The organism is Pseudomonas sp. C2B4 (genome assembly GCF_013359695.1).
Taxonomy (GTDB): Bacteria; Pseudomonadota; Gammaproteobacteria; order Pseudomonadales; family Pseudomonadaceae; genus Aquipseudomonas.
Genome location: NZ_JABFMU010000054.1, coordinates 1 through 43732, shown reverse-complemented (window position 1 = coordinate 43732; position 43732 = coordinate 1). Strand labels below are relative to the sequence as shown.

The following is a 43732-nucleotide window of genomic DNA, read 5'->3' as shown; positions in this document are numbered from 1 at the left end:
GCGTGAACCTTGACGGGTGTCCAAGATTACTTGACCAGTTCAGCCTGCTCGCGAAAGCGGTGTGTCAGTCGACTCCAGTGCTGAATGATTAACCGAATTCGCGAGCAGGCTCGCTCCCACAAGGGAACTGAGTATTAGTGGGTTTGGTTATAGACCTTATTCACAACCAATCTCTGCAACCACCGCATTCCGTCCCTTCGTTAGCGTCCTATCTGGAGAACCCGGCTGATCGGAACTAGATTTCATTCAGCACCAGACAGGCGCTTCGAGACAGGAAGGATTCGGCTATGAACAGGTTGCTACGTGTGTTGTTGCTGTTGAAGGTGTTGGTGATGTTGTCTCTCGGCAGTTCGGCGGTGTGGGCCGAATGCGAGGATCATGAAACCCAGGCGTCGAGTGGGCAGGCAGGACATGGTGAGCTGATGATCGCCGCGTCCGAATCGGAACCGGGCGACAAAGGGCAGGGTGGAAGCGAAGGCGACGATGACTCGACCACTGATGAGCCGGACTCTGATGACGCCGATGAGGGTGATAGCCAGACGTAAATCGTACGCAAAATAAAACCCCTTCTACCTGACTGATGCGCAGTCCTGAGGAAGGGGTTATCGAACTCCTGTGGGAGCGAGCCTGCTCGCGAAAGCGGTCTGTCAGTCGGCAGTGATGTTGACTGAAATGACGCCTTCGCGAGCAGGCTCGCTCCCACAGTTCGTTATGCCGCGCCGTCGAGGAACTGCTCGGCGTAGTGGCAAGCCACCTGACGGCTGTCGAGCAGGCGCAGGGCCGGCTCTTCGGTGCTGCAACGCTCGGTCGCATACGGGCACCGCTTGTGGAAAGCGCAACCTGGCGGCGGGTTCAGCGGGTTGGGCAACTCGCCGACGATCTTGATTTTCGGCTTGTTCGGGTCCGGGTGAATGGTCGGTGTGGCGGACAGCAACGCCTGGGTGTACGGGTGCAGAGGACGCTCGTAGATGTCGTTCTTCGGACCGATTTCCACCGGGCGGCCGAGGTACATCACCATCACATCATCGGCGACGTGTTGCACTACCGCCAAGTTGTGGGAGATGAACACGTAGGCCGTGTTGAACTCTTGCTGCAGGTCCATGAACAGGTTCAGCACCTGGGCCTGGATCGACACGTCCAGCGCCGAGGTCGGTTCGTCCGCCACCAGCACTTTCGGTTGCAGCATCATCGCGCGAGCCAGGGCGATCCGCTGGCGCTGACCGCCGGAGAACATGTGCGGATAACGCTGGTAGTGCTCAGGACGCAAGCCCACCTGCTTCATCATCGCCTGGACTTTCTCGCGGCGCTCCGAAGCGGACAGGTTGGTGTTGATCAGCAAGGGCTCTGCCAGCTGATCACCGATTTTCTGCCGTGGGTTCAGCGAGGCGTACGGGCTCTGGAACACCATCTGCACGTCTTTGCGCAGTTGTTTGCGCTGGGCCTTGTCGGCGCCGGCCACTTCCTGGCCGGCGATTTTCAGGGAGCCCGAGGACGGCTCTTCAATCAGGGTCAAGGCGCGGGCCAGGGTGGACTTGCCACAACCCGATTCACCAACGACGGCGAGGGTCTTGCCGGCTTCCAGCTCGAACGACACACCGTTGAGGGCGCGTACGGTGGCGTGACCCTTGAACATCCCACGGGACACTTCGTAGTGACGGGTCAGGTCGCGGGCGGTAAGAACGACGGCCATTACGCCACCTCCTGGTTCAGCGGGTAGAAGCAGCGGGCGAGGCTGTTGCTTTTCGGGTCAAGGGCCGGACGCTGCGTGCGGCAGTTGTCCTGTACGTATGGGCAGCGCGGCGACAGCAGGCAGCCCTGCGGACGGTCATAGCGGCCCGGCACGATGCCTGGCAGGGTCGACAGGCGCGAGGCGCCCAGGCTGTGTTCTGGAATCGCCTTGAGCAGCGCTTCGCTGTACGGATGCGCCGGGATGTCGAACAACTGCGGCACCTGGCCGACTTCGACGGCTTGACCGGCGTACATCACGCACACGCGCTGGGCGGTTTCGGCCACGACCGCGAGGTCGTGGGTGATCAGCACCAGGCCCATGTTCTGCTCTTTTTGCAACGCCAGCAGCAGGTCCATGATCTGCGCCTGGATCGTTACGTCGAGGGCGGTGGTCGGTTCGTCGGCGATCAGCAGTTTCGGCTCGCCTGCAATCGCCATGGCGATTGCAACACGCTGGCTCATGCCGCCGGACAGTTGATGAGGGTAGGCGTCCATACGGCTGGCCGCGCCCGGAATTTCAACTTTTTCAAGCAGTTCGATGGCGCGTTTGCGCGCGGCCTTGCCAGACATGTTCAGGTGCAGGCGCAGCACTTCTTCAATCTGGAAACCGACGGTGTAGCTCGGGTTCAGCGCGGTCATCGGATCCTGGAATACCATGGACAGGTCTTTGCCAACGATCTGCCGACGCTGACGGTTGCTCAGCTTGAGCATGTCCTTGCCGTCAAAGCTGAGTGAGTCGGCGGTGACGATGCCTGGATGCTCGATCAGGCCCATCAGCGCCATCATGGTCACGGACTTGCCGGAACCGGACTCGCCAACGATGGCCAGTACTTCACCCTTGTCCACCTTCAGGTCGAGGCCGTCGACCACGGGGGTGGCGTTCTTGTCGCCGAAGCGAACGTTGAGATTCTTGATTTCTAACAGTGACATGGGAATCTCCTCAGGCGGCATTCTTGAGTTTCGGGTCCAGCGCATCGCGCAGGCCGTCGCCCATTAAGTTGATTGCCAGCACGCTGAGCAAAATGGTCAAACCAGGCAGACTGACTACCCACCAGGCGCGTTCGATGTAGTCGCGGGCCGAGGCCAGCATGGTGCCCCACTCAGGGGTTGGCGGTTGTACGCCAAGGCCGAGGAAGCCCAGGGCGGCGGCATCGAGAATCGCCGAGGAGAAGCTCAAGGTTGCCTGAACGATCAGTGGCGCCATGCAGTTAGGCAGCACGGTCACGAACATCAGACGTGGCAGGCCGGCACCAGCCAGGCGCGCGGCGGTCACGTAGTCGCGGTTCAGTTCGCCCATCACCGCAGCGCGGGTCAGACGAACGTAGGACGGCAGGGACACCACGGCGATGGCGATCACGGTGTTGATCAGGCCTGGGCCGAGGATGGCGACGATCGCCACGGCCAGCAGCAGGGATGGCAGGGCCAGCATGATGTCCATCAGGCGCATGATGGTCGGGCCGACCACGCGCGGGAAGAACCCGGCGAACAGGCCCAGCAGGATCCCCGGAATCAGCGACATCACCACCGACGACAAGCCGATCAGCAGCGACAGGCGCGAACCCTGGATCAGGCGCGACAGCAGGTCGCGACCCAGTTCATCGGTACCCAGCAGGAACTGGATCTGCCCACCTTCCAGCCAGGCTGGCGGGGTCAGCAGGAAGTCACGGTACTGCTCGCTCGGGTCATGGGGGGCGACCCATGGGGCGAAGATGGCGCAGAAAATCACCAGCAGCATGAACATCAGGCCGGCGACAGCACCCTTGTTCTTGGAGAACGCTTGCCAGAATTCTTTGTACGGTGACGGGTACAGCAGGCTTTGATCCACGGCGGACGTGGCGGTGGCTACTGAGGAAGTTGGAGTGCTCATGGGTATTGACCTCAGCGCTGATGACGGATGCGTGGGTTGGCAAAGCCGTAGAGGATGTCCACTACGAAGTTGACCAGAATCACCAGGCAGGCGATTAACAGGATGCCGTTTTGCACAACCGGGTAGTCACGGGCGCCAATGGCTTCGATCAGCCATTTGCCGATGCCCGGCCAGGAGAAGATGGTTTCGGTCAAGACCGCACCAGCCAGCAGGGTGCCGACTTGCAGGCCGACCACGGTCAGTACCGGGATCAGTGCGTTGCGCAGGCCGTGTACGAAGACGACGCGCGATGGCGACAGACCCTTGGCCTTGGCGGTACGGATGTAGTCCTCGCGCAGCACTTCGAGCATCGACGAACGGGTCATCCGCGCGATCACCGCCAGCGGGATGGTGCCGAGCACGATGGCCGGCAGGATCAGGTGGTGCAGGGCATCGACGAATGCGCCGACGTCATCGGCCAGCAGCGTATCGATCAGCATGAAACCGGTGCGCGGCTCGATGTCATAGAGCAGGTCGATCCGCCCGGAAACCGGGGTCCAGCCCAGAGACACCGAGAAGAACATAATCAGGATCAGGCCCCACCAGAAGATCGGCATCGAGTATCCCGCCAGGGAGACGCCCATCACCCCATGGTCGAACAGGGATCCTCGCTTGAGTGCCGCGATCACCCCGGCCAAAAGGCCCAGGATGCCGGCGAACAACAGGGCGGCCATGGACAGTTCCAGGGTCGCGGGGAATAGAGAGGTGAACTCGGTCCAGACGCTTTCACGGGTACGCAGGGATTCCCCGAGATCGCCGTGGGCCAGTTTCCCGATGTAATCCAGGTACTGGGCATACAGGGGTTTGTTCAGACCTAGGCGTTCCATTGCCTGAGCATGCATCTCGGGGTCGACCCGACGTTCGCCCATCATCACTTCCACGGGGTCGCCGGGGATCATGCGAATCAACGCGAAAGTCAGCAAGGTGATGCCGAAGAACGTGGGGATCAATAACCCCAGTCGGCGGGCAATAAAACTAAACATCGTGTGGTGTACCTCATCAGCCGGTTAGGCGTGCCCGGCATGCCTGGGGTCAGGAATGCCGGGAGTTTCTTATCTACTTCACCTGGGTGGTGGCGAAGTTATTTGTGGTGAGCGGGCTAATTTGGTAGCCCTCTACGTTGTTGCGCATTGCGGTAAACATTCTAGTGTGCGCCATGCTGATCCATGGCTGGTCCTGGTTAAAGATAACCTGAGCCTGTTCGTACAGCGCTGCACGTTCGGCCGGGTCGGTCTTTTCCCGGGCCTGGTCGATCAGTGCCTGGAATTTTTCATTGCACCAGCGTGCGTAGTTTTCGCCGTTCTTCGCCGCTTCGCAACTGAGCATAGGCGTCAGGAAGTTATCCGGGTCGCCGTTATCGCCCGCCCATCCGGCGGAAACCATATCGTGCTCGCCATTTTTCGCGCGTTTGAGCATTTCGCCCCATTCCATCACGCGGATGTCGATCTTGATACCGACCTTGGCCAGATCAGCCTGCATCATCTGCGCGCCGAGCATCGGGTTAGGGTTGGTTGGGCCGCCACCGTTGCGGGTGAACAGGGTGAAGGTGGTGCCTTCCGGCACGCCGGCTTCCTTGAGCAGGGCACGGGCCTTGTCCAGATCGCGTGGCGGGTTTTTCAGGCTGTGGTTGTAGCCCAGCAGGGTGTCCGGGAACGGGTTGACGCCCACGGTGGCATTGCCCTTGCCGAACAGTGCGTTGACATAGGCCTCTTTGTCGAAGGCGATGTCGATGGCTTTTCGTACACGCACGTCGCTCATGTACTTGTGCTGGGTGTTCATGGCGATGTACGAAACGGTCATTGCGTTCAGTTCATCGACCTTCAGTTTCTGGTCTTTCTTGATGCTCGGGATGTCATCCGGTTTCGGGTACAGCGCGACCTGGCATTCGTTGGCCTTGAGCTTTTGCAGGCGCACGTTGTTGTCAGTGGCGATGGCCAGGATCAGCGAGTCGGCCGGTGGCTTGCCGCGGAAGTAGTCCGGGTTGGCCTTGAAGCGAACCTGGGCGTCCTTGTTGTAACGCTGGAAGACGAACGGTCCGGTGCCGACTGGCTTGTTGTTCAGGTCGCCGGTCTTGTTGGCCTTGAGCAGTTGGTCGGCGTACTCGGCAGAGTAGATCGAGGAGAAGGCCATGGCGATGTCGGCCAGGAATGGCGCTTCCTGGCGGGTCAGGGTGAACTTGACCGTGTTGTCGTCGACTTTCTCGACGTTTTTCAGCAGTTCCTTGAAGCCCATGCTTTCAAAGTACGGGAAGCCCACGCTCGAGAGTTTGTGCCACGGATGGTTTGGGTCCAGCTGGCGCTGGAAGCTCCAGACCACGTCGTCGGCATTCATATTGCGGGTCGGCTTGAAGTATTCGGTGGTGTGAAACTTGACGCCTTTGCGCAGATGGAAAATGTAGGTCAGGCCGTCGTCGCTGATGTCCCAGGATTCAGCCAGTGCCGGAATCACCTCAGTGGTGCCGGGCTTGAAGTCCGCCAGTCGATTGAAGATGGTTTCGGCCACTGCATCGGCTGTGACTGCAGTGGTGTACTGGACCATGTCGAAGCCTTCGGGGCTGGCCTCGGTGCAAACCACCAGGGGTTTGGCCGATACGCCAACCGCGACACTCAGCAAGGCGGCCGCGATGGCCGCACGTAGGGGAAGCATTTTCATCAAGAACCCTCTGCAATCGGTTAAAGGACAGAAGCCGAACGGCTGACTCTTCGCGGAATCAGCCGTTCGGCCGGTGCATTACAGAATGTTGAACGGAACAGTGGTCACGAGACGGAACTCGTTGATGCTGCCGTCAGCCTGGTTTTCGCTGGCACGGTGAGCGGTGTAGGTCGCGCGAACAGTGGTGGCCTTGAGCGGGCCGCTCTGCACGGCGTAGGAGGCACCGATGCCGTATTCGTAATGGTGTTCGCCATCTTGCGACTGGATGCCGTCGTAGCCTTTGTCGGCCACGCCTTTGTTGCCGGTGTAGTGAGTACCGTCGATACCCCAGCCACGCGCCTGGTAGATGTTGAACTTCAGGCCCGGCACGCCGTATTCGGCCATGTTCAGACCATAGGCGACCTGGAACGATTTTTCATTCGGGCCGTTGAAGTCCGACAGCAGGGAGTTGGCCAGGTAGATGCCGTTGGTTTCGTGCAGGTAGTCGAAGTACTCGTTACCGTTCACTTCCTGGTACGAGAAGGTCAGGCTGTGGGCCTGGTGAGTCAGGCCGAACGACAGGGAGTAGGTGTCGTTGTCGATGTCGCCGATCAGCGCCTTACCTTCTTCCTGGGTTTTGTAGTAGTTCAAGCCGGTGGTCAGGCTCAGTACCTGGCTGTCGCCCAACACGTGAGTGGCGCCGAAGTAGTACTGGTTCCAGATGTCTTCGGCCTGGGTCGCCCACAGGCTGGTGGTCAGGCTGGCGAATGGGGTGTAGGTGATACCGCCGGTGTAGACGTGATCGGATTCAACGATGCCGTTGGCGTATTCGGTGCGGAATTTACGCTGGCTTTGCTCGGTACGCGGTGAATTGCGGTCGAAAGTGGCCAGGTCGAATTGCAGGTTGTTCAGCTCTTCGCTGTGGATTGCCACACCCTGGAAGCTCGAAGGCAGCGCACGGTTACCGATGACGTCGACCATCGGGCTGCTGAAGTTCTGACGACCGGCGGTCAGGGTGGTATTGGAAATACGCGCCTTGACGTTGGCCAGACCCAATTTGCTCCATTGGCCAACGGCGTCGCCGCCTTCTTCGGTCAGGGTACGGTTGTTGCCTGCGCCTGGGCGAGTGCCCGGTGCGCCGCCGTTGTTGGAGGCCAGGTCCTTGCGGTCCTGGTCCAGGGCGATGGCGTTGTAGGCCGCTACTTCAGTGCTGAAACCGACAGCACCTTCGGTGAAGCCCGAGTTGTACTTGACGATGGTGCCTTGAACCCAGTTGATGCGACGGTCAGTCGGGGTCGATACGCCGTCTTTCTTGTAGGCGAAGTTAGCGCCACGTTTCAGTTGCTCGTTGGCGTACCAGTTACGGGTAGTGCCGCTGATCGACTGGCCTTCGAGGAATCCGGTGGCTTCGCTTTGGGCGCTCTTTTCGTTCACGGTAACCGGGGTGAACGCCTGGCTCTGGGTTTCAGCGTAAGCCGTTGCGGTGACGCTGCTAATGGCCAGGGCCAGTATTGCGGTACTGCTCAGTTTCATGGGTGAAGCTCCTTGGTTTCTATTATTAATGCCGGTCTTTTTTGGTGATCCGGCTATTTGCTTTGGAACTCATTCACACATTGCAAACGTTTGCTGTACGCCGAATTGGCGAATTACGGCAACACGCTTGCGTGAGGGCGCAATGCGCCCCCAGCGTTTTGGCTACACGGTTTTATTTATCGATGCTGACACCCGAGAACACGTTGCGACCGAACGGGCTGACCTTGAACCCTTCGACTTTGGCGCTCAACGGCTGGTTGACCGTCGAGTGGGCGACTGGCGTGATCGGCACCTGCTGCTTGAGGTACTGCTGCGCCTGTTTGTAGAGCACGGTGCGCTGGTCGCGATCGGTCACGACCTTGGCCTGCTTGATCAGCTTGTCGTACGCCGGATCACACCACATGGAGTAGTTGTTGCCACCAATGGCGTCGCAGCTGTACAGCGTGCCGAGCCAGTTGTCCGGGTCACCGTTGTCACCGGTCCAGCCAATCAGGCTGATGTCGTGCTCGCCATTCTTGGTGCGCTTGATGTACTCGCCCCATTCGTAGCTGACGATCTTCACCTTGAGGCCGATCTTCGCCCAGTCAGCCTGGAGCATTTCGGCCATCAACTTGGCGTTGGGGTTGTACGGGCGCTGCACGGGCATGGCCCACAGGGTGATCTCGGTGCCTTCCTTCACGCCGGCAGCCTTGAGCAGTTCCTTGGCCTTTTCCGGGTTGTAGGCGGCGTCCTTGATGGTTTCATCGTAGGACCATTGGGTTGGCGGCATGGCGTTGACAGCCAGTTGGCCGGCGCCCTGATAAACGGCGTTGAGGATGCCTTGCTTGTTCACCGCCATGTCCAGCGCCTGGCGCACTTCGAGCTGGTCGAAGGGTTTGTGGCGCACGTTGTAGGCGATGTAGCCAAGGTTGAAGCCGGGTTTCTCGATCAGTTGCAGTGCCGGGTCGTTCTTCAACGCGGTCACGTCGGCAGGGCGCGGGTGCAGGGTGATCTGGCACTCGTTGGCCTTGAGTTTCTGCACACGCACCGAGGCGTCGGTGTTGATGGCGAAAATCAGGTTATCGAGCTTGACGCGGCTCGGGTCCCAGTACTGTTTGTTGCCGGTGTACCGGATGTTCGAGTCTTTCTGGTAGCTCTTGAACACGAACGGCCCGGTGCCGATCGGCTTCTGGTTGATATCGCTCGGTTTGCCCTCGGCCAGCAGCTTGTCGGCGTACTCGGCGGAAAGGATTGAGGCGAAGCTCATGGCGATGTTCTGGATGAACGCGGCGTCCACGCTGTTGAGCGTCATGACCACGGTCAGCGGCCCGGTCTTTTCGACCTTGGCGATGTTCTTGTTCAGGCTCATGCCGTTGAAATACGGGAATTCGGTCGGGTAAGCCTTACGGAAGGGTTGTTGCGGGTCGAGCATGCGATTGAACGTGAACAGCACGTCATCGGCGTTGAAGTCGCGGGTCGGTGTGAAGTACTTGGTGGTGTGAAACTTCACCTCCGGACGCAGGTGAAAGGTGTACTTGAGGCCGTCCTCGGAAATATCCCAACTGGTGGCCAGGCCGGGTACGACGTTGGTCGCGCCTTTTTCAAACTCTGCCAGTCGGTTGTACAGCGGCTCGGCGGCGTCGTTGTCGGTCGCCGTGGTGTACTGCGCCGTATCGAAACCGGCGGGACTGCCCTCGGAGCAGAACACCAGGCTGTTGTTGGCGGCCTGGCTCATGGACGTGGCGGCCAACAGGCCGGTGCCCAGCAATGCGGATAAAACCAAGGTATGGCGCATGACGCTCCCTCTCGTTCAGTGTTTTGGCAATGAGCCTTCGTCCCGTCCGAGGACGTGGGGGGCTTCATTGGTTTCAAGCCATGACGTGCAGCAAATAAACCGATGACCCACGCATGAGCTGGTCGGATCCCGACGGTATGAACCGTGAGCCCGGCAGTAAATACGAATGGTCCGAAAGATTTGTGGGAAAAGACGACATGTCCTAGCGCTCTGCTGTAGGAAGCAGACGATTTGGATGTAGGCGGTTTCCTGCTTTCTCGGTAGATGAAGCAACGGCGACGTCAGAAACGTCGCCGTTGCCAGACCTTATTTGCTGACGCTGACGCCGTAGAAGGAGTTCAAGCCAAACGGGCTGATCTTGAAGTCCTGTACTTCGGCACGCATGGGTTGGAACACCGTCGAGTGAGCGATAGGTGTGTATGGCACAGCATCTTTGAGGACGTGTTGCGCCTGCTTGTACAGTTCGGTGCGCTTGGCCTGGTCCGAGGTGCGCTTGGCTTGCTTGACGAGGTCGTCAAACTTCTTGTCGCACCACTTGGAGAAGTTGTTGCCATCCAGCGAGTCGCAACCGAACAGCACGTTCAGCCAGTTGTCCGGATCACCATTGTCGCCGCTCCAGCCAATCAGCATGCCTTGCTGCTCGCCACCCTTGGCGCGCTTGATGTATTCGCCCCATTCGTAGCTTTGGATCTTGACGTTCAGGCCGATCTTCTTCCAGTCGGACTGCAACATCTCAGCCATCAGCTTGGCATTCGGGTTGTATGGACGCTGTACAGGCATGGCCCACAGAACGATTTCGGTGCCTTCTTTCACACCCGCTTCCTTGAGCAGCTCCTTGGCTTTCTCAGGGTCGTACTTGGCATCTTTGATCGTGGTGTCGTAGGACCACTGGGTCGGCGGCATGGCGTTGACGGCCAGTTGGCCGGCGCCCTGATAAACCGATTCGATGATCTGTGGCTTGTTGACTGCCATATCCAGTGCTTGACGCACTTTCAGATCGGCCAGCGGGTTTGGAACAGTTTGGCCCTTGAGTTGCGGCATCACGTTGTAGGCGATGTAACCCAGGTTGAAACCCGCCTGGTCAGGCACTTTCAGGGTCTTGTCTTCCTTCAGCGCCTTCAGATCGGCCGGACGCGGGAACAGAGTGATCTGGCACTCGCCCTTCTTCAGCTTCTGGATGCGTACCGACGGGTCGGTGGTGATGGCGAAGATCAGGTTGTCGATCTTGACGTCATCAGGCTTCCAGTAGTCCTTGTTCCCGGTGTAGCGGATGTTGGAGTCTTTCTGGTAGCTCTTGAACACGAACGGACCGGTGCCGACCGGCTTCTGGTTGATGTCGGCAGCCTTGCCTTCCTTGAGCAGCTGGGCAGCGTACTCGCCGGACTGGATCGAGGCGAAGCTCATGGCCAAGTTCTGGATGAACGCGGCATCAACGTCCTTGAGGGTGAACTTGACAGTCTTGTCGTCGATTTTCTCGACCTTGGTGATGTTGGTGTCCATCCCCATGTCGGTGAAGTACGGGAATTCGGTCGGGTACGCCTTACGGAACGGGTCATCCTTGTTAATCATGCGATTAAAGGTGAACAGCACGTCGTCGGCGTTGAAGTTACGGGTCGGCTTGAAGTACGGGGTCGTGTGGAACTTGACGCCTTCACGCAGGTGGAAGGTGTAAGTCAGGCCGTCGGAGGAGACGTCCCAGCTGGTTGCCAGGCCAGGAATAACGGCGGTGCCGCCACGCTCGAACTGAGTCAGGCGGTTGAACATGGTTTCTGCAGAGGCGTCGAAGTCGGTTCCGGTGGTGTATTGACCTGGATCGAAACCGGCCGGGCTCCCTTCGGAGCAGAACACCAGGTTAGTCGCAGCTTGGGCGAACGGTGCGGCGGCCAAAAGGCTGGCGCCGACTAAAAACGGAATGACCGCGTGTTTAAGCATGGTGGCCTCATGATTTGTTGTCATTTTTTGATTTTGAGGACGACCTCGTGAGTCGTGCCTGCGGATACTTATGCAGGGGCCATACCCAATGCAAGATCCAGAGCGACTACAAGCCTTAAACGGTGGCACGAACGTACCTTAATGTCGCATATGTGTAATTTTTGACGCATTTGACCGTTTGCGCGGCATTTTTGCAGTGCAACTGACGCACTTTTATGGTGCGTGCAAAGGTAAGGCTGCCCGCGGGTGGGGCGGGGTGTTACCTATTTATACCCCGTCCTGTGGGGGTGGGAAGGGGGTTAATGGGAGTGATTATTGTTGCACTGGTATTGGTCGATGTTTACGAGTTGTACCAAGTGCAACTGGTGTCGTTTTTTGGGGTTGACCTGACCGTCCCGAGATTCAGCATAGACGCAGTTTGCAAAAAAAAAGCGATCACCGATGTGATCGCCTTTTTTGCCTGTCGGTTATCGAATCAAGGCATCAGCACTTCGATCGAGCCGTCGGCCGTCATGCTGACCTGGCTGGTGCCGGCTTCAACTTCCGGAGTTACCGGTGCGCTGTCCATCCCGGCGGCTTTTATCATCATCGGTGCGCGCATGTACGGTTGCGGGTAACCGTTGCTGTTGAAGTTCAGGTTGACGATTTTGTAGCCCTTGCCGCCCAGGGCGTCGGTGGCGAGTTGGGCGCGGGCCTTGAAGGCGCTCACGGCTTCCTTGAGCAGGGTGTCTTCACTGGCCTTGCGGGTTGGCGTGGCAATGGCGAAGTCCATGCCGCCCATCTTCAGGTCGGTGAGCAGTTCGCCGGTCAATTTCGACAGTGCGGCGAAATCCGTGCTTTCCAGGCGCAGTTCGGCGCGTTCGCGCCAGCCGGTGATTTTCTGGCCCTTGGCGTCATAGATCGGGTAGCTGTTGCGACTGCCCTGGCGCAGGGTGATGTCCTTGACCTGCTTGGCCTGGGCGAGCGCCTTGTTCATGGTGGTGCTGACATCGGCGGCGAGTTTGGCCGGGTCGGCATTTTGTTCTTCGGTGTAGAGGGTCACGATCATCAGGTCGCGAGCCACTTCCTGGCTGACTTCGGCGCGCAGGGAAATCTGGTTGTAATGGAGTTCGTCGGCAGCCAGGGCTGGAAGGCTGGCGATCGTGCCGGCACTCAAGGCGAGAAGGGCGGCGCTGCGGCGGAATGTGTGCATGAAAGCTCCTGAGGTGGTGCGCAGGCGATGGTCCGGGCCTGCGTGAAACCATCAGACTCTAGCTTCATTGATCCGGTTCGCACAGTTACAACTTCTATACAGATGTATTGCGGTGGCCGCTTCGCGAGCAGGCTCGCTCCCACTTTGGAATGCGTTCACCTGTGGGAGTGAGCCTGCTCGCGAAAGCGGCCTCATAGGCGCAGCAGACCTGCCCGACATGTGGCCGTTTGCCGCACGTTTGCCTGCCAACCCCCTCGCTTGGTTATACTCCCTGCGATCCGCCTGGAGCGCTCATCAGGAGAGCTCATGCTCGCCCCCGTTCAAATCACTTCTGCCACTCGCCAGAACCTCTGGCGGCTGACGTTCATCCGCACTTTGGTGCTGGCCGCCCAGGCCGGTTCCGTGGGCCTGGCCTACTGGCTCGAACTGCTACCGTTGCCCTGGTTCCAACTGGCCGCGACACTCGGTTGTTCGATGCTGCTCTGCGCGTTCACGGCGATTCGCCTGCGCACTTCGTGGCCCGTCACCGAGCTTGAATATGCCGTACAGTTGGCATGCGACCTGTTTATCCACAGTGCCTTGCTGTACTTCTCCGGCGGTTCGACCAACCCCTTCGTTTCCTACTATCTCGTACCGCTGACCATTGCGGCGGTGACGCTGCCGTGGCGCTATTCGGTGATTCTGTCGGGCATCGCGCTGACGATGTACACCCTGCTCCTGGCGCGCTTCTATCCATTGCAAACCTTCCCGATCGCCCGGGAAAACCTGCAGGTGTACGGGATGTGGCTGAGTTTCGCCCTGGCAGCGGCGGTCATCACGTTCTTTGCCGCGCGCATGGCTGAAGAGTTGCGCCGTCAGGAAGAATTGCGCGCCATCCGCCGCGAAGAAGGCCTGCGTGATCAGCAGTTGCTGGCCGTCGCCACCCAGGCGGCCGGCGCCGCCCATGAGTTGGGTACGCCGCTGGCGACCATGAGCGTGCTGCTCAAGGAAATGCGTCAGGACCACCACGACCCCATGTTGCAGGACGACCTGAGCGTGCTGCAGGATCAGGTCAAGCTGTGCAAGGAAACCTTGCAGCAACTGGTGCGCGCCGCGGAGGCCAATCGCCGTTTGGCGGTGGAGATGCAGGACGTCACCGACTGGCTTGATGAAGCGCTCAATCGCTGGCACCTGATGCGTCCGGAAGCCAGCTATCGCTTCCAGCGCCTTGGCCAGGGCACGGTGCCGCGCATGGCGCCGCCGCCGGACCTGACCCAGGCGTTGCTGAATTTGCTGAACAACGCGGCGGATGCCTGTCCCGAAGGGCTGCAAGTGACCCTGGACTGGAACACCGAGGACTTGACCATCAGCATCCGCGACCACGGTGCCGGTGTGCCGCTGGCTATCGCCGAGCAGATCGGCAAGCCGTTTTTTACCACCAAGGGCAAAGGTTTCGGCCTTGGCCTGTTTTTGAGCAAGGCCAGCGTGACACGCGCCGGCGGCTCAGTGAAACTCTATAGTCATGAGGAAGGCGGCACGCTCACCGAGCTGCGCCTGCCCCTTGGCGCCCGAGGAGACCAACATGAGTGACGAAATCCAGGTTGAAGGCGAAGAACTGCCGCATTTGCTGCTGGTCGACGATGACGCGACCTTTACCCGGGTAATGGCCCGCGCCATGGCTCGCCGCGGCTTTCGCGTCAGCACCGCCGGTTCCGCCGAAGAGGGGCTGACCATCGCCCAGAACGACCTGCCGGACTACGCCGCGCTGGATCTGAAGATGGACGGCGATTCGGGCCTGGTGCTGCTGCCCAAACTGCTGGAAATGGACCCGGAAATGCGCGTGGTGATCCTCACCGGCTATTCGAGCATTGCCACCGCCGTGGAAGCGATCAAGCGCGGTGCCTGCAACTACCTGTGCAAACCGGCCGACGCCGACGATGTGCTGGCCGCGCTGTTGTCCGAACACGCCGACCTCGACAGCCTGGTGCCGGAAAACCCGATGTCGGTGGACCGTTTGCAGTGGGAGCATATTCAGCGCGTGTTGACCGAGCACGAAGGCAATATCTCCGCCACCGCCCGCGCCCTGGGCATGCACCGCCGCACGCTGCAGCGCAAACTGCAGAAGCGTCCCGTTCGCCGCTGAACCTGCGCTGAACGAATGCGGGCCTCTCCTCGCGACAATCCGAACCGATCATCTATGATCGGTTCGTGCCTGAACTTTTCTTTATCGAGCCTTATCCATGAATCAGAACGCTGAATATTCCGCGGTCAACGATGCTGTGCGCGGGCAGTTTTTTCGCAAAGTCTGGGCGATGATCACGCCCTACTGGCAGAGTGAAGAGAAGGTCAAGGCCTGGACGTTGCTGATTGCGGTGATTGCGCTGTCGCTGATCAGTGTGGGCATCTCGGTGTGGTTCAACACCTGGTACAAGGATTTCTACAACGCCCTGCAACAGAAGGATGAAGCGGCATTCTGGCGGCTGATCCTGTATTTCTGCGTGATTGCGGCGGTAGCGATTGTGGGGGCGGTGTACCGGCTCTATCTCACTCAGATGCTGACCATCCGCTGGCGGGCGTGGCTCACCGAAAAGCATTTCGCCCGCTGGCTCGGCAACAAGAGTTATTACCAGCTGGAGCAGGGCGGTTACACCGATAACCCGGACCAGCGGATTTCCGAAGACCTCAACAACTTCACCTCCAACACCCTGGAACTGGGCATTGGCTTGCTTCGCAACATTGTGAGCCTGGTGTCGTTTTCGATCATTCTGTGGGGCGTGTCGGGCAGTATCGAAGTCTTCGGTTTAACCATTCCCGGCTACATGTTCTGGTGTGTGCTGGTCTATGCCGTGGTAGGCAGCTGGCTCACGCACCTGATCGGTCGTCGCTTGATCGGCCTGAACAACCAACAACAACGCTTCGAAGCCGACTTGCGTTTCTCCATGGTGCGGATTCGCGAAAACGCCGAGAGCATCGCGTTGTACAACGGCGAGCCGAACGAAAATCGTCGCTTGAGCAATCGCTTCGGGATGGTCTGGCATAACTTCTGGGACATCATGAAGGTATCCAAGCGGCTGACCTTCTTCACCGCTGGTTACAGTCAAGCCGCTATCATCTTTCCGTTCATCGTCGCTTCGCCGCGCTACTTGTCCGGCAAGATCGAACTCGGTGAACTGATGCAAATCAGCTCGGCGTTCGGCAACGTCCAGGAAAGTTTCAGTTGGTTCATCACCGCCTACCAGAGCCTCGCCTCATGGCGCGCCACCTGCGATCGTCTGCTGAGTTTCCGCCAGGCCATGACTGACAACGAAGAGCGTGCGCCGGCCATCGATGTGCAGAATCAAGGTGATGCGCTGAAAGTGCACAAACTTGGCCTCGATCTGGCTGACGGACGCCATTTGCTGACCAATGCCGACATGACCGTGGAGGAAGGCGAGCGCGTCATGCTCAGTGGTCGTTCCGGCAGTGGCAAGTCGACCCTGTTGCGGGCGATGGGGCATCTGTGGCCGACAGGTCACGGCAGCATTCGCCTGCCGGCGGCGCGTTACCTGTTCCTGCCGCAGAAGCCTTATTTGCCGATCGGCACCCTGCGTGAAGTGCTGAGTTATCCACAGGCCGGTGATACCTATACGAACGAGCGTTATGCGCACGTCCTGGAAACCTGCCGTTTACCGCATCTGGTCGCGCGCCTGGACGAAGCCAATCACTGGCAGCGCATGCTCTCGCCGGGTGAGCAGCAGCGGTTGGCCTTTGCCCGCGCCCTGCTGTATGCGCCGCAATGGCTGTACATGGACGAAGCGACATCGGCAATGGATGAGGAAGACGAAGCGTCGCTGTATCAGGCGCTGATCGATGAGTTGCCGGGGCTGAGCATCGTCAGCGTCGGCCATCGCAGCAGCCTCAAGCGCTTCCATCCGCGGCATGTTCGTATCGAAAACGGGCATCTGGTGGATCAGGCCGTGACTGCCTGAATCCCATTGACCCTTGTGGGAGCGAGCCTGCTCGCGAATGCGGACTGTCAGGCGCTTAAATGCTGAATGTCACACCGCAATCGCGAGCAGGCTCGCTCCCACATCGGGCCGTGTTCACCTCAACGGTGATCGTACAACCGCGTTGAGCTATGATGCGGTTTCAGCCGAATTTTTCGAGACAGATGTTCACCATGGAAAACCCGAACGACGCACCACGCCTCCCTCGCAAGCGCCGCAGTCTCGCTCAGGAGTTGGTGACGGTGCTGTCCGAGCAGATCCGCGACGGTCACCTCAAGCGTGGCGACAAGTTGCCTACCGAATCGGCAATCATGGATGCCCATGGCGTCAGCCGCACGGTGGTGCGCGAAGCGATTTCCCGTTTGCAGGCGGCCGGCCAGGTGGAAACCCGCCACGGCATCGGCACCTTCGTACTCGATACCCCGAGCCCGAGCGGTTTCCGCATTGACCCGGCGACCGTGGTCACCTTGCGTGACGTGCTGGCCATTCTGGAACTGCGCATCAGCCTTGAAGTGGAGTCCGCCGGCCTCGCCGCGCAGCGTCGCAGTCCCGAGCAGCTCGCATTGATGCGCGCAGCGCTGGACGCATTGAATGAAAGTGTCTCCCACGCCAGTGATGCCGTGGCTTCGGACTTCCAGTTCCACCTGCAGATTGCGCTGGCCACCGGTAACCGCTACTTCACCGACATCATGACGCACTTGGGCACCAGCATCATTCCGCGCACCCGCCTCAACTCTGCGCGGCTGGCCCATGACGATCAGCAGCACTACATGAATCGCCTGAGTCGCGAGCATGAAGAGATCTACGACGCCATTGCTCGCCAGGATTCCGATGCGGCCCGCGCAGCCATGCGCTTGCACCTGACCAACAGCCGCGAGCGGTTGCGCCATGCCCATGAAGAGGCTGAGGCGCAGCGGGGGTAAGATTCCGGCTCAGGTCATCCATTGCCTGTCAGGCCATCTTCGCGAGCAGGCTCGCTCCCACAGTTGATCGTGGCGCTTCACACTATTTGTGATCGCAGGTGACCCATTGTGGGAGCGAGCCTGCTCGCGAAGGGGCCAGAAGTCATTGCACACATTCTTCAAGCGCTCCGCCGTCATTGAATCCTCCGACAACGTATCTCTATAAAGCCGTTGATCGCGTAAGCCGTACCCATCCGCTAACTTTAAAGCCCCATTAACACGGGCCTTTAACCCCTGTTGTCCAACAATTTTCACCCCTGACGATGAAATGCAGTTGACGGTTGTATTTTAAGTTGTACGATGACCTACAACTTCAGCGTCGGGCTGAACGGTCTCAACACACATACGTCGTAATCCAGGGTGTTCGAACAATGAATCCACAAGAACTTAAGTCCATCCTCTCTGCCGGTCTGCTGTCTTTCCCGGTTACCGATTTCAATGCCCAGGGCGATTTCAACCGCGCTGGCTACATCAAGCGTCTGGAATGGCTGGCCCCTTACGGCGCCTCGGCCCTGTTCGCCGCAGGCGGCACCGGTGAGTTCTTCTCCCTGGCTGCCAGCGAATATTCGGAAATCATCAAGACTGCCGTCGACACCTGCGCCACCAGCGTGCCGATTCTGGCCGGTGTCGGCGGTTCGACCCGTCAAGCGATCGAGTACGCTCAGGAAGCCGAGCGCCTGGGCGCCAAGGGTCTGTTGCTGCTGCCGCACTACCTGACCGAAGCCAGCCAGGACGGTGTTGCCGCCCACGTCGAAGCCGTGTGCAAATCGGTCAACATCGGCGTTGTGGTTTACAACCGTAATGTCTGCCGCCTGAACGCGCCGCTGCTGGAACGCCTGGCCGAGCGCTGCCCGAACCTGATCGGCTACAAGGATGGCCTGGGCGATATCGAGTTGATGGTGTCGATCCGTCGCCGCCTCGGTGATCGCTTCAGCTACCTGGGCGGTTTGCCGACCGCCGAAGTCTACGCCGCGGCTTACAAGGCCCTGGGCGTGCCGGTCTACTCCTCCGCGGTGTTCAACTTCATCCCGAAAACCGCGATGGACTTCTACCACGCGATCGCTCGCGAAGATCACGCCACTGTCGGCAAGATCATCGATGACTTCTTCCTGCCGTACCTGGATATCCGTAACCGCAAAGCAGGCTATGCCGTGAGCATCGTCAAGGCCGGGGCAAAAATTGCCGGCTATGACGCAGGTCCTGTGCGCGCGCCGCTGACCGACCTGACCGGCGAAGAGTACGAAATGCTCGCCGCGCTGATCGACAAGCAAGGTGCGCAGTAACACACCCGATTAAACGAGGCCGCTGAGTATTCAGCGGCCTTTTGCGTGAGGAGAACGTTCCGTGACAAAGCGCTACGACAACTACATCAACGGTGAATGGGTTGCTGGTGCCGATTACTCGGCCAACATCAACCCCTCCGAACTGAGCGACAACATCGGCGACTACGCCAAGGCTGACCTGGCCCAGGTCAATGCCGCCATCGACGCCGCCCGTGCTGCGTTCCCGGCGTGGTCCACCTCCGGCATTCAGGCGCGCCACGATTCTCTGGATAAAGTCGGCACTGAAATCCTCGCCCGCCGCGAAGAGCTTGGCACCCTGCTGGCTCGGGAAGAGGGCAAGACCCTGCCCGAAGCCATCGGCGAAGTGACCCGTGCCGGTAACATCTTCAAGTTCTTCGCCGGTGAATGCCTGCGTCTGTCCGGCGACTACGTGCCGTCGGTGCGTCCGGGCGTCAACGTTGAAGTCACTCGCGAAGCCCTGGGCGTGGTCGGCCTGATCACTCCGTGGAACTTCCCGATTGCCATTCCGTCGTGGAAAATCGCCCCGGCACTGGCCTACGGCAACTGCGTGGTGCTCAAACCGGCGGATTTGGTGCCGGGTTGTGCCTGGGCCCTGGCGGAAATCATCTCCCGCGCCGGTTTCCCGGCTGGCGTGTTCAACCTGGTGATGGGCAGCGGTCGAGTGGTTGGCGAAGCGCTGGTCAACAGCCCGAAAGTCGACGGCATCAGCTTCACCGGTTCCGTGGGCGTGGGTCGCCAGATCGCGGTCAGCTGCGTATCGCGTCAGGCCAAGGTCCAGCTGGAAATGGGCGGCAAGAACCCGCAGATCATTCTCGACGATGCCGACCTCAAGCAAGCGGTCGAGCTGTCGGTGCAGAGCGCGTTCTACTCCACCGGCCAGCGTTGCACGGCGTCGAGCCGCCTGATCGTCACCGCCGGGATTCACGACAAGTTCGTCGAAGCCATGGCCGAGCGCATGAAGTCGATCAAGGTCGGCCACGCGTTGAAAGCCGGCACCGATATCGGTCCGGTGGTCTCGCAGGCTCAGCTTGAACAGGACATGAAGTACATCGACATCGGCCAGTCCGAAGGCGCGCGCCTGGTGAGTGGCGGCGGCCTGGTGACCTGCGACACCGAGGGCTACTTCCTCGCGCCAACGCTGTTTGCCGACAGCGAAGCGTCGATGCGCATCAGCCGCGAAGAGATCTTCGGCCCGGTGGCCAACATCGTTCGCGTGGCCGATTACGACGCCGCGCTGGCCATGGCCAACGACACCGAGTTCGGTCTGTCGGCGGGCATTGCCACCACGTCCTTGAAGTACGCCAACCACTTCAAGCGCCACTCCCAGGCCGGGATGGTGATGGTCAACCTCCCGACCGCCGGCGTGGATTACCACGTTCCGTTCGGCGGGCGTAAAGGTTCATCCTATGGATCACGTGAGCAAGGCCGCTATGCGCAAGAGTTCTACACGGTCGTGAAGACCAGCTACATCGGCTCCTGATACACCGCAATACCCTGTAGGAGCGAGCTCGCTCGCGATGGTCGTGAGGTCGCGGCGGTAAACCTGATGCCCCGCGTGATCGTTGACCACCATCGCGAGCAGGGCTCGCTCCTACAGGGAACAAAAAAAGATTCACCCGCGCATAAAAATAATCAGTGGGAGTACATCTACATGCAATCGACCAACAAGCCGACTCACGTCCGCTATTTGATTCTGCTCATGCTGTTTCTGGTGACCACGATCAACTACGCCGACCGGGCGACCATCGCAATCGCCGGCTCCAGCCTGCAAAAAGACCTCGGTATCGACGCGGTCACTCTCGGCTACATCTTCTCCGCATTCGGTTGGGCCTATGTGGCCGGGCAAATTCCCGGTGGCTGGTTGCTGGACCGTTTCGGTTCGAAAAAAATCTATGCGCTAAGCATTTTCACCTGGTCGCTGTTCACCGTGCTGCAAGGCTTCGTCGGTGAGTTCGGCATGTCCACGGCCGTGGTGGCGCTGTTCATGCTGCGTTTCCTGGTGGGCCTGGCCGAAGCGCCGTCGTTCCCCGGCAACGCCCGCATCGTTGCGGCGTGGTTCCCGACTGCCGAGCGTGGTACGGCCTCGGCAATCTTCAACTCGGCGCAATACTTTGCCACCGTGTTGTTCGCACCGCTGATGGGCTGGATCGTCTATTCCTTCGGCTGGGAACACGTGTTCATCGTCATGGGTATCCTGGGGATCATCTTCTCGCTGGTCTGGCTGAAAGTGATCTACAGCCCGCGCGAACACCCGCGGATCAACGATGCCGAGTTCAAGCACATCTCTGAAAACGGCGGCATGGTCGACATGGACCAGACCAAGGGCAAAAAGACCGACGGTCCGAAGTGGGACTACATCCGCCAATTGCTGACCAACCGCATGATGCTCGGCGTGTACCTGGGCCAATACTGCATCAACGGCATCACCTACTTCTTCCTGACCTGGTTCCCGGTGTACCTGGTGCAAGAGCGCGGCATGACCATTCTCAAGGCCGGCTTCATTGCGTCCTTGCCGGCGATCTGCGGCTTCATCGGTGGTGTGCTGGGCGGGGTAATTTCCGATTACCTGCTGCGCAAAGGCCACTCCCTGACCTTCGCCCGCAAGGCGCCGATCATCGCCGGCCTGCTGGTGTCCAGCAGTATCGTGGCGTGCAACTACGTGGACGTTGAATGGATGGTGGTCGGCTTCATGGCCCTGGCATTCTTCGGCAAAGGCGTGGGTGCGCTGGGCTGGGCGGTGGTTTCCGACACTTCGCCTAAACAGATCGCCGGTCTGAGCGGCGGCCTGTTCAACACCTTCGGCAACCTGGCATCGATCACCACCCCGATTGTCATCGGTTACATCATCAGCTCCACCGGCTCGTTCAAATGGGCGCTGGTGTTTGTCGGTTGCAACGCCCTGGTTGCGGTGTTCAGCTATCTGGTCATCGTAGGTCCGATCAAACGCGTGGTGCTCAAAGAGCCACCGGTCAGCGGCCCTGAAACCAACAACAAATTGTCTCAAGCGCATTCCTGAGGAGCGGCGTCATGCAGTTGATTGAACATTCCGACTCGCCGCGCTACATCCGCCTGCACGAGCGGGACAACGTGGTGATCGTGGTCAACGATCAGGGCGTGCCGGCCGGCACCGAATTTTCGGACGGCCTGGTCACCGTGGACTTCGTGCCGCAGAGCCACAAGGTCACCCTGGAAGACATTCCTGAGGGTGGCCAGGTGATTCGTTACGGCCAGGTCATTGGCTACGCCTTGCAGCCGATTCCACGCGGCAGCTGGGTCAAGGAAGATCAACTGCGCATGCCGACCGCGCCACCGCTGGACAGCCTGCCGCTGTCCACCGAGGTCCCGGCCGCGCAAGCACCGCTGGAAGGCTACACCTTCGAGGGCTATCGCAATGCCGACGGCACCGTCGGCACGCGCAACATTCTCGGCATCACCACCACGGTTCAATGCGTGACCGGGGTGTTGGATCACGCGGTCAAGCGCATCAAGGACGAACTGCTGCCCAAGTACCCCCACGTCGATGACGTGGTGGCGCTGACCCACAGCTACGGTTGTGGCGTGGCGATCACCGCTACCGACGCGTACATCCCGATTCGTACCGTGCGCAACCTGGCGCGCAACCCGAACCTGGGTGGCGAGGCGTTGGTGATCAGCCTGGGCTGCGAGAAATTGCAGGCCGGGCAGGTGATGCACGAGGACGACAGCTCGGTGGATCTGAGTGAGCCGTGGCTGTATCGCTTGCAGGACTCCAGCCACGGTTTTACCGAGATGATCGAACAGATCATGGCGCTGGCTGAGGTGCGTCTGAAGAAGCTCGATCAACGCCGCCGGGAAACCGTGCCGGCGTCCGAGCTGATTCTCGGTATGCAGTGCGGTGGTAGCGATGCGTTCTCCGGGATCACCGCCAACCCGGCCCTGGGTTATGCCTCGGACCTGTTGTTGCGCGCCGGTGCGACGGTGATGTTTTCCGAAGTCACCGAGGTGCGCGACGCGATCTACCTGCTGACTTCCCGGGCGCAAACCAAGGAAGTCGCGCAGGAACTGGTACGGGAAATGGATTGGTACGACCGTTACCTGGCCAAAGGCGAAGCGGACCGCAGCGCCAACACCACGCCGGGCAACAAGAAGGGCGGGCTGTCGAACATTGTCGAGAAGTCCTTGGGCTCGATCGTCAAGTCCGGCAGTAGCGCGATCAGCGGCGTGTTGGGTCCTGGCGAGCGCTTCAAGGAAAAGGGCCTGATCTTCTGCGCGACCCCGGCCAGCGACTTTGTCTGCGGGACGTTGCAGTTGGCGGCGGGAATGAACCTGCATGTGTTCACCACCGGTCGTGGCACGCCCTATGGGCTGGCCATGGCGCCAGTGGTGAAGGTGTCGACCCGGACCGAACTGGCGCAGCGCTGGCCGGACCTGATCGATATCGATGCCGGGCGCATTGCCACCGGGCGCGCTTCTATCGAAGAACTCGGCTGGGAGTTGTTCCACTACTACCTGGACGTGGCCAGCGGCAAGCAGCAGACGTGGGCGGAGCGGCACAAGCTGCATAACGACATCACGCTGTTCAATCCGGCGCCGATCACCTGAGACCGCGTTATCGTTCTTCGCGAGCAGGCTTGCTCCCACAGGGAATCTTTTTTGTTGCTCAATTTGAGTGAACACCGATGATCAATGTGGGAGCGAGCCTGCTCGCGAAAGCGATCTACCAGACGCCAACGTCCTCGGTGGCTTATCATTAGCCCCCTAACGACGCCCACCTCAAGGTCCTCTCCGGCATGCTGGCAATTTTCCTCGAAACCCTGAACATCACTGCACCGGTGTTCGCCATGCTGTTTCTGGGGGTGGTGCTCAAGCGCATCGACTGGATCAACGACAACTTCATCCACACGGCGTCGTCCCTGGTGTTCAACGTCACCATGCCGGCGCTGCTGTTTCTCGGCATCCTGCATGCCGACCTGCACGCCGCGCTGCAACCGGCGCTGCTGATCTACTTCTCCCTTGCGACCCTGGTGTCCTTTGCCATTGCCTGGGGCTGGGCGATTTTCAAATGTCCGCGGGAAGACCGCGGGATTTATACCCAGGGCGCGTTTCGTGGCAACAATGGGGTCATCGGTCTCGCCTTGGCTGCGAGCATGTACGGTGACTACGGGATTTCCCTCGGCGCGATTCTCGCGGCGCTGGTGATCCTGTTTTACAACACGCTCTCGACCATCGTCCTGGCGGTGTACAGCCCGGTGATCAAGTCCGATCCGTGGAGCATCTGTAAAAGCGTGGTCAGCAATCCGCTGATCATCAGCGTGTTCGCGGCGGCGCCCTTTGCGTACTTCAAGATCGGCTTGCCGGGGTGGCTGGAAACCTCCGGCCAATATCTGGCGCAAACCACCTTGCCGCTGGCGCTGATCTGCATCGGCGGGACGCTGTCGCTCGCGGCGATGCGCAAAAGTGGTTCGATGGCACTCAGTTCAAGCCTGGTGAAGATGCTCGGTCTGCCGGTGCTGGCCACTCTGGGCGCGTGGCTGTGGGGCTTTCGCGGAGCGGAGCTGGGGATTCTGTTCCTGTACTTCGGCAGCCCGACCGCTGCCGCCAGTTTCGTCATGGCCCGGGCGGCGGATGGCAATCATGAGCTGGCGGCGGCGATCATCGTCATCACCACGCTGATGGCGGCGGTGACCACCAATATCGGGATCTTTTTGTTGCAGTGGGGTGGGTGGATCTAGCTTCAGGACATGCGACGTTCTTTAGGGCCTCATCGCGGGCAAGCCCGCTCCCACAGAGGTCTTTGGTGTTAATGCAATTTGTGCAAGAAAGCAGTTCCCTGTGGGAGCGGGCTTGCCCGCGATGGCTATCTCATTGTCGATGAGATAGCCGGGTTATTACGCTGGCTTCTGGTAGGTATCAATCACTTCCTGCGCCGCCCGAAACGCATCGATCGCCGCCGGCACGCCGGCATACACCGCGCAATGCAGCAGTGCTTCACGGATCTCTTCCACGGTGCAGCCGTTGTTCAACGCACCGCGCACATGACCTTTCAACTCCTGCGGGCACTTCAGCGCGGTCAACGCAGCGAGGGTGATCAGGCTGCGGGTTTTCAATGGCAAGCCTTCGCGGTTCCACACGCCACCCCAGGCGTGTTCATTGACGAAATCCTGCAGCGGCTGTGTGAACTCGGTGGCGTTGCCCAATGCGCGGTCGACGAAGGCATCGCCCATCACTTGGCGGCGTACTTCAACGCCGGATTTTTTGTTCTCGGTCATGGCAATTCCCTCTTGTGGTGTTGGCGACGCCAGGCGCGCAGCGACGTGAACAGCAAAAACGCCACCAGCGCCGGCAGGACGAAAAACAGCATCAGGTGTTCAAGCTTTCCCGCCAGCGGCATGCCAGTGGTGAACGACACCACGTGCAGGCCGTAGGCCAGGTACAAACCCAGGAACAACAAACCTTCAGCGCGGGTCACCCGGTAACCGGAATAGAACACCGGCAGGCAAAGCACCGCGACGCCGAGCATCACCGGCAGGTCGAAATCCAGGGCGTTGGGCGAGACTGAAAGCGGCGACGGCGCGACCAACGCCGTGAGGCCCAGTACGCCCAACAGGTTGAACAGGTTGCTGCCCACTACGTTGCCGACCGCGATCTCCCGTTCACCGCGCAACGCGGCGATCAAGGAGGTCGCGAGTTCCGGCAGGGAGGTGCTGACGGCGACGATGGTCAGGCCGATGATCCGTTCCGACAGCCCGAGGTCAGTGGCGACCGATACCGCCGCACCGAGCAGCAAGTGCCCGGCATAGACCAGCATCACCAGGCCCGCCACGATCATCAGCAGGCTGCTGATCCACGGCGCCTGTGTGCCTTCCGGACTGATCGAGTGCGGACGAGCGGAGTGCCGCGACTGGCGCAGCAGCAATCCCAGATACAGCACCAGTGCCGCCAGCAGAATCACGCCATCGGCGGGGGTCAGGTCTTCGTTCCACGCCAGCACGAACACCAGCAGGCTGGCGCCGATCATGAGGGGAATGTCCAGGCGCACCAACTGCCGTGACACCCGCAGCGGGATGATCAGCGCCGACAGGCCAAGGGTCACGAGGATGTTGAAAATGCTGCTGCCGATCACACTGCCGACGGCGATATCGGCGTTGTGCGCCAGGGTCGCTTGCAGGCTCACCGCCATCTGCGGGGCGCTGCTGCCGAGGGCGACGATGGTCAGGCCGATGATCAGCGGACGCACATGCAGGCGCGCGGCCAGGCGCACGGCGGCACGCACCATCAGTTCGGCGCCGGCAATCAGCAGAAACAGCCCGCTGAGCAATTCGATCACGCTGATCAGGGGTAAATCGGCTAGTCCGAAAATGGTCGGGGCTCCGTGGTTCAGTCGTCGAGGGCTTGCACGCGAACCCGTGCGGTGCCGCTCTTGAGCATGCCCAGGCGTTGAGCCGCTTCATGGGACAGGTCGATCAGGCGCCCACGGGTGTGTGGCCCGCGATCGTTGATGCGCACCACGCAGGACTTGTCGTTGTTCAGATTGGTGACCTTCACCCGTGTACCGAAGGGTAGCTGGCGATGGGCGGCGGTCATGGAATTCTTGTCGAAACGCTCGCCGCTGGCGGTACGTTTGCCTTGGTGTTTGGCGCCGTAGTACGAGGCCACACCGGTTTTGTCGTAGCCGTGTGGATCGACGGTGTCGGTGCTGGCGCAACCGGCCAATAGAGAGAGCAGGGCGCAGGCGCCAAGTAGACGCTTCATAGAAAGGTTTCCCGAAACAATTGTGGGAGCGAGCCTACTCGCGAATGCCATTCTGACATTCAACTTCGTGTTGAGTGCCGAACCCCATTCGCGAGCAGGCTCGCTCCCACAGTAAATGGAGCCAGGTTTGAATGCTGGCTCCATTCTCATCAGCCTTCGAGCTTGCTCTTGAGCAGTTCGTTGACCTGTTGCGGGTTGGCCTTGCCTTTGGACGCTTTCATGGCCTGGCCGACGAAGAAGCCGAACATCTTGCCGCGTTTGGCTTCGTCTGCCGCGCGGTACTGTTCAACCTGCTCGGCGTTGGCGGCGAGCATTTCGTCCAGCACTGCCGAGATCGCGCCAGTGTCGGTCACTTGCTTGAGGCCGCGCTTGTCGATGATCTCGTCCGCGCTGCCTTCGCCGTTGGCCATGGCTTCGAACACCACCTTGGCGATTTTGCCGGAGATGGTGTTGTCCTTGATGCGCAGCAGCATGCCGCCCAGTTGCTCGGCCGAAACCGGCGACTCTTCGATGTCCAGGCCTTGCTTGTTGAGCAGGCTGCCCAACTCGACCATGACCCAGTTGGCCGCCAGCTTGGCGTCGCCGCTGATGCTTGCGACTTTCTCGAAGTAATCCGCTTGTTCACGGCTGGTGGCCAGCACGTTGGCGTCGTATGCCGACAGGCCGAACTGGCTCTGGAAGCGCTCGCGCTTCTGCGGCGGCAGTTCCGGCAGGGTGGCGCGCACCTGGCCGAGGAATGATTCTTCGATGACCACCGGCAACAGATCCGGATCGGGGAAGTAACGGTAGTCGTTGGCTTCCTCTTTGCTGCGCATCGGACGGGTTTCGTCCTTGTTCGGATCGTACAGGCGGGTCTGCTGGATCACTTTGCCGCCGTCTTCGATCAGGTCGATCTGACGCTGGATCTCGGAGTTGATCGCCTTCTCGATGAAACGGAACGAGTTGACGTTCTTGATCTCGCAGCGGGTGCCGAATTCGGCCTGGCCTTTCGGGCGCACCGAGACGTTGCAGTCGCAGCGCAGCGAGCCTTCGGCCATGTTGCCGTCGCAGATGCCCAAGTAGCGCACCAGCGCGTGGATCGCCTTGACGTAAGCCACGGCTTCCTTGGCGCTGCGCATGTCCGGTTCGGAAACGATTTCCAGCAAGGGCGTGCCGGCACGGTTCAGGTCGATGCCGCTGGCGCCGCTGAATTCTTCGTGCAGGCTCTTGCCGGCGTCTTCTTCCAGGTGCGCGCGAGTGATGCCGACACGTTTGACCGTGCCGTCCTCAAGGGCGATGTCCAGGTGGCCCTTGCCGACGATCGGCAATTCCATCTGGCTGATCTGGTAGCCCTTGGGCAGGTCCGGGTAGAAATAGTTCTTACGGGCGAACACGTTGTGCTGGCCGATCTCGGCGTCGATCGCCAGGCCGAACATCACCGCCATGCGCACCGCTTCCTGGTTCAGCACCGGCAGTACGCCGGGCATGCCCAGGTCGATCAGGCTGGCCTGGGTGTTCGGCTCGGAGCCGAAGGTGGTGGAACTACCGGAAAAGATTTTCGACCGGGTGGTGAGCTGGGTGTGAATTTCCAGCCCGATCACGACTTCCCATTGCATGTGTGTCTCCTCAGAAGCCGGTTGGGGTGCGGGTGTGCCAGTCAGTGTTCAACTGATACTGGTGGGCAACGTTCAACAGGCGGCCTTCCTGGAAATACGGGGCGAGCAGTTGCACGCCGACCGGCAGGCCATCGACGAAACCTGCAGGCATGGACAAGCCCGGCAGACCCGCGAGGTTGGCGGTGATGGTGTAGACGTCTTCTAGGTAGGCAGCGACCGGGTCGCTGTTCTTGGCGCCAAGCTTCCAGGCCGGGTTCGGCGTGGTTGGGCCGAGGATGATGTCGACTTCATTGAAGGCGGCCATGAAGTCGTTCTTGATCAGGCGACGAATCTTCTGTGCCTTCAGGTAGTAGGCGTCGTAGTAGCCGGCGGACAGGGCGTAGGCACCGACCATGATGCGGCGCTGCACTTCGGTCCCGAAACCTTCGCCACGGGAGCGCTTGTACAGGTCCTCGAGGTTTTTCGGGTCTGCGCAACGGTAGCCGAAACGCACGCCGTCAAAGCGCGACAGGTTGGAGGAGGCTTCGGCCGGAGCGATCACGTAGTACGCAGGGATTGCATGCTGCATGTTCGGCAGGCTGATTTCCTTGATCACGGCACCGAGCTTTTTCAGCTCTTCAACGCTGGCCATGACCAGATCGGCAATGCGCGGGTCGAGACCGGCGCTGAAATACTCCTTCGGCACGCCGATGCGCAGGCCTTGCAGCGAACCGTTGAGGCTGGCGCTGTAGTCCGGCACGGGTTCATCGATGCTGGTGGAGTCGTTCGGATCGAAGCCGGCCATACCTTGCAACAATATTGCGCAGTCTTCGGCGGTGCGTGCCAACGGGCCGCCCTGATCGAGGCTGGAGGCGTAAGCGATCATGCCCCAGCGCGATACACGACCGTACGTCGGTTTCAGGCCGGTGAGGTTGGTCAAGGCTGCTGGCTGGCGGATCGAACCGCCCGTGTCGGTGCCGGTAGCGGCAGGCAGCAGACGAGCGGCCACTGCGGCGGCCGAGCCACCGGACGAACCGCCCGGTACGTGTTCCAGGTTCCACGGGTTTTTCACCGCGCCGTAGTAGCTCGACTCGTTGGCCGAGCCCATGGCGAATTCGTCCATGTTGGTCTTGCCCAGGGTCACGGCCCCGGCAGCAGCCAGCTTGGCGACGACGGTGGCGTCGTACGGTGCCTTGAAGTTGTCGAGCATCTTCGAGCCGCAGCTGGTGCGAATGCCCTGGGTGCAGAACAGGTCTTTGTGCGCGATCGGCGCGCCGAGCAGGGCACCATTCTCACCCTTGGCACGGCGTGCGTCGGCGGCTTTCGCCTGCTGCAGCGCCAGGTCCTCGGTGAGGCTGATGAAACTGTTGAGCTGCGGATCGAGCTGGGCGATGCGCGCCAGCAGGACTTGGGTCAGCTCTTCGGAGGAAAATTTTTTATCGGCGAGTCCGCGGGCGATCTCGGCCAGAGTCAATTGATGCATTGCAGGCTCTTTCCCTTTAGTCGATGACTTTCGGAACCAGGTACAGGCCGTTTTCGACCGCTGGTGCGATGGACTGGTAGGCCTCGCGGTTATTGGTCTCGGTCACGACGTCCGCACGCAGGCGCTGGCTGGCCTCCAGTGGGTGGGCCAGCGGCTCGATACCGTCGGTATTGACCGCCTGCATTTCGTCGACCAGCCCGAGAATGCTGTTGAGGGCCGAAGTGATGTGTGGAAGATCGGCATCATTAAGGCCAAGGCAGGCCAGATGAGCGATTTTTTCCACGTCGGAGCGTTCTAGCGCCATTGGGATTCTCCAGTGGAAAACAAAACGGACGGCGTCCGTGTGTTAGATTGTCGGAACACTACCGCACTTCTACGGTCATAAGGCCGCGATTGTGGGGCTTGGTGCACAGAAAAGCGGCCAATTTAACATATTGGCGCCTTGCCCAAAATCCCTGTCGTTGTTAGAGTTTGCCGCACTTTTTTACCCACGCGTTGCCTAGGGTCCCTTTCCCATGTTCAAGAAACTGCGTGGCATGTTTTCCAGCGATCTTTCCATTGACCTGGGCACTGCCAACACCCTTATTTACGTGCGCGAGCGCGGTATCGTCCTGAATGAGCCATCGGTTGTGGCCATTCGGACACACGGTAACCAGAAAAGTGTCGTTGCTGTCGGCACCGAGGCCAAGCGCATGCTCGGCCGTACGCCGGGCAACATTGCTGCCATTCGTCCGATGAAGGACGGCGTGATCGCCGACTTCAGCGTCTGCGAAAAGATGCTGCAGTACTTCATCAACAAGGTTCACGAAAACAGCTTCCTGCAGCCTAGCCCGCGCGTGTTGATCTGCGTTCCTTGCAAATCCACCCAGGTTGAGCGTCGCGCCATCCGTGAATCGGCCCTCGGTGCCGGTGCCCGCGAAGTGTTCCTGATCGAAGAGCCAATGGCCGCTGCGATCGGTGCCGGCCTTCCGGTTGAAGAAGCTCGCGGCTCGATGGTCGTGGATATCGGTGGTGGTACCACCGAAATCGCGCTGATCTCCCTGAACGGTGTGGTTTACGCCGAATCCGTACGGGTTGGCGGCGACCGCTTCGACGAAGCGATCATTACCTACGTGCGTCGCAACTACGGCAGCCTGATCGGCGAGTCGACTGCAGAGCGCATCAAGCAGGAAATCGGTACAGCCTACCCGGGCGGCGAAGTGCGTGAAGTCGACGTACGTGGCCGTAACCTGGCCGAAGGCGTTCCTCGCGCATTCACCCTGAACTCCAACGAAGTGCTGGAGGCCCTGCAAGAGTCCCTGGCGACCATCGTTCAGGCGGTGAAGAGCGCACTGGAGCAATCGCCTCCGGAGCTGGCATCCGATATCGCCGAGCGTGGTCTGGTACTGACCGGTGGTGGCGCCTTGCTGCGTGACCTCGACAAGTTGCTGGCCCAGGAAACCGGTCTGCCGGTGATCGTCGCCGAAGACCCGTTGACCTGCGTTGCTCGCGGCGGTGGCCGTGCATTGGAAATGATGGACAAGCACACCATGGATCTGCTCTCCAGCGAATAAGTCGCCGGATTGCCTTCATGCTGTTGAGCGCGCAGGCAGCACTTTGCAGTGCTGCCTGTTCGCGTTTATCTTCTGTCAGTCTGCATCCAGGCCGGTTTGATGCCGTATGAATAAAGAGAACATTTGCCTGGGAGGAGCGGCTTATTAAACCGCTTTTCACCAAGGGTCCCTCACTGGGCGTGCGCTTGTTGGTGCTGGTCGTGCTTTCGGTCGCGCTGATGGTGGTCGATGCCCGCTTCACACTGCTCAAGCCAGTGCGTAGCCAGATGTCGCTGGTGCTGATGCAGTCTTACTGGATCACCGACCTGCCGCAGCGGCTATGGCAGGGTGTGGCCAGCCAGTTTGGCAGTCGCACCGAACTGGTCGCTGAAAACGAAAAACTCAAGACCGAAAACCTGCTGTTGCAGGGGCGCATGCAAAAGCTCGCCTCCCTGACCGAGCAGAACGTTCGGCTGCGCGAGTTGCTCAACTCTTCGGCACTGGTCAACGAAAAGGTTGAAGTGGCCGAACTGATCGGCATGGACCCTAACCCGTTCACCCATCGCATCATCATCAACAAAGGTGAGCGCGACGGTGTGGTCCTCGGCCAGCCGGTGCTCGATGCCCGCGGCCTGATGGGCCAGGTGGTCGAGTTGATGCCCTATACCTCCCGCGTCCTGTTGCTGACCGATTCGACCCACAGCATTCCGGTGCAGGTCAACCGCAACGGCTTGCGCGCAATTGCCAGCGGCACCGGTAACCCGGAACGCCTCGAACTGCGTCACGTGGCCGATACCGCCGACATCAAGGAAGGCGATCTGCTGGTCAGCTCCGGCCTCGGCCAGCGTTTCCCGGCGGGTTATCCGGTGGCCACGGTCAAGGAAGTGATTCATGACTCCGGCCAGCCGTTTGCAATTGTCCGGGCAGTGCCGACCGCCGCCCTGAATCGCAGCCGTTACCTGCTGCTGGTATTCAGCGACGGGCGCACCGCCGAAGAGCGTGCCAACGATGCCGCGCAGGCCCAGGAGTCTCTGGATGCGCAGGGTGGCGGGCCTATCATCCCGGCGACCGTGCCAAAACCTGCGGTCGTTCCGGCTGCCGTCGCGGCACCGGCAACGCCGGCGGCTCCAGCGGCTGCCCCGGCAACCGCCGCTCCGGCCAAACCTGTTACCGCGCATCCTGCCGCTGCCAAGCCGCCCGCGACAGCGGCCAAGCCACCGGCAGCACCACCCGCTGCCGTGAAACCTGCTGCCAAACCGCCTGTCTCCGCGCCGGCTACCACTGGGAGGCAAGAATAATGGTGGGTGTCAAAGCCTCCCGAAACGGCTGGATCGTCTGGCTGACGTTCGCCATCGGCATGCTGCTCAGCGTTTCGCCGTTGCCGCAATTCATGGAAATCCTTCGCCCCCTGTGGCTGGCATTGCTGTTGGCATTCTGGGCGTTGGCCCTGCCGCAGAAAGTCGGAATGGTCACCGCGTGGTGTCTGGGCCTGGCTGAAGACGTGTTGTATGGCACGCTGCTCGGCCAGAACGCCTTGATCCTGACCCTCATCACCTACCTGGTGCTGGCGCTGCAACAACGCCTGCGGATGTTCCCGATGTGGCAGCAGAGCCTGGTGATCCTGGTCATTTTCGGCCTCGCGCAGCTGGTTCAACTGTGGTTGAGCGCCCTGACCGGCAACCGTCAGCCAACGCTGGCGCTGGTTTTGCCGGCACTGGTCAGCGCATTGCTCTGGCCCTGGATCAGCTTCGGTTTGCGCGGATTGCGTCGGCGCTACAAAATCAACTGATTAGGTCAGGCATTTGCCTCCAACTCGACAGGGAGATGTCTTGATGAAATCGCTGTACCTCGCCTCTGGCTCGCCGCGTCGGCGTGAACTGCTCACGCAGATCGGCGTGCCGTTCACCGCCATCAGTGCGGACATCGATGAAACCCCCCTGACTCACGAATCCCCTTCGGCCTATGTCGAGCGATTGGCACGCGGCAAGGCAGCGGCTGGCCGCGATGTCGTGGTGTCCGATGCGCCGTTCTGTGTGTTGGGGGCCGATACCGCCGTGGTGCTCGACGGCAAAATTCTCGGCAAACCGGTTGATGAAGCTGACGCTTGCGCCATGCTGAAGATGTTGTCCGGTAAAGAACATGAAGTCCTGACGGCCATTGCGCTGCTCGACGGTGAACGCTGCGAGTCGCGGGTCGTGCGCAGTGTGGTGCGATTTCGCGCCATCGACAGCGATGAATCGGCGGCCTATTGGGCCAGTGGCGAGCCACAGGACAAGGCGGGTGGCTATGGAATTCAAGGATTGGGTGCGGTGTTTGTCGCCGGACTCGATGGAAGTTACTCAGCGGTGGTTGGACTGCCGCTGTGCGAAACCGCGGAACTGCTCGGCCATTTCGGCATACCCTGTTGGCAAACCCATAACGCGCGTTAAGCGTCGTACTGACCAGATGCGGCCATTATCGTGAACATGCCTGAACGAGACCCTGCCATGAGTGAAGAGATCCTGATCAACATCACGCCGATGGAATCACGCGTGGCGGTGGTCGAAAACGGTGTGCTGCAAGAGGTCCATGTCGAGCGCACGCAAAAGCGCGGGATCGTCGGCAACATCTACAAAGGCAAAGTCGTACGGGTATTGCCGGGCATGCAGGCGGCATTTGTCGATATCGGCCTGGATCGTGCGGCGTTCATTCACGCTTCGGAAATTTCCCTGCGCGAAGGCCCGGCGGTAGAGAGCATCAGTGCCCTGGTGCATGAAGGTCAAAGCCTGGTGGTGCAAGTCACCAAGGACCCGATCGGTTCCAAAGGCGCGCGCCTGACCACCCAGCTGTCGATTCCTTCGCGCTACCTGGTGTACATGCCGCGCACCGCGCATGTCGGCATTTCGCTGAAGATCGAAGACGAAGCCGAGCGCGAACGCCTCAAGCAAGTTGTTAGCGATTGTGTCGCCAAAGAAGGTATCCAGGAGGCTGGCGGTTTTATCCTGCGCACGGCAGCCGAAGGTGCCGGGGCTGACGAAATCCTGATGGACATTCGCTACCTGCGCCGGCTGTGGGACCAGATCAACGCCCAGATCAAAACCATTAGCGCCCCCAGCGTGATCTATGAAGACCTCGGTCTGGCGCTGCGCACCCTGCGTGACCTGGTGAGCCCGAAGATCGAGAAAATCCGCATCGATTCTCGGGAAACCTTCCAGAAAACCACACAGTTCGTCGCCGAACTGATGCCGGAGATCGCCGATCGTCTGGAACATTACCCGGGCGAGCGACCGATTTTCGACCTGTACGGCGTCGAAGACGAAATCCAGAAAGCCCTCGAACGCAAGGTGCCGCTCAAGTCCGGCGGCTATCTGGTGGTCGATCCGGCGGAAGCCATGAGCACCATTGACGTCAACACCGGAGCGTTCGTCGGTCATCGCAATCTTGAAGAAACCATCTTCAAGACCAACCTGGAAGCCGCAACCGCCATCGCTCGCCAGCTGCGCCTGCGCAACCTGGGCGGGATCATCATCATCGACTTCATCGACATGGAAGATGAGGAGCACCAACGCCAGGTGCTGCGGACCCTGGAGAAGCAGCTTGAGCGTGATCACGCCAAGACCAACATCATCGGCATCACCGAGTTGGGCCTGGTGCAGATGACGCGCAAGCGCACCCGCGAAAGCCTGGAACAGGTGTTGTGCGAGCCGTGCACCAGCTGCCAGGGCCGCGGCAAGTTGAAGACGCCTGAAACCATCTGCTACGAAATCTTCCGCGAAATCCTCCGGGAGGCTCGCGCCTATCAGGCGGAAGGCTATCGTGTATTGGCGAACCAGAAAGTTGTCGACCGCCTGCTCGATGAGGAGTCGGGCAACGTCGCCGAACTGGAAGGCTTTATCGGGCGCACCATCCGGTTCCAGGTAGAAACCATGTATTCCCAGGAACAATACGACGTGGTGTTGCTCTGAGTCGCAGCGTCTTAACTTTTCCTGCACGGCTGGCCTCAGCTTTTTGCAAAACTTTTGCCATGGGAGCCAACTGACATGGAGCGTCTGACACGCATTCTGGCCGCACTGACCCGTTGGGGTCTGGGCCTGTGCGCGTTGGCTTTGGTGCTGATGGCGTTGTACGTCAGCCTTGGACGCGAACTGGCCCCCCTGGTGGCCGAGTACAGTGTCGAGGTCGAAACCAAGGCCAGCGAGGCCTTGGGCATGCCGCTGCAGATCGGCGAGCTGAAAGGCAGCTGGAGTGGCTTCGCGCCTATATTGTCGGCTCACGATGTGACGGTCGGGGAAGGCGCCAATGCCCTGCACCTGGAAAAGGTACGCGCAGTACCGGACCTTTGGGAGAGTTTACTGGCGCGTGAAGTACGCATCGCCCATCTGCAATTCAGCGGCCTGAAGATCAGCCTCAAGCAAGGCGATGACGGCCAGTGGGCGCTGGAAGGCTTGCCGGCGAAAGATGACAAGCCTCTCGATCCGCAGCACTTGCTCACTCGCATGCAAATGATCCAGCAGTTGTCGGTACTCGACAGCCAGGTCACTTTACAGCCGTGGGGTGCATCGCCGCTGACCCTGACGTATGTCGGTCTGAATTTGAAAACCGGTGCCACTCGTCAGCGACTCGATGCCCGTTTGACCCTGCCCGATGGCCAGCCAGTGGCGATGAGCGTGCGCACCCGCATTCGCGCCAGCCAGTGGAAGGAGGGTGAAGCCGAGGTTTACCTGAGCCTGCCGCAAAGCGACTGGTCGAAATGGCTGCCCGAGAGCGTCAGTCAGCAGTGGAATTTCTCCGAGATCAAGGCCGGTGGCGAGCTGTGGGCGACTTGGGGCCAGGGCGCGCTGCAAAGCGCGGCGGTGCGTTTGAATGCGCCGCAACTCAAGGGGGCCTACGCCGAACGCAAGCCGATCAAGATCGATAATCTGGCGCTCAACGGCTACTTCCAGCGCAGCGCCCAGGGCATGCTGGTGACGGTCGACTCCCTTGCGATGAATCTTGGCAAAACTCGCTGGGAATCACGCCTGCAAGTCAAGCAAACCGCGGCCAGCGACAAGTCGGAAGAGCTTTGGCACCTGCAGGCGGACCGACTCGACCTCACGCCGCTCACCCCTTTGCTCAATGCCTTGGCGCCACTGCCTGAAGGCTTTGCCACCGTGGTCGAGCGGCTCAAGGTCACCGGCGTGATGCGCAATGTCTTGATCGACGTGCGGCCCAATGCCACCGACGACAGCAAGTTCAGTTTTGCCGCGAATCTTGAACAGATCGGTTTCGACGCTTATCACGGCGCTCCGGCGGCGCGAAACGTCACGGGCAGTATCAGCGGTGACCTTGGCCATGGTGAATTGCGCATGGACAGCAAGGATTTCATGCTGCACCTGGACCCGATTTTCGCCAAGCCATGGCAGTACATTCAGGCCAACGCCCGCCTGACCTGGAAGCTCGACAAAGAAGGTTTCACCCTGATCGCGCCGTACCTGAAGGTATTGGGCGAGGAGGGCAAGATTGCCGGCGACTTCCTGATCCGCCTGCATTTCGATCACACCCAGGAAGACTACATGGACCTGCGGGTAGGTCTGGTGGACGGTGACGGTCGCTACACGGCCAAGTACCTGCCGGCCGTCCTCAGTCCCGGGCTGGACGAATGGTTGCGCACGGCGATTCTCAAAGGTGCGGTGGATCAGGGGTTCTTCCAGTACCAAGGTTCGTTGAACCATGGCGCAGCCGACACGGCGCGCAGCATCAGCCTGTTTTTCAAGGTGCACGATGCCGAGTTGGCGTTCCAGCCGGGATGGCCTCATGTCAGCAAGGTCACGGGCGATGTGTTCGTTGAAGACAGCGGCGTGCGGATTCTGGCCAGCAAGGGGCAATTGCTCGACACCCAGGTCAGCGACATTTACGTCAACATTCCCCATGTCCCGGAAGGGCACAGCACCCATCTGTTTCTCGACGGCGCGTTTGCCGGGGGGCTGGGCGATGGCTTGAAAATCCTTCAGCAAGCGCCGATCGGTACCGCGGACACCTTTGCCGGTTGGGAAGGCGAGGGTGATCTGCAAGGCAAGCTGAAACTGGATATCCCGCTGGTCAAGGGCGAGCAACCGAAGATCCTGGTCGACTTCAAGACAGCCAGGTCCCGTCTGAAATTGCCCGAGCCGCCTCTGGAACTGACGCAACTCAAAGGCGACTTCCGTTTCGACAGTGCCAAGGGCCTGAGCGGGCAAAACATCACGGCTCGAGCATTCGACAAACCGGTGAGCGCGCAGATTTTCGCCGATGGGCGCGAGGGCAAGCTCAATACCCGGGTCATCGCTTCGGGGCAGGTCGAGGTCAAGAAACTGACCGACTGGCTGAGCGTCACTCAGCCGTTGCCGGTGAGCGGCGTGATCCCCTATCAATTGCAACTGACCCTGGATGGCGCCGACAGTCAACTGATGGTCAACTCCAATCTCAAGGGCGTCACGGTCGATTTGCCGGCACCTTTCGGTATGTCGGCCGACGCTGGGCGTGATACGACCTTCCGCATGACCCTGCAAGGCGCGGAGCGCCGCTACTGGGTGAACTACGGCGAACTGGCCAACTTCACCTTTGCCGCGCCGACGGGCAATTTTGCCAACGGCCGTGGTGAGTTGTTCCTGGGTAACGGCGATGCCGTCCTGCCCGGTGCAAAGGGCTTGCGGATCCGCGGGGTGCTGTCGGAGCTGGACGTCGGCCCATGGCAGGATCTGGTGGCCAAGTACGCCGGGCAAGACCCCGGTGGCAGCGCCAAACAGTTGCTCAGCGGCGCCGATTTCAAGGTCGGCAAGCTCACCGCCCTCGGCACGACGCTGGATCAGGCATCGATACAGTTGACGCGCAAACCGTCCGCCTGGGCTATGCAACTCGACAGCCAGCAGGTCAAGGGCAGCGCCAGCTTCCCTGATGCGAAAGCCGCGCCGATGGTGATCAATCTGCAGACCGTACGTCTGCCTGCACCTGACCCGACGGTCCTGGCCGATGAAAATGCACCAGATCCGTTGGCATCGGTGGACCCGACCAAGATCCCGGCGCTGGATATCACCATCAATCAACTCTTCCAGGGTAACGACCTGGTGGGGGCCTGGTCGCTGAAGGTGCGCCCGACAGCCAAGGGCATTGCTCTCAATTCACTGGACATGGGCCTCAAAGGCATCCTGTTGCAGGGCAGCGGCGGTTGGGAAGGCGCGCCCGGCGCCAGTACCAGCTGGTACAAGGGGCGCATCAGCGGCAAGAACCTGGCGGATGTGCTCAAGGGCTGGGGCTTCGCGCCAAGCGTTACCAGTCAGGAATTCCGTATGGATGTCGACGGCCGCTGGCCCGGTTCGCCGGCGTGGCTGGCCTCCAAGCGTTTCTCCGGCACCCTTGATGCGTCGATGAAGGAAGGCCAGTTTGTTGAAGTCGAAGGCGGGGCCCAGGCGCTGCGGGTGTTTGGTCTGCTCAACTTCAACTCTATCGGCCGACGGTTGCGCCTGGACTTTTCCGATCTGTTTGGCAAAGGCCTGAGCTATGACCGGGTCAAGGGGCTGCTGGTAGCAACCAACGGCGTGTACGTCACCCGTGAGCCCATTCAGATGACCGGCCCTTCGAGCAATGTTGAGCTCAACGGTACCCTGAATCTGGTGGGCGATCAGATTGATGCCAAATTGCTGGTGACGTTACCGGTGACCAACAATTTGCCGATTGCCGCACTGATCGTCGGTGCCCCGGCCATTGGTGGGGCGCTGTTCCTGATCGACAAATTGATCGGTGATCGCGTGGCCCGTTTCGCCAGCGTGAAGTACACCGTCAAGGGCCCGTGGAAAGACCCGAAAATCACCTACGACAAGCCTTTTTGAAACGCCATCTCCGGGTGCCTATGGAGTAGCATGGCCAGACCAACTCCCCTTGTGGGAGCGAGCCTGCTCGCGAAGAATGTGAGAGCGCCGCATTCCTTCAGGCAGCACGCGTTATCGTTCACGTCCATCGCGAGCAAGCTCGCTCCTACGGGTCTGTGTTGATTTCAATAAGGAAAAGGCCATGTCTGTTGCGGTAATTCAAATGGTCAGCCAGAGCGATGTGCTGGCCAACCTGGCCCAGGCTCGACGCCTGCTGGAGCAGGCCGCGGCCGCCGGTGCCGTACTTGCCGTGCTGCCGGAAAATTTTGCCGCCATGGGGCGACGGGACATCGCCGATATCGGTCGCGCAGAAGCGCTGGGCGAGGGGCCGATCCTGCCGTGGTTGAAACAGACCGCACGCGACCTCAAGTTATGGATAGTGGCTGGCACTTTGCCGTTGCCGCCGGTGGATCAACCGACGGCCAAAGTGCATGCCTGCTCGTTGCTGGTCAATGATCAGGGCGAAACGGTGGCGCGCTACGACAAACTGCACCTGTTCGACGTGGACGTGGCGGACAATCGCGGCCGTTATCGCGAATCCGATGACTATGCTTATGGCAGTGGGGTCGTGGTCGCGGACACGCCGGTGGGTCGAGTGGGCCTGACGGTGTGTTATGACTTGCGCTTCCCCGAGCTTTACAGCGAATTGCGTGCTGCCGGTGCGGAATTGATTACCGCACCGTCGGCCTTCACCGCCGTGACCGGCGCCGCTCACTGGGACGTGCTGATTCGCGCGCGGGCCATCGAAACCCAGTGTTATGTGCTCGCGGCCGCCCAGGGTGGGACGCACCCGGGGCCGCGGGAAACCTGGGGGCATGCGGCAATCGTCGACCCATGGGGGAGAGTATTGGCGCAACAGGATCAAGGCGAGGCCGTGCTGCTGGCCGAACGTGACAGCAGCGAACAGGCGTCCATACGGGCGCGGATGCCGGTGTCCAGTCACCGGCGCTTTTTCTCGCAGGGCGCCCAGCGACCTGCATCAGAACGACGAATTTAAGGCGTAAAGCATATGAGCGAGTTGTTGTCCTCAGTCAGTGAACACCTCCTGGCGCCCGGCGGCGTAACGATCGAAAGCCTGCAGGGTGTGCTCGGCGATCTGGCCGGGCCGGGTATCGATGCCGCCGACCTGTACTTTCAGGGGCAGATTTCCGAGTCCTGGGCGCTTGAAGATGGCATCGTCAAGGAAGGCAGTTTCAATCTCGACCAGGGGGTGGGCGTACGGGCGCAATCGGGTGAAAAGACCGGTTTCGCCTACAGCAACGCCATCACCCTGGAGGCCTTGGGCGCGGCAGCCCGTGCTGCCCGTTCGATCTCCCGCGCCGGGCAGAATGGCACGGTGCAAGCCTTCACCACCCAGGACGTTGCGCAGTTGTACGCACCGGACAACCCTCTGGAAGTGCTGACCCGTGCCGAGAAAGTCGATCTGCTCAAGCGGGTCGATGCCGCGACTCGCGCCCTCGACCCGCGTATCCAGCAAGTCACCGTGAGCATGGCCGGCGTCTGGGAGCGGATACTGGTGGCCTCCACCGATGGTGGGCTGGCGGCGGATGTGCGGCCATTGGTGCGCTTCAACGTCAGTGTGATCGTCGAGCAGAATGGCCGCCGCGAACGCGGTGGCCACGGCGGTGGCGGTCGAACCGACTACCGGTATTTCCTCGGTGAAGACCGCGCCATGAGCTATGCCCGTGAAGCGCTGCGCCAGGCGCTGGTCAACCTGGAAGCCATTCCCGCGCCGGCCGGCACCTTGCCAGTGGTGCTCGGCTCCGGTTGGTCGGGCGTGCTGTTGCATGAAGCGGTCGGCCACGGCCTGGAAGGCGATTTCAACCGCAAGGGCAGCTCGGCCTATAGCGGGCGCATGGGCGAGATGGTCGCTTCCAAGCTCTGCACCATCGTCGATGACGGCACCCTGTCCGGTCGCCGTGGCTCACTGAGCGTTGACGACGAAGGCACACCAACCGAGTGCACCACACTGATCGAAAACGGTGTGCTCAAAGGTTACATGCAGGACAAGCTCAACGCGCGCCTGATGGGTGTGGCCCGCACCGGTAACGGACGTCGCGAATCCTACGCGCACCTGCCGATGCCACGCATGACCAACACCTACATGCTGGCCGGCGAAAGCGACCCGGCGGAGATCATCGCCTCGGTGAAAAAGGGCATCTACTGCGCCAACCTTGGCGGCGGTCAGGTCGATATCACCAGTGGCAAGTTTGTGTTCTCCACCAGCGAGGCGTACCTGATCGAGGATGGCAAGATCACTGCTCCGGTCAAAGGTGCGACCTTGATTGGCAACGGCCCGGAAGCCATGAGCAAAGTGTCGATGGTCGGTAACGATCTGGCGCTGGATAGCGGCGTCGGGACATGCGGTAAGGATGGGCAGTCGGTGCCGGTGGGTGTCGGCCAGCCAACGCTGAAAATCGATGCGATTACCGTGGGTGGCACGGGCGCATAAGGGAAGGAGCTGCGGGTGAGACGCCTGGCGACTCACCCGGTCGGAGATTTAACGCAGACCGCGTTGAGTCTCGTCCAGCTCACGGATGTACTTGAAGATCTTGCGGCTGGAAGCAGGAGGCTTGTTTTGCGCAACCTCGTGCTGGGCCTGACGGATCAGGGAACGCAATTGCTGGCGATCGGCGTCAGGGTAGTCGACGACGAATTTTTCCAGCACGGCATCGTCGCCCGCGATCAGGCGATCACGCCAGCGTTCCAGGTTATGGAAACGCTCGTTGTACTGGCGAGTGGAGGCATCGAGTTGATCGAGCAACACCAGAATGGCGTCAGTGTCCTGATCGCGCATCAGTTTGCCGATGAACTGAAGGTGCCGTTTACGCGCGATGTTCGCGGTGTGCTTGGGTGCATCGGCCAAAGCCCGGCGCAAGGCGTCGGTCAAAGGCAGTTTTGCAACCAGGTCAGGCTTGAGTGTTGTAAGGCGCTCGCCAAGGTCAACCAGAGCATGCAGCTCGCGTTTAACCTGGGATTTGCTTTTTTCTCCCGTATCGAGGGAGTCGTCGTAAGAATCAACCATGGTGGCCGTCCGCAAAGAAACGCCGCCATGATAACCAGTCGGGGGCCGCTTGTCCGGCCCGGTCGCTCGATGACCGTTACCGAAAGCAGAATTTGAGTGGAGAACAGCATGAGTGCAGTTGAAAGCGTCGGCCCACAAGCATTGCCGGCACTGCAAGAACAAGTCGAGCAGATCATCGCTGAAGCCAAGCGCCAGGGTGCCAGTGCCTGTGAAGTGGCGGTGTCCCTGGAGCAGGGCCTGTCGACCTCGGTGCGCCAGCGTGAAGTCGAAACCGTCGAATTCAACCGCGATCAGGGCTTTGGTATCACCTTGTATGTCGGTCAGCGCAAAGGCTCGGCCAGCACGTCGGCCAGTGGCCCGGATGCCATCCGCGAAACGGTCGCCGCTGCGCTGGCCATCGCCAAACACACCTCTGAAGACGAAGCCTCGGGCCTGGCGGATGCCGCACTGATGGCCAGGGATCTGCAGGACTTCGATCTGTTCCACGAGTGGGACATTTCTCCGGAGCAAGCCATCGAAAAAGCCCTGCTTTGTGAAGCGGCGGCTTTCGATGCCGACACGCGGATCAAAAACGCCGACGGCACCACCCTGAGTACGCATCAGGGCTGCCGTGTTTACGGCAACAGCCACGGGTTTATCGGCGGCTATGCATCGACCCGGCACAGCCTGAGTTGCGTGATGATCGCCGAGGCCGATGGGCAGATGCAGCGTGATTACTGGTACGACGTGAACCGTCAGGGCAATTTGCTGGCCGATCCTGTGAGCATCGGCCAGCGTGCCGCACAACGGGCAGCCAGCCGCCTGGGTGCGCGTCCGGTCCCGACCTGCGAGGTACCGGTGCTGTTTTCCGCAGAGCTGGCCGGCGGACTGTTCGGTAGTTTCCTGTCGGCGATTTCCGGCGGCAGCCTGTATCGCAAATCATCGTTCCTCGAAGGCACGCTGGGGCAGAAGCTGTTTCCCGAGTGGCTGACCATCGACGAGCGTCCGCACCTGATGCGGGCCTTGGGCAGTGCGGCGTTCGATGGCGATGGCCTGGCGACCTACGCCAAACCGTTCGTCGAAAAAGGCGAACTGGTGTCCTATATCCTCGGCACTTACTCCGGTCGCAAACTCGGCATGCCGAGCACGGCGAATGCCGGTGGCGTGCACAACCTGTTCGTCACCCATGGCGACGAAGACCAGGCGGCCTTGCTGCGCCGCATGGGGCGCGGCCTGCTGGTGACCGAACTGATGGGCCAGGGTCTGAACATGGTGACCGGCGATTACTCCCGCGGCGCGGCGGGGTACTGGGTCGAAAACGGCGAAATTCAGTTCGCGGTCCAGGAAGTCACCATTGCCGGCAACATGCGCGACATGTTCAAGCAAATCCTGGCCGTGGGTAACGACCTGGAACTGCGCAGCAACATTCGTACGGGGTCGGTGCTGATCGAACGAATGACGGTGGCTGGCAGCTAACTTCCAGTCGCTACAAAAAAGGCGCGCCACCCATCGGGTGGCGCGCCTTTTTATTGGGCATCGCACAATCCCTTTGTGGGAGCGAGCCTGCTCGCGAAGGCGGCCGACCATTCAACCATTATGTCGGCTGACACACCGCATTC

35 protein-coding genes are annotated in these 43732 nt (G+C 60.4%); 19 read left to right on the top strand and 16 right to left on the bottom strand.

The annotated features are described in order from the left end of the window. Positions 1–287: 287 nt before the first annotated feature. Positions 288–545, top strand: a complete 258-nt coding sequence (locus tag HNQ83_RS25235; RefSeq protein WP_175391470.1) for a hypothetical protein — start codon at positions 288–290, stop codon at positions 543–545. Between the two features lie 164 nt (positions 546–709). Here HNQ83_RS25235 and HNQ83_RS25230 read toward each other — a convergent pair whose 3' ends face one another. From HNQ83_RS25230 to HNQ83_RS25190, 9 genes are all read right to left on the bottom strand, one after another. Beyond that, the gene (locus HNQ83_RS25230; RefSeq protein WP_175391469.1) at positions 710–1690 is read right to left on the bottom strand and encodes a peptide ABC transporter ATP-binding protein; all 981 of its coding nucleotides are present in this window, start codon (positions 1688–1690) and stop codon (positions 710–712) included. After that, on the bottom strand, positions 1690–2658 hold the full coding sequence (locus HNQ83_RS25225) for an ABC transporter ATP-binding protein (protein WP_175391468.1): 969 nt from the start codon (positions 2656–2658) through the stop codon (positions 1690–1692). Before HNQ83_RS25225 ends, HNQ83_RS25230 begins: the two co-directional genes overlap by 1 nt. Positions 2659–2668: 10 nt before the next feature. Then, a complete protein-coding gene (locus HNQ83_RS25220) occupies positions 2669–3595 on the bottom strand; it encodes an ABC transporter permease subunit (protein WP_175391467.1) in 927 nt (308 codons plus the stop codon). Between the two features lie 11 nt (positions 3596–3606). Then, positions 3607–4617 (bottom strand): ABC transporter permease subunit, encoded by a 1011-nt coding sequence (locus HNQ83_RS25215; RefSeq protein WP_175391466.1) that lies wholly within the window; start codon positions 4615–4617, stop codon positions 3607–3609. A gap of 73 nt (positions 4618–4690) precedes the next feature. Beyond that, complete coding sequence (locus HNQ83_RS25210) at positions 4691–6286, bottom strand: ABC transporter substrate-binding protein (protein ID WP_175391465.1); 1596 nt, start codon at positions 6284–6286, stop codon at positions 4691–4693. Between the two features lie 78 nt (positions 6287–6364). Then, a complete protein-coding gene (locus tag HNQ83_RS25205) occupies positions 6365–7798 on the bottom strand; it encodes an OprD family porin (RefSeq protein ID WP_175391464.1) in 1434 nt (477 codons plus the stop codon). Positions 7799–7970: 172 nt separating this feature from the next. Next, a complete protein-coding gene (locus HNQ83_RS25200; protein ID WP_175391463.1) occupies positions 7971–9572 on the bottom strand; it encodes an ABC transporter substrate-binding protein in 1602 nt (533 codons plus the stop codon). A 306-nt stretch (positions 9573–9878) separates the two neighbouring features. Further along, positions 9879–11504 (bottom strand): ABC transporter substrate-binding protein, encoded by a 1626-nt coding sequence (locus tag HNQ83_RS25195; RefSeq protein ID WP_175391462.1) that lies wholly within the window; start codon positions 11502–11504, stop codon positions 9879–9881. Between the two features lie 475 nt (positions 11505–11979). After that, positions 11980–12696, bottom strand: coding sequence for an SIMPL domain-containing protein (locus HNQ83_RS25190; protein ID WP_175391461.1), 717 nt, complete (start codon positions 12694–12696; stop codon positions 11980–11982). Between the two features lie 306 nt (positions 12697–13002). Between HNQ83_RS25190 and HNQ83_RS25185 the strand changes: the two genes are divergently transcribed. The 9 genes from HNQ83_RS25185 to HNQ83_RS25145 all read left to right on the top strand — a co-directional run bounded on the left by HNQ83_RS25185 (position 13003) and on the right by HNQ83_RS25145 (position 24638). Then, positions 13003–14265, top strand: a complete 1263-nt coding sequence (locus tag HNQ83_RS25185) for an ATP-binding protein (RefSeq protein WP_175391460.1) — start codon at positions 13003–13005, stop codon at positions 14263–14265. Beyond that, positions 14258–14818 carry a response regulator transcription factor gene (locus HNQ83_RS25180; RefSeq protein WP_095193936.1) on the top strand — a complete coding sequence of 187 codons (561 nt, stop codon included), beginning with the start codon at positions 14258–14260 and terminating at the stop codon, positions 14816–14818. The genes HNQ83_RS25185 and HNQ83_RS25180 overlap by 8 nt, the downstream gene beginning before the upstream one ends. 97 nt (positions 14819–14915) lie before the next feature. Beyond that, positions 14916–16643, top strand: a complete 1728-nt coding sequence (locus HNQ83_RS25175) for an ABC transporter ATP-binding protein/permease (RefSeq protein WP_175391459.1) — start codon at positions 14916–14918, stop codon at positions 16641–16643. Between the two features lie 191 nt (positions 16644–16834). Then, on the top strand, positions 16835–17584 hold the full coding sequence (locus HNQ83_RS25170) for a FadR/GntR family transcriptional regulator (RefSeq protein ID WP_175391458.1): 750 nt from the start codon (positions 16835–16837) through the stop codon (positions 17582–17584). Positions 17585–17994: 410 nt separating this feature from the next. After that, a complete protein-coding gene (kdgD, locus tag HNQ83_RS25165; protein ID WP_007915340.1) occupies positions 17995–18906 on the top strand; it encodes a 5-dehydro-4-deoxyglucarate dehydratase in 912 nt (303 codons plus the stop codon). A gap of 61 nt (positions 18907–18967) precedes the next feature. Further along, on the top strand, positions 18968–20407 hold the full coding sequence (locus HNQ83_RS25160; RefSeq protein ID WP_095193933.1) for an aldehyde dehydrogenase family protein: 1440 nt from the start codon (positions 18968–18970) through the stop codon (positions 20405–20407). A gap of 171 nt (positions 20408–20578) precedes the next feature. Continuing rightward, on the top strand, positions 20579–21943 hold the full coding sequence (locus HNQ83_RS25155; protein ID WP_175391457.1) for an MFS transporter: 1365 nt from the start codon (positions 20579–20581) through the stop codon (positions 21941–21943). An 11-nt stretch (positions 21944–21954) separates the two neighbouring features. Next, positions 21955–23508: a galactarate dehydratase gene (gene garD, locus HNQ83_RS25150; RefSeq protein ID WP_175391456.1), complete on the top strand. Its 1554-nt coding sequence runs from the start codon at positions 21955–21957 to the stop codon at positions 23506–23508. Between the two features lie 188 nt (positions 23509–23696). After that, positions 23697–24638 carry an AEC family transporter gene (locus HNQ83_RS25145; protein ID WP_175391455.1) on the top strand — a complete coding sequence of 314 codons (942 nt, stop codon included), beginning with the start codon at positions 23697–23699 and terminating at the stop codon, positions 24636–24638. Positions 24639–24794: 156 nt separating this feature from the next. On the opposite strand, the gene HNQ83_RS25140 is transcribed toward HNQ83_RS25145, so the two are convergent. From HNQ83_RS25140 to gatC, 6 genes are all read right to left on the bottom strand, one after another. After that, complete coding sequence (locus HNQ83_RS25140) at positions 24795–25175, bottom strand: carboxymuconolactone decarboxylase family protein (protein ID WP_175391454.1); 381 nt, start codon at positions 25173–25175, stop codon at positions 24795–24797. Further along, positions 25172–26233: a calcium/sodium antiporter gene (locus HNQ83_RS25135; protein WP_175391453.1), complete on the bottom strand. Its 1062-nt coding sequence runs from the start codon at positions 26231–26233 to the stop codon at positions 25172–25174. Before HNQ83_RS25135 ends, HNQ83_RS25140 begins: the two co-directional genes overlap by 4 nt. Before the next feature lie 50 nt (positions 26234–26283). Beyond that, positions 26284–26658 (bottom strand): septal ring lytic transglycosylase RlpA family protein, encoded by a 375-nt coding sequence (locus HNQ83_RS25130; RefSeq protein WP_175391452.1) that lies wholly within the window; start codon positions 26656–26658, stop codon positions 26284–26286. Positions 26659–26807: 149 nt separating this feature from the next. After that, the gene (gene gatB / locus HNQ83_RS25125; protein ID WP_175391451.1) at positions 26808–28253 is read right to left on the bottom strand and encodes an Asp-tRNA(Asn)/Glu-tRNA(Gln) amidotransferase subunit GatB; all 1446 of its coding nucleotides are present in this window, start codon (positions 28251–28253) and stop codon (positions 26808–26810) included. A gap of 10 nt (positions 28254–28263) precedes the next feature. Further along, entirely contained in the window at positions 28264–29715 is a 1452-nt protein-coding gene (gatA, locus tag HNQ83_RS25120) for an Asp-tRNA(Asn)/Glu-tRNA(Gln) amidotransferase subunit GatA (protein ID WP_175391450.1), read from the bottom strand. Positions 29716–29731: 16 nt separating this feature from the next. Then, positions 29732–30019 carry an Asp-tRNA(Asn)/Glu-tRNA(Gln) amidotransferase subunit GatC gene (gatC, locus tag HNQ83_RS25115; RefSeq protein ID WP_007976465.1) on the bottom strand — a complete coding sequence of 96 codons (288 nt, stop codon included), beginning with the start codon at positions 30017–30019 and terminating at the stop codon, positions 29732–29734. Positions 30020–30230: 211 nt separating this feature from the next. Here gatC and mreB point away from each other — a divergent pair, with 211 nt between their 5' ends. From mreB to tldD, 8 genes are all read left to right on the top strand, one after another. Further along, positions 30231–31268, top strand: coding sequence for a rod shape-determining protein MreB (gene mreB / locus HNQ83_RS25110; protein WP_002555108.1), 1038 nt, complete (start codon positions 30231–30233; stop codon positions 31266–31268). A 143-nt stretch (positions 31269–31411) separates the two neighbouring features. Further along, positions 31412–32545, top strand: coding sequence for a rod shape-determining protein MreC (gene mreC / locus HNQ83_RS25105; RefSeq protein WP_175391471.1), 1134 nt, complete (start codon positions 31412–31414; stop codon positions 32543–32545). Further along, positions 32545–33036: a rod shape-determining protein MreD gene (mreD, locus tag HNQ83_RS25100; protein WP_175391449.1), complete on the top strand. Its 492-nt coding sequence runs from the start codon at positions 32545–32547 to the stop codon at positions 33034–33036. The genes mreC and mreD overlap by 1 nt, the downstream gene beginning before the upstream one ends. Positions 33037–33079: 43 nt before the next feature. Further along, positions 33080–33676 carry a nucleoside triphosphate pyrophosphatase gene (locus HNQ83_RS25095; RefSeq protein WP_175391448.1) on the top strand — a complete coding sequence of 199 codons (597 nt, stop codon included), beginning with the start codon at positions 33080–33082 and terminating at the stop codon, positions 33674–33676. 57 nt (positions 33677–33733) lie between these two features. Then, positions 33734–35191 carry a ribonuclease G gene (gene rng, locus HNQ83_RS25090; RefSeq protein WP_175391447.1) on the top strand — a complete coding sequence of 486 codons (1458 nt, stop codon included), beginning with the start codon at positions 33734–33736 and terminating at the stop codon, positions 35189–35191. A 75-nt stretch (positions 35192–35266) separates the two neighbouring features. After that, a complete protein-coding gene (locus HNQ83_RS25085) occupies positions 35267–39070 on the top strand; it encodes a YhdP family protein (RefSeq protein WP_175391446.1) in 3804 nt (1267 codons plus the stop codon). 181 nt (positions 39071–39251) lie between these two features. After that, entirely contained in the window at positions 39252–40106 is an 855-nt protein-coding gene (locus HNQ83_RS25080) for a carbon-nitrogen hydrolase family protein (RefSeq protein ID WP_175391445.1), read from the top strand. Between the two features lie 12 nt (positions 40107–40118). After that, positions 40119–41561 carry a metalloprotease TldD gene (tldD, locus tag HNQ83_RS25075; protein WP_175391444.1) on the top strand — a complete coding sequence of 481 codons (1443 nt, stop codon included), beginning with the start codon at positions 40119–40121 and terminating at the stop codon, positions 41559–41561. 48 nt (positions 41562–41609) lie between these two features. On the opposite strand, the gene yjgA is transcribed toward tldD, so the two are convergent. Further along, complete coding sequence (yjgA, locus tag HNQ83_RS25070; protein WP_150769393.1) at positions 41610–42134, bottom strand: ribosome biogenesis factor YjgA; 525 nt, start codon at positions 42132–42134, stop codon at positions 41610–41612. A 108-nt stretch (positions 42135–42242) separates the two neighbouring features. On the opposite strand from yjgA, the gene pmbA reads away from it, so the two are divergent. Then, positions 42243–43589 carry a metalloprotease PmbA gene (pmbA, locus tag HNQ83_RS25065; protein ID WP_175391443.1) on the top strand — a complete coding sequence of 449 codons (1347 nt, stop codon included), beginning with the start codon at positions 42243–42245 and terminating at the stop codon, positions 43587–43589. Positions 43590–43732: the final 143 nt, after the last annotated feature.

Bases quoted from the DNA above. Each gene is read 5' to 3' on its own strand.
- HNQ83_RS25235 (WP_175391470.1), top strand. From the start codon at position 288: ATGAACAGGTTGCTACGTGTGTTGTTGCTGTTGAAGGTGTTGGTGATG.
- HNQ83_RS25230 (WP_175391469.1), bottom strand. From the start codon at position 1,690: ATGGCCGTCGTTCTTACCGCCCGCGACCTGACCCGTCACTACGAAGTG.
- HNQ83_RS25225 (WP_175391468.1), bottom strand. From the start codon at position 2,658: ATGTCACTGTTAGAAATCAAGAATCTCAACGTTCGCTTCGGCGACAAG.
- HNQ83_RS25220 (WP_175391467.1), bottom strand. From the start codon at position 3,595: ATGAGCACTCCAACTTCCTCAGTAGCCACCGCCACGTCCGCCGTGGAT.
- HNQ83_RS25215 (WP_175391466.1), bottom strand. From the start codon at position 4,617: ATGTTTAGTTTTATTGCCCGCCGACTGGGGTTATTGATCCCCACGTTC.
- HNQ83_RS25210 (WP_175391465.1), bottom strand. From the start codon at position 6,286: ATGAAAATGCTTCCCCTACGTGCGGCCATCGCGGCCGCCTTGCTGAGT.
- HNQ83_RS25205 (WP_175391464.1), bottom strand. From the start codon at position 7,798: ATGAAACTGAGCAGTACCGCAATACTGGCCCTGGCCATTAGCAGCGTC.
- HNQ83_RS25200 (WP_175391463.1), bottom strand. From the start codon at position 9,572: ATGCGCCATACCTTGGTTTTATCCGCATTGCTGGGCACCGGCCTGTTG.
- HNQ83_RS25195 (WP_175391462.1), bottom strand. From the start codon at position 11,504: ATGCTTAAACACGCGGTCATTCCGTTTTTAGTCGGCGCCAGCCTTTTG.
- HNQ83_RS25190 (WP_175391461.1), bottom strand. From the start codon at position 12,696: ATGCACACATTCCGCCGCAGCGCCGCCCTTCTCGCCTTGAGTGCCGGC.
- HNQ83_RS25185 (WP_175391460.1), top strand. From the start codon at position 13,003: ATGCTCGCCCCCGTTCAAATCACTTCTGCCACTCGCCAGAACCTCTGG.
- HNQ83_RS25180 (WP_095193936.1), top strand. From the start codon at position 14,258: ATGAGTGACGAAATCCAGGTTGAAGGCGAAGAACTGCCGCATTTGCTG.
- HNQ83_RS25175 (WP_175391459.1), top strand. From the start codon at position 14,916: ATGAATCAGAACGCTGAATATTCCGCGGTCAACGATGCTGTGCGCGGG.
- HNQ83_RS25170 (WP_175391458.1), top strand. From the start codon at position 16,835: ATGGAAAACCCGAACGACGCACCACGCCTCCCTCGCAAGCGCCGCAGT.
- kdgD (WP_007915340.1), top strand. From the start codon at position 17,995: ATGAATCCACAAGAACTTAAGTCCATCCTCTCTGCCGGTCTGCTGTCT.
- HNQ83_RS25155 (WP_175391457.1), top strand. From the start codon at position 20,579: ATGCAATCGACCAACAAGCCGACTCACGTCCGCTATTTGATTCTGCTC.
- garD (WP_175391456.1), top strand. From the start codon at position 21,955: ATGCAGTTGATTGAACATTCCGACTCGCCGCGCTACATCCGCCTGCAC.
- HNQ83_RS25145 (WP_175391455.1), top strand. From the start codon at position 23,697: ATGCTGGCAATTTTCCTCGAAACCCTGAACATCACTGCACCGGTGTTC.
- HNQ83_RS25140 (WP_175391454.1), bottom strand. From the start codon at position 25,175: ATGACCGAGAACAAAAAATCCGGCGTTGAAGTACGCCGCCAAGTGATG.
- HNQ83_RS25130 (WP_175391452.1), bottom strand. From the start codon at position 26,658: ATGAAGCGTCTACTTGGCGCCTGCGCCCTGCTCTCTCTATTGGCCGGT.
- gatB (WP_175391451.1), bottom strand. From the start codon at position 28,253: ATGCAATGGGAAGTCGTGATCGGGCTGGAAATTCACACCCAGCTCACC.
- gatA (WP_175391450.1), bottom strand. From the start codon at position 29,715: ATGCATCAATTGACTCTGGCCGAGATCGCCCGCGGACTCGCCGATAAA.
- gatC (WP_007976465.1), bottom strand. From the start codon at position 30,019: ATGGCGCTAGAACGCTCCGACGTGGAAAAAATCGCTCATCTGGCCTGC.
- mreB (WP_002555108.1), top strand. From the start codon at position 30,231: ATGTTCAAGAAACTGCGTGGCATGTTTTCCAGCGATCTTTCCATTGAC.
- mreD (WP_175391449.1), top strand. From the start codon at position 32,545: ATGGTGGGTGTCAAAGCCTCCCGAAACGGCTGGATCGTCTGGCTGACG.
- HNQ83_RS25095 (WP_175391448.1), top strand. From the start codon at position 33,080: ATGAAATCGCTGTACCTCGCCTCTGGCTCGCCGCGTCGGCGTGAACTG.
- rng (WP_175391447.1), top strand. From the start codon at position 33,734: ATGAGTGAAGAGATCCTGATCAACATCACGCCGATGGAATCACGCGTG.
- HNQ83_RS25085 (WP_175391446.1), top strand. From the start codon at position 35,267: ATGGAGCGTCTGACACGCATTCTGGCCGCACTGACCCGTTGGGGTCTG.
- HNQ83_RS25080 (WP_175391445.1), top strand. From the start codon at position 39,252: ATGTCTGTTGCGGTAATTCAAATGGTCAGCCAGAGCGATGTGCTGGCC.
- tldD (WP_175391444.1), top strand. From the start codon at position 40,119: ATGAGCGAGTTGTTGTCCTCAGTCAGTGAACACCTCCTGGCGCCCGGC.
- yjgA (WP_150769393.1), bottom strand. From the start codon at position 42,134: ATGGTTGATTCTTACGACGACTCCCTCGATACGGGAGAAAAAAGCAAA.
- pmbA (WP_175391443.1), top strand. From the start codon at position 42,243: ATGAGTGCAGTTGAAAGCGTCGGCCCACAAGCATTGCCGGCACTGCAA.